58 protein-coding genes are annotated in these 57187 nt (G+C 49.5%); 18 read left to right on the top strand and 40 right to left on the bottom strand.

Annotated features, from left to right (window positions below; translation table 11 throughout):
* The first annotated feature begins 69 nt into the window (after positions 1-69).
* Complete coding sequence (locus tag B3N34_RS09375) at positions 70-1332, top strand: hypothetical protein (protein WP_286977480.1); 1263 nt, start codon at positions 70-72, stop codon at positions 1330-1332.
* Positions 1333-1409: 77 nt separating this feature from the next.
* On the opposite strand, the gene B3N34_RS09380 is transcribed toward B3N34_RS09375, so the two are convergent.
* The 20 genes from B3N34_RS09380 to B3N34_RS09475 all read right to left on the bottom strand — a co-directional run bounded on the left by B3N34_RS09380 (position 1410) and on the right by B3N34_RS09475 (position 22118).
* Positions 1410-2561 carry a hypothetical protein gene (locus B3N34_RS09380; protein WP_286977482.1) on the bottom strand — a complete coding sequence of 384 codons (1152 nt, stop codon included), beginning with the start codon at positions 2559-2561 and terminating at the stop codon, positions 1410-1412.
* 61 nt (positions 2562-2622) lie between these two features.
* A complete protein-coding gene (locus B3N34_RS09385; RefSeq protein WP_286977484.1) occupies positions 2623-4047 on the bottom strand; it encodes an FAD-binding oxidoreductase in 1425 nt (474 codons plus the stop codon).
* A gap of 158 nt (positions 4048-4205) precedes the next feature.
* Entirely contained in the window at positions 4206-5051 is an 846-nt protein-coding gene (locus tag B3N34_RS09390; RefSeq protein WP_286977489.1) for a MurR/RpiR family transcriptional regulator, read from the bottom strand.
* 97 nt (positions 5052-5148) lie between these two features.
* Positions 5149-6333, bottom strand: coding sequence for a thiolase family protein (locus B3N34_RS09395; protein WP_286977497.1), 1185 nt, complete (start codon positions 6331-6333; stop codon positions 5149-5151).
* Positions 6330-7016, bottom strand: coding sequence for a 3-oxoacid CoA-transferase subunit B (locus tag B3N34_RS09400; protein ID WP_286977499.1), 687 nt, complete (start codon positions 7014-7016; stop codon positions 6330-6332). The genes B3N34_RS09395 and B3N34_RS09400 overlap by 4 nt, the downstream gene beginning before the upstream one ends.
* Positions 7000-7689 (bottom strand): CoA transferase subunit A, encoded by a 690-nt coding sequence (locus B3N34_RS09405; protein ID WP_273002392.1) that lies wholly within the window; start codon positions 7687-7689, stop codon positions 7000-7002. The genes B3N34_RS09400 and B3N34_RS09405 overlap by 17 nt, the downstream gene beginning before the upstream one ends.
* A 46-nt stretch (positions 7690-7735) precedes the next feature.
* Positions 7736-9685: a TRAP transporter permease gene (locus B3N34_RS09410; protein ID WP_286977513.1), complete on the bottom strand. Its 1950-nt coding sequence runs from the start codon at positions 9683-9685 to the stop codon at positions 7736-7738.
* 73 nt (positions 9686-9758) lie between these two features.
* Complete coding sequence (locus B3N34_RS09415; RefSeq protein WP_286977517.1) at positions 9759-10718, bottom strand: TAXI family TRAP transporter solute-binding subunit; 960 nt, start codon at positions 10716-10718, stop codon at positions 9759-9761.
* Between the two features lie 95 nt (positions 10719-10813).
* The gene (locus B3N34_RS09420; RefSeq protein ID WP_286977520.1) at positions 10814-12151 is read right to left on the bottom strand and encodes an aspartate aminotransferase family protein; all 1338 of its coding nucleotides are present in this window, start codon (positions 12149-12151) and stop codon (positions 10814-10816) included.
* A 189-nt stretch (positions 12152-12340) separates the two neighbouring features.
* Positions 12341-13519: a glycerol-3-phosphate acyltransferase gene (locus tag B3N34_RS09425; protein ID WP_286977527.1), complete on the bottom strand. Its 1179-nt coding sequence runs from the start codon at positions 13517-13519 to the stop codon at positions 12341-12343.
* A 12-nt stretch (positions 13520-13531) separates the two neighbouring features.
* Entirely contained in the window at positions 13532-14389 is an 858-nt protein-coding gene (locus B3N34_RS09430; RefSeq protein WP_286977536.1) for a patatin-like phospholipase family protein, read from the bottom strand.
* Positions 14386-14967 carry a Fe-S-containing hydro-lyase gene (locus B3N34_RS09435; RefSeq protein ID WP_273002397.1) on the bottom strand — a complete coding sequence of 194 codons (582 nt, stop codon included), beginning with the start codon at positions 14965-14967 and terminating at the stop codon, positions 14386-14388. The genes B3N34_RS09430 and B3N34_RS09435 overlap by 4 nt, the downstream gene beginning before the upstream one ends.
* A 1-nt stretch (position 14968) precedes the next feature.
* On the bottom strand, positions 14969-15829 hold the full coding sequence (locus tag B3N34_RS09440) for a fumarate hydratase (protein ID WP_286977542.1): 861 nt from the start codon (positions 15827-15829) through the stop codon (positions 14969-14971).
* Between the two features lie 92 nt (positions 15830-15921).
* A complete protein-coding gene (locus B3N34_RS09445) occupies positions 15922-17043 on the bottom strand; it encodes a sodium ion-translocating decarboxylase subunit beta (RefSeq protein ID WP_286977546.1) in 1122 nt (373 codons plus the stop codon).
* A gap of 22 nt (positions 17044-17065) precedes the next feature.
* Positions 17066-17521, bottom strand: a complete 456-nt coding sequence (locus B3N34_RS09450) for a biotin/lipoyl-containing protein (RefSeq protein ID WP_286977549.1) — start codon at positions 17519-17521, stop codon at positions 17066-17068.
* A 29-nt stretch (positions 17522-17550) separates the two neighbouring features.
* A complete protein-coding gene (locus B3N34_RS09455; RefSeq protein ID WP_091461252.1) occupies positions 17551-17955 on the bottom strand; it encodes an OadG family protein in 405 nt (134 codons plus the stop codon).
* Positions 17956-17968: 13 nt separating this feature from the next.
* Positions 17969-19528 (bottom strand): acyl-CoA carboxylase subunit beta, encoded by a 1560-nt coding sequence (locus B3N34_RS09460; RefSeq protein WP_286977560.1) that lies wholly within the window; start codon positions 19526-19528, stop codon positions 17969-17971.
* A 21-nt stretch (positions 19529-19549) separates the two neighbouring features.
* Positions 19550-19951, bottom strand: coding sequence for a methylmalonyl-CoA epimerase (gene mce, locus B3N34_RS09465; RefSeq protein ID WP_009202115.1), 402 nt, complete (start codon positions 19949-19951; stop codon positions 19550-19552).
* Positions 19952-19996: 45 nt separating this feature from the next.
* Positions 19997-20416, bottom strand: coding sequence for a cobalamin B12-binding domain-containing protein (locus tag B3N34_RS09470; protein WP_286977571.1), 420 nt, complete (start codon positions 20414-20416; stop codon positions 19997-19999).
* A gap of 19 nt (positions 20417-20435) precedes the next feature.
* Complete coding sequence (locus tag B3N34_RS09475) at positions 20436-22118, bottom strand: acyl-CoA mutase large subunit family protein (RefSeq protein ID WP_286977576.1); 1683 nt, start codon at positions 22116-22118, stop codon at positions 20436-20438.
* 259 nt (positions 22119-22377) lie between these two features.
* Here B3N34_RS09475 and B3N34_RS09480 point away from each other — a divergent pair, with 259 nt between their 5' ends.
* The gene (locus tag B3N34_RS09480; protein WP_286977580.1) at positions 22378-22776 is read left to right on the top strand and encodes a hypothetical protein; all 399 of its coding nucleotides are present in this window, start codon (positions 22378-22380) and stop codon (positions 22774-22776) included.
* 65 nt (positions 22777-22841) lie between these two features.
* Here the strand turns inward: B3N34_RS09480 and B3N34_RS09485 are convergent, their stop codons facing one another.
* Together B3N34_RS09485 and B3N34_RS09490 are read right to left on the bottom strand one after the other, a co-directional pair.
* Positions 22842-24047, bottom strand: a complete 1206-nt coding sequence (locus tag B3N34_RS09485; RefSeq protein ID WP_286977586.1) for an FprA family A-type flavoprotein — start codon at positions 24045-24047, stop codon at positions 22842-22844.
* A 72-nt stretch (positions 24048-24119) separates the two neighbouring features.
* On the bottom strand, positions 24120-24755 hold the full coding sequence (locus B3N34_RS09490) for an HAD family hydrolase (RefSeq protein ID WP_286977591.1): 636 nt from the start codon (positions 24753-24755) through the stop codon (positions 24120-24122).
* A 208-nt stretch (positions 24756-24963) separates the two neighbouring features.
* Here B3N34_RS09490 and B3N34_RS09495 point away from each other — a divergent pair, with 208 nt between their 5' ends.
* Both B3N34_RS09495 and B3N34_RS09500 read left to right on the top strand, forming a co-directional pair.
* A complete protein-coding gene (locus tag B3N34_RS09495) occupies positions 24964-26241 on the top strand; it encodes a Glu/Leu/Phe/Val family dehydrogenase (RefSeq protein ID WP_286977597.1) in 1278 nt (425 codons plus the stop codon).
* 127 nt (positions 26242-26368) lie between these two features.
* Positions 26369-27031 (top strand): TenA family protein, encoded by a 663-nt coding sequence (locus B3N34_RS09500; protein WP_286977604.1) that lies wholly within the window; start codon positions 26369-26371, stop codon positions 27029-27031.
* Here the strand turns inward: B3N34_RS09500 and B3N34_RS09505 are convergent.
* The 7 genes from B3N34_RS09505 to B3N34_RS09535 all read right to left on the bottom strand — a co-directional run bounded on the left by B3N34_RS09505 (position 27028) and on the right by B3N34_RS09535 (position 34782).
* Positions 27028-27732 carry a queuosine precursor transporter gene (locus B3N34_RS09505; protein WP_213698452.1) on the bottom strand — a complete coding sequence of 235 codons (705 nt, stop codon included), beginning with the start codon at positions 27730-27732 and terminating at the stop codon, positions 27028-27030. The genes B3N34_RS09500 and B3N34_RS09505 overlap by 4 nt on opposite strands.
* Positions 27725-28315 carry a uracil-DNA glycosylase gene (locus B3N34_RS09510; RefSeq protein WP_286977613.1) on the bottom strand — a complete coding sequence of 197 codons (591 nt, stop codon included), beginning with the start codon at positions 28313-28315 and terminating at the stop codon, positions 27725-27727. The genes B3N34_RS09505 and B3N34_RS09510 overlap by 8 nt, the downstream gene beginning before the upstream one ends.
* Before the next feature lie 39 nt (positions 28316-28354).
* Positions 28355-29575, bottom strand: a complete 1221-nt coding sequence (gene sfsA / locus B3N34_RS09515; RefSeq protein ID WP_286977621.1) for a DNA/RNA nuclease SfsA — start codon at positions 29573-29575, stop codon at positions 28355-28357.
* A 518-nt stretch (positions 29576-30093) separates the two neighbouring features.
* A complete protein-coding gene (locus tag B3N34_RS09520) occupies positions 30094-31023 on the bottom strand; it encodes an ABC transporter permease (RefSeq protein WP_286977629.1) in 930 nt (309 codons plus the stop codon).
* Positions 31024-31029: 6 nt separating this feature from the next.
* A complete protein-coding gene (locus B3N34_RS09525) occupies positions 31030-32091 on the bottom strand; it encodes an ABC transporter permease (protein WP_286977632.1) in 1062 nt (353 codons plus the stop codon).
* Entirely contained in the window at positions 32084-33634 is a 1551-nt protein-coding gene (locus B3N34_RS09530) for an ABC transporter ATP-binding protein (protein WP_286977640.1), read from the bottom strand. Before B3N34_RS09530 ends, B3N34_RS09525 begins: the two co-directional genes overlap by 8 nt.
* Before the next feature lie 65 nt (positions 33635-33699).
* A complete protein-coding gene (locus B3N34_RS09535) occupies positions 33700-34782 on the bottom strand; it encodes a BMP family ABC transporter substrate-binding protein (RefSeq protein ID WP_286977645.1) in 1083 nt (360 codons plus the stop codon).
* Between the two features lie 314 nt (positions 34783-35096).
* Between B3N34_RS09535 and gpt the strand changes: the two genes are divergently transcribed.
* Positions 35097-35585: a xanthine phosphoribosyltransferase gene (gpt, locus tag B3N34_RS09540; RefSeq protein ID WP_213697551.1), complete on the top strand. Its 489-nt coding sequence runs from the start codon at positions 35097-35099 to the stop codon at positions 35583-35585.
* Between the two features lies 1 nt (position 35586).
* Here the strand turns inward: gpt and B3N34_RS09545 are convergent, their stop codons facing one another.
* The 3 genes from B3N34_RS09545 to B3N34_RS09555 are packed head-to-tail and all read right to left on the bottom strand — an operon-like array spanning position 35587 to position 37302.
* Positions 35587-36159, bottom strand: coding sequence for a biotin transporter BioY (locus tag B3N34_RS09545; protein ID WP_286977652.1), 573 nt, complete (start codon positions 36157-36159; stop codon positions 35587-35589).
* A gap of 21 nt (positions 36160-36180) precedes the next feature.
* Positions 36181-36816: an IMPACT family protein gene (locus tag B3N34_RS09550; protein WP_286977654.1), complete on the bottom strand. Its 636-nt coding sequence runs from the start codon at positions 36814-36816 to the stop codon at positions 36181-36183.
* On the bottom strand, positions 36817-37302 hold the full coding sequence (locus B3N34_RS09555; protein WP_286977656.1) for an HIT family protein: 486 nt from the start codon (positions 37300-37302) through the stop codon (positions 36817-36819).
* Positions 37303-37534: 232 nt separating this feature from the next.
* Here B3N34_RS09555 and B3N34_RS09560 point away from each other — a divergent pair, with 232 nt between their 5' ends.
* Together B3N34_RS09560 and B3N34_RS09565 are read left to right on the top strand one after the other, a co-directional pair.
* Positions 37535-38317: an electron transfer flavoprotein subunit beta/FixA family protein gene (locus B3N34_RS09560; protein ID WP_286977658.1), complete on the top strand. Its 783-nt coding sequence runs from the start codon at positions 37535-37537 to the stop codon at positions 38315-38317.
* Positions 38314-39294, top strand: a complete 981-nt coding sequence (locus B3N34_RS09565) for an electron transfer flavoprotein subunit alpha/FixB family protein (protein ID WP_286977662.1) — start codon at positions 38314-38316, stop codon at positions 39292-39294. The genes B3N34_RS09560 and B3N34_RS09565 overlap by 4 nt, the downstream gene beginning before the upstream one ends.
* A 30-nt stretch (positions 39295-39324) precedes the next feature.
* On the opposite strand, the gene B3N34_RS09570 is transcribed toward B3N34_RS09565, so the two are convergent.
* On the bottom strand, positions 39325-40407 hold the full coding sequence (locus B3N34_RS09570; RefSeq protein ID WP_286977671.1) for an AI-2E family transporter: 1083 nt from the start codon (positions 40405-40407) through the stop codon (positions 39325-39327).
* 111 nt (positions 40408-40518) lie between these two features.
* Here B3N34_RS09570 and B3N34_RS09575 point away from each other — a divergent pair, with 111 nt between their 5' ends.
* From B3N34_RS09575 to B3N34_RS09600, 6 genes are all read left to right on the top strand, one after another.
* On the top strand, positions 40519-40998 hold the full coding sequence (locus tag B3N34_RS09575; protein ID WP_286977674.1) for a Fur family transcriptional regulator: 480 nt from the start codon (positions 40519-40521) through the stop codon (positions 40996-40998).
* Positions 40964-41848, top strand: coding sequence for a metal ABC transporter solute-binding protein, Zn/Mn family (locus B3N34_RS09580; RefSeq protein WP_286977683.1), 885 nt, complete (start codon positions 40964-40966; stop codon positions 41846-41848). Before B3N34_RS09575 ends, B3N34_RS09580 begins: the two co-directional genes overlap by 35 nt.
* Before the next feature lie 12 nt (positions 41849-41860).
* Positions 41861-42634, top strand: coding sequence for a metal ABC transporter ATP-binding protein (locus B3N34_RS09585; RefSeq protein ID WP_286977696.1), 774 nt, complete (start codon positions 41861-41863; stop codon positions 42632-42634).
* The gene (locus B3N34_RS09590; RefSeq protein ID WP_286977699.1) at positions 42627-43445 is read left to right on the top strand and encodes a metal ABC transporter permease; all 819 of its coding nucleotides are present in this window, start codon (positions 42627-42629) and stop codon (positions 43443-43445) included. Before B3N34_RS09585 ends, B3N34_RS09590 begins: the two co-directional genes overlap by 8 nt.
* A gap of 270 nt (positions 43446-43715) precedes the next feature.
* Complete coding sequence (gene serA, locus B3N34_RS09595) at positions 43716-45350, top strand: phosphoglycerate dehydrogenase (protein ID WP_286977701.1); 1635 nt, start codon at positions 43716-43718, stop codon at positions 45348-45350.
* A 2-nt stretch (positions 45351-45352) separates the two neighbouring features.
* A complete protein-coding gene (locus tag B3N34_RS09600) occupies positions 45353-45991 on the top strand; it encodes a histidine phosphatase family protein (RefSeq protein ID WP_286977703.1) in 639 nt (212 codons plus the stop codon).
* Between the two features lie 17 nt (positions 45992-46008).
* On the opposite strand, the gene B3N34_RS09605 is transcribed toward B3N34_RS09600, so the two are convergent.
* From B3N34_RS09605 to rsmG, 5 genes are read right to left on the bottom strand one after another with little or no spacing between them, the layout of a single operon-like run.
* Positions 46009-46800 (bottom strand): SDR family oxidoreductase, encoded by a 792-nt coding sequence (locus B3N34_RS09605; protein WP_286977708.1) that lies wholly within the window; start codon positions 46798-46800, stop codon positions 46009-46011.
* 20 nt (positions 46801-46820) lie between these two features.
* Positions 46821-47063, bottom strand: a complete 243-nt coding sequence (locus tag B3N34_RS09610; protein ID WP_286977710.1) for a sodium-dependent proline transporter — start codon at positions 47061-47063, stop codon at positions 46821-46823.
* 6 nt (positions 47064-47069) lie between these two features.
* Positions 47070-47942 carry a ParB/RepB/Spo0J family partition protein gene (locus tag B3N34_RS09615; RefSeq protein ID WP_286977711.1) on the bottom strand — a complete coding sequence of 291 codons (873 nt, stop codon included), beginning with the start codon at positions 47940-47942 and terminating at the stop codon, positions 47070-47072.
* Positions 47918-48709 (bottom strand): ParA family protein, encoded by a 792-nt coding sequence (locus B3N34_RS09620; RefSeq protein ID WP_286977712.1) that lies wholly within the window; start codon positions 48707-48709, stop codon positions 47918-47920. Before B3N34_RS09620 ends, B3N34_RS09615 begins: the two co-directional genes overlap by 25 nt.
* Positions 48697-49404, bottom strand: a complete 708-nt coding sequence (gene rsmG, locus B3N34_RS09625) for a 16S rRNA (guanine(527)-N(7))-methyltransferase RsmG (RefSeq protein ID WP_213697564.1) — start codon at positions 49402-49404, stop codon at positions 48697-48699. Before rsmG ends, B3N34_RS09620 begins: the two co-directional genes overlap by 13 nt.
* A gap of 143 nt (positions 49405-49547) precedes the next feature.
* On the opposite strand from rsmG, the gene B3N34_RS09630 reads away from it, so the two are divergent.
* The 5 genes from B3N34_RS09630 to B3N34_RS09650 all read left to right on the top strand — a co-directional run bounded on the left by B3N34_RS09630 (position 49548) and on the right by B3N34_RS09650 (position 54748).
* Positions 49548-49991: a PPC domain-containing DNA-binding protein gene (locus tag B3N34_RS09630; RefSeq protein ID WP_286977715.1), complete on the top strand. Its 444-nt coding sequence runs from the start codon at positions 49548-49550 to the stop codon at positions 49989-49991.
* Between the two features lie 7 nt (positions 49992-49998).
* A complete protein-coding gene (locus B3N34_RS09635) occupies positions 49999-50847 on the top strand; it encodes a thermonuclease family protein (protein WP_286977716.1) in 849 nt (282 codons plus the stop codon).
* A 69-nt stretch (positions 50848-50916) separates the two neighbouring features.
* On the top strand, positions 50917-51123 hold the full coding sequence (locus tag B3N34_RS09640; RefSeq protein WP_286977717.1) for a hypothetical protein: 207 nt from the start codon (positions 50917-50919) through the stop codon (positions 51121-51123).
* A gap of 83 nt (positions 51124-51206) precedes the next feature.
* Positions 51207-51404, top strand: a complete 198-nt coding sequence (locus B3N34_RS09645; RefSeq protein WP_286977718.1) for a hypothetical protein — start codon at positions 51207-51209, stop codon at positions 51402-51404.
* Positions 51405-51439: 35 nt separating this feature from the next.
* Positions 51440-54748, top strand: a complete 3309-nt coding sequence (locus tag B3N34_RS09650) for an AsmA family protein (RefSeq protein ID WP_286977719.1) — start codon at positions 51440-51442, stop codon at positions 54746-54748.
* 92 nt (positions 54749-54840) lie between these two features.
* On the opposite strand, the gene B3N34_RS09655 is transcribed toward B3N34_RS09650, so the two are convergent.
* Complete coding sequence (locus tag B3N34_RS09655) at positions 54841-56424, bottom strand: MBL fold metallo-hydrolase RNA specificity domain-containing protein (protein ID WP_286977720.1); 1584 nt, start codon at positions 56422-56424, stop codon at positions 54841-54843.
* A 17-nt stretch (positions 56425-56441) separates the two neighbouring features.
* A complete protein-coding gene (locus B3N34_RS09660) occupies positions 56442-57125 on the bottom strand; it encodes a nitroreductase family protein (protein WP_286977723.1) in 684 nt (227 codons plus the stop codon).
* Positions 57126-57187 lie beyond the last annotated feature (62 nt).

Below are 57187 nucleotides of genomic sequence, written 5' to 3' on the forward strand. Positions count from 1 at the left end.
AGATGCTTGAGGAGTTAAGAAGATAGAAGTCATAAAAGAAGCGAAATTAGAGATAGGGAGGTTGCTGTCATGAGTTGCGGAGAAATGTTGTGTCAGGAGGCGTTAAAGGGTTTGAACTGCTACTTGGCAAACCCCGAGAGCAAGCTAGTGAGAGATATAGCCAACGTCATAAAAAAATACGGTTCGCCCTGCGAGATAAACGAAAGGGCCTGCGAGGCGAGGAAGGTCTCCAACCTTCTCCAGCGCTTGAGCAGGATAAATTCGCCTTACCTCAAGGACCTGGAATGGCTCATGGAACAAAAGGAAAAGAGGGCCTTCGTGTCCATAAGCGAGTTTCGGGAAAAGGTCTTGGGAGAGAAAGCCAAAACAATGCAGTTCGACGAATCCACTGCCCCGACCTTGGAGATAAGCGCACTGCAGTACTTCCCCTGGTTCATAAGCGAGGCAAAAAGGGCTATCGAAAAGCGCGAGCTAATGCCAGGACGTTTCATTAGGGTAAGAAACATGAAGGAGCAGGAGCAGGATAAGGGCGACATTATGGCCGTCGCAGCCGCTGCCCAGATAGCCGGGGCGAGCTGGGTCGAGACCCTGGACACAAAGGGAACGGACGGATCCAACATACACTTGGGAGGACCTGAGACCATAACGGGCTATTTCACGGGCGTGGGTCAACCCAACGACCACCCTGTTCAGTGGGTAGACGAATACTTATATTACGCTACCAACTACGGGGTCCGTGAGGTATTGAACATCAACCCCGGTTCGGTGCTGGCTGGGCTGATACTCTACAGGTTGGGAGTAGACATAAAATTCAAGATCTCCGTCTTCATGGGAACGGACAACCCCTACTACCTCTTTATCATATTCGCCCTTGCGAAGCTGCTGGCCCGAGAGGACGGATCCACTGCCCTGTCGGGGATAAATCTTGCAAACTCCGTAAACGTAAAGACCTTCCTAGACATGGCCAGGATGCGAAGGGAAATGGGCCTCGAGGATAAGGTAAGGATAGAACACCACATAACGGAGGCTTATAAAAGCATCATCATACAGCCCTACTGCCGCAGGGAGGACCTGCTCATCGCCGTCGAGCAGGGGATACCAAATATATCTGCCAAGCACGAAGGCGGCGATCCGGAAGACGAGGAAAAGCTCGATCATCCTTCCGACATACTCGACTACTTCAGGGCCAAGGCCGAGGTTGAGGAGGCCGGAGACCTCAAAAAATTGGAGCAAAACTATATCTACAAGCACATCGCATTAAACCGCACGGCCGAGGAGCTCACCAAGAGAGGATTTTCCTTCGTAGCCGCCACGGGATTGCACTCGAGGTAATTTAAAAAGCGCCGCCAGCTAACATAAAAGCCCTACCCTTTAAAGGGTAGGGCTTTTATGTTAGGCATTTTCAGGTTTTATTTGGTCACCACTTCGGTGGCAGGGATCGCCTTCGGTTCTGTCTCTGAAAAGCCCTTCACCAATACAGGAATGATGATAAGAGGAATAGCAAGCACCCCAAGGGTGCCGTAACCTTTGGAGATCAACGGAAGAAGGCCAAAAAGCGCAATAGCCCACGTTACCGCCACATATACCAGTGAGGACATGATGTGCGTGGCCCTGGCTCCCTTAGCCGTAGCCTTGTCGCCTAAACGCTCCTGCAGCGCCACAACGATCCTTTTAGCTCCACCGTAAACGCAACTGACCCCCGTAGATATGACAGCCAAAAGTATGAGCCCCGATACTATTCCACCGGCTGCCCCCTCTCCGACGGAATGACGGGCTATGTAAATGATGGGAACCACTTCGTTGTTTATGGCAGGATAATGTGTCAATGCCCCCGCAGTTGCCAGCCATAAAATGACAGCATTTACGATAAAACCGTAAAGAGAAGCTCTAAAGACATCTTGTTTTGTTTTAAGCACATCGGCAACAGATACAAAAGCCCCTATGAGGCAAACCTGAAAGCCCGCATAGGTAATCGCTTTCCATACGGCTCCTCCTGCTCCCTTGGGAGAAGGGGCTTGAAGAATTACCTGTTTTAATAGCGGGAAATTTACCACAAGGTTAGTGGCATAAACTGCCACCATACCGCCTATTATCAAAACGGCCATAACCGTCGCGGCGCGTCTTACCACCTCTGCGCCAAATATGGTAAGCAAAAGTATTAAAACCGCAATTATAATGGTATTTAAGACATAGGGAGAGCCGAAAAGCTCCTTCAGAACCGACCCTCCCGTTGCAAAGGCTACGGATGTGGCAGTAAGCAGGATCAGGTTGTACATTATGGAGTTTGCCGTCCCGAAAACAACACTGTAACGTCCGTAAAACTTCTTCCCCCAGGAATGATAGTCGAAAGCCCGATGAACGACCGAGCCCTTCCAGGCGAAATAATAGACAAATGCCATTATCGTCAGGGCAATAAAGGGTGTGAATATGGCATACCAGCCATATGATACGTAGAAATCAACCAATTGCCTGCCCGAAGAAAAACCACCGCCAAAATGTGTCGTAAACCATACAAAGGCCAACGAAAGCGCAGCAGCCCTCGTCCCTGTCCCCTTCGTCATATTTCATCACCTCTTACTCTTATCTCTCAGAATATTATTGCAGATGCTAAAACTATTTAAATCATTCAAAGAGCTTGCCTGGGTTTAAGATCCCGTTGGGGTCGAAGGCCCTTTTTATCCCTCGCATCACCTCCAGCTTGCTTTTTGCCTCGTATTTCATGAAGGTATGCTTCTTTAAGAAACCTACGCCGTGCTCGCCGCTTCCGACTCCTCCCAAGCTTATGGCCACCCCAATGAGCTCCTCGACTATGTTCTCTACAAAATCAGGCCATTCCTCAAGAGGGATGCGGTCGGGCTTAAAAAACAAGGGGTGGATATTGCCGTCGGCGATATGGCCTCCCAGGGCGATCGTAATGTCGTATTTCTTGGCTGCCTCTTCTACGGCCTTAACCATCTCCGATATCTTGGACATAGGTACGACCATGTCTCCGCTAAGTGAAGCGTTGGGATCCACAGCGCGTACGGCCTCTGCGAAGCTTTCCCTTACCTTCCAGATGTTCCGCGACTCCGTGCTGCTTTCGGCTGTGAAGACTTCCATGGCACCGTGTTCCAGGCAGGTCTCGCCCACCTTTTCGATGTACATATCCAGCTGTTCGGGCGTCTGTCCCTCCACCTGGATTATGAGGAAGGCCTTCGCCTCATCCTGCATGGGAAACGTAGTGTTGTGGTACTGGGTGGCACATTTCGCGGAGAGCTGGTCCATGAACTCGCAGGCCATTAGCACCACTCCAGCTCTTAAAATTGCAGCGACTGCCTCGACGGCCTCCTCGATTGATGGGAAGGGCGCGAGAAAGGTGACGGTGTCTCCCGGTGCCGGCTCCAGGTTTAATATGGCCTTGGTGACCACCCCAAGCGTCCCCTCGGAGCCTATGATGATTTGAAGCAGGTCGTAGCCCCAGGTCTGCTTTCTTATCCTGCCGCCAAGCTCCAGTACGTCTCCCGTGGGAAGCACGACCTCGATTCCAAGGACGTGTCGCCTCGTGCTCCCGTATCTGATGACCTTGGCCCCTCCGGCATTGGTGGCGATGTTGCCCCCTATGAAGCTCGTCTCCGTGCTCATGGGGTATCCTGCATACATGAGGCCCTCCTTCAGGACCATCTGACATAAGTCGTTGGTGACCACGCCCGGCTCGACTACGGCGACTCGGTTTATCTTGTCTATCTCAAGCACCCTGTTCATCCTCTCAAGGGAGAGAACTATCCCGCCCTCTATGGGAATGGCACCTCCGGCGATCCCGCTTCCCGCACCCCTTGCCGTAACGGGTATTCTTTCCCTGTTGGCCAGCTTCATCACGCTAGATACCTGCTGAGCATTCTCAGGTTTTACCACCACATCCGGCATCCTGGCATAGACCTTGCCCGATTCATCGTAGGAATAGGCCTCTATGGCTGACTCATCTGTTGCTACGTTATCCGGTCCTATAATGTTCTTAAGCTCTGCAATAATTTCTGGTGTAACCTTGTTATAATTTTCTCCCAATGACACCACTCCCTTTCATCTTTATCATAAATTAGTTGCCGATTATAATACTTAATCGTCAATTTTTCCAGTGTTTCAAGAAATTGTAATTGTTTCATTAATGCGCCTTCTTTCTTAAAACAAAACCCCTCCCTGTCGGGAGGGGCAATAAAATCCATTTTCTCTTACTCTCGGTCTTCGTAAACTCCATATTGGTCCCAAGCTCTTTCGAGCTCCTGCAACCGCTTTGTAGTGAGCTCTCCTAAGTTATCGGCCACCTTTAAAAGAACTGCATTGACGAGTCCAACGGGTATTACAAAGGAATCGATGAAGGAAATATGAGAACAGGGCGCATAGACCAAAATATCGGCATGGGGCGCAAGAGGACTTAAGGGGGAATCCGTTATGGCAGCCGTCTTCTTTCCCAATTCACGTGCTAATGCCAAACACTGAACAGTCCTTTTCGTGTAGCGGGGAAAGCTTATTCCTATAAAGAGGCTATCGCCCCTTGCATTAATGACATTTTCCAGGAACATATCGGCATTCAGCACATGAGTTTCTGGGATAAACCAAGAAAGGTAAGCACTAAAGTAGTAGGCCAGCCCCTTAGCGCTTCTAAGCCCTACGATATTTATGCAAGATGACCCGCAAATTGCCCGGGCAAGGTCCTCTATTGGTCTGTCGTCCAGAGTAGCCAGGATATTTATTCCCTTTTGAAGATCCTGACGAAGGACGCTTTGAATAAAGTTGTTTCCCTCGCCTACCGTCTGGTAAAGCTGATGCCTTTCCAAAGCCTTAAGCTGGTCCAACAACGATTCCTGCAAAGCCTCCCTGAACTCCGGGTAACCGGGGAAACCCAGAGAACAGGCAAACCTTATGACCGTGGCTTCGCTAACGCCAACGACTTTGCCCAATTCAGAGGCGGTAAGGCTAACGGCCTCACGGGCATGCTCCAGGACATAAAGTGCCACCGCTTTCTGGCCTCTGGGCAATTGCTCCATCTTGCTTTGAATTATTTCCCTTAGAGGCAACCAATCATCTCTCCTTGCGACTAATATTAAAGCGGGGCATGACGCTTATTATAATCGCATAATGCCCCGCTTTTTCATTTTACAATTCTCCTATATTTTACTTCAAGCGTCGAACGACAATGGCAACTCCCTGACCGCCGCCAATGCAGGCACTTGCAACTCCCAACTCCTTATCATGATTTCGCAAAGCATAAAGCAAGGTAGTGAGTATCTTAGCCCCCGTAGCTCCGATGGGGTGTCCCAGAGCTATGGCACCGCCGTGGACGTTTAATTTTTCCATATCGAAGGGCATGACGCGGTGGCAGGCTATGACCTGAGCCGCAAAAGCCTCGTTAATTTCTATTAAATCCATATCATCCAGGGATAACCCCGCTCTTTCAAGCGCTTTCGGGATCGCCAAAGTGGGAGACAGGCCAAATCGCTCGGCTTCGAGCGCTACCGCCGCATATCCAAGGATTTCGGCCATGGGCTCCAAACCGTTGACCTTCGCAAAATCTTCATCTGCTATAACGAGGGCGCTTCCCGCATCGCACAAAGCGGAACTCGAACCGGCAGTGATGGTCCCTCCTTCTTTAAATACGGGCGGAAGCTTGGCCAATGCTTCCATGCTCGTGTCAGGCCGGGGGATCTCGTCCTTATCGATAACTATTTCGCCTTTCTTCCTGTCCTTATAAGACAGAGGAACGATCTCGTCCTTAAAAAGTCCTTCCTCCGTCGCTTTGCAGGCCTTTCTGTGGCTGTTTAAAGAAAATTCGTCCTGTTCTTCTCTCGTGATGTGAAACTCCTCAGCCAAACTTTCGGTGGCTTCTCCCATCAACATCCCTGCAAGGGGACATAAAAAACCGTCCTTTTGAAGCACGTCCAGGGCATTTTTATCTCCCATCCTCATGCCCCACCTGGCCTCCGGCAAAATATAGGGGACGTTGGAAGCGCTCTCCATCCCTCCTCCAACTATAACTTTAGCATCGCCCAAACGTATACGGTCGGCGCCGAGCATTATCGTCCTTATGCCCGATCCGCAACGAATGTTGACAGTGAAAGCAGGAATTTTTTGAGGTAACCCGGCTTTGAACATTGCAATCCTGGCAGGATTTGCCCCCACGCCTGCTTGCCAACCGTTACCCATTATAACTTCCTCTATATCCTCTATTGCCACTCCGCTGCGCTTTACAGCCTCTTTGATAGCTATGGCTCCCAGATCCGAAGCCTCAAACCTTGATAATCCGCCGCCGAACTTGCCTCCCGCGGTCCTGCATGCGCTCAGTATAACTACCCTTTTCATGCCTTTTCCTCCTCTGTTCCCTGCATGGTGATGAGAGGATCAACCACAGTAAAGTCCGCGTCAGTCATTGCTTTTATATCCTCCAGGGTGACTTCGGGGGCTATCTCGAGTAATTTCATTTGTCCTTTCTCGATGGAAAATACTGCAAATTCAGTCACTATTAGTTTTACCACGCCCTTGGCAGTCAAAGGCAGGGTGCACTTTCTCAATATCTTGGCCTCACCCTTCTTGGTGGTATGCGTCGTGGCGATGATGACCCTGCGCGCTCCAACCACCAAGTCCATGGCACCGCCCATGCCCGGCACGATTTTGCCGGGCACCATCCAGTTCGCAAGATCTCCTTCTTGGCTCACCTGGAGGGCACCTAAAACCGTAGCGTCCACATGCCCTCCTCGAATGAGGCCAAAACTTAAATCGCTGGCCACGAAACAACCTCCGGGCAGTATGGTAAGCGGTCTGCCTCCTGCACCTATGAACCTGAGATCGGGTTTGTCCGGTGCCCGTCCTGCGCCAACAGCTCCATTTTCCGTTTGAAAGATAACCCGCACATCTTCGGGGATATAGTCGGAAACTAGGGTAGGTATTCCGATGCCCAGGTTCACAACATCGCCATCGTGAAATTCCCTAGCTATGCGGCGGGCTATCCTTTGTCTAACCATCTCTTCATTAAGTTCTATTGGCATAATAGTTATCCCCCTTTACGACTAATGCATCTATTAAAATTCCCGGGGTCACGATCTCATTGGGATCCAGCTCTCCCACTTCCAGCACGCTGTCCACTTCCGCTACCACATAATCGGCAGCGGTAGCCATTATAGGGTTGAAATTTCTGTTGGTACCAAAATATGTAAGGTTTCCCATTCTGTCTGCTTGATATGCTCTTATTAAGGCTACATTGGCCCTGAGAGGGAGCTCCAGAAGGTACTTCTTTCCATCTATCTCCAGGACCTGCTTTCCTTCCTCCACTACAGTGCCTACTCCCGTTGGAGTAAGTATGCCGCCCAAACCGAAGCCACCTGCTCTTATCCTCTCTACAAAAGTCCCCTGGGGACAGAGTTCCAGTTCCAGCTTCCCCTCCATGTAAAACTGCCCAGTCTTTTTGTTAAGTCCAACGTGGGAAGCAACGACCTTTTTTACCTGTCCATTCGCGACTAATTTCCCATGCCCCACATCTTCGTAAGCAGTGTCGTTCGCTATCAGGGTTAATTCCCCAACGCCGGACTCCACCAATGCGTCGACCAAAGTATAGGGAATGCCTCCGTAATTAAATCCACCTATTATTACGCTCATTCCTGGCTTGATGCATTTCACGGCCTCCGCCGCCGATAAGACAGGCTTTATTACCTTTTTAGCCAAAATATTGCACCTCCCTGCCCCAATGGGCAAATATTTATCCGTATATTTATACGACATATTGCTTTAAGCGAACCTTTTGAAGCAAGAAAACTACCGCGATAACCGTTACGGCCAACAAATTGGCCAATAAAGAAGGATATATTATTCCGAAGGGTAGTATCATAAAAGCGAGTCTTTCGATAATGTTGAGCTTCGAAAGGAAATAGCCCTGTATTCCTGCAGATAAGGCAATGACTGCCAGTATCGCCGTTACACAGCCCAATATGATGTGCAATATGTCTCCCTTTAAAAGCAAGTAAGGATTGTATACGAACATATAGGGGACCAAAAAACCGGCCGCAGCGGTAGCTAACGCAGTAAAACCGGTCTTCATGGGATTAGATTTAGCTATGCCCGAAGCGGCATAGGTAGCCAAAGCAACGGGTGGTGTGACATCTGCCAAAACTCCAAAATAAAGACAAAAAAGGTGAGCCGAAAACATTGGAACGCCCATCTGCGCCAATGCAGGAGCAGCAAGGGTAGAAGTAATAATGTACTGAGCCGTCGTCGGCACTCCCATGCCGAGTATGATCGAGCCAATCATGGTGAGTATCAGGGCAAAGGGAAGGATCCCGTGAGAGAGGCTCAACACGAATGAAGAAAAGGCAAGCCCCACACCGGTAATGCCGATAACTCCGATGATTAATCCCGAACAAGCACAAGCTGCAGCAACTTCCACTGCTCCAATGGCACCGTTTATCAAGGCATCTACTATTCTTTTTGGTGTCATGCGATATTCTTTCTTGCCTCCCCAGGACACCACAACCAAAAGCACCAAAGACCAGAAGACAGCTTTTACGGGCGAATAACCCAGGGCTAAAAAGATGACAAGCGTTACTATCGGCAAGAGCAAATGCCATCCTTCTTTTAAGACAATTTTAAGCTTTGGCATGTTTTCAGCGCTGAATTTTTGTAATCCAATTCTTCCCGAACGGAAATGCACCATAAACCATATCGAGGCGAAATATAAAGTGGCCGGCACAGCTGCCGCTACAACTATTTCCCAATAAGAAACGCCTAAAAATTGGGCCATGATAAATGCTGCCGCCCCCATAACGGGAGGCATGACCTGCCCTCCCGTAGATGCAGCTGCGACGACGGCTCCGGCAAATTCGTTTTTATAACCCGACTGCTTCATAAGGGGAATTGTAAAAGCCCCCGTTGTAACTGCATTGGCAACGGAACTTCCTGAGACGGTCCCCATTAAACCGCTTGCGATGACCGCCGCCTTGCCGGGACCTCCCTGGCTTCGACCGGTGAGAGCAACGGCTAAATCGATAAAAAACTTGCCTGCCCCTGAGGAGCTTAAAAAAGCGCCAAACAAAACGAAGAGAAATATGAATGAGGCAGAAACGCCTAAGGGAACGCCGAAAATGCCGTCGGTGCGAAGATATTCGAAGGGAGCGAGCTCCTTGAGAGGAAATCCTCCATGACCTAAAAGCCCAGGGAAATAGGGACCGAAAAGGGCGTATATCAGAGTAACTATGGCGACAATTGGCAAAGGCCAACCCATTGAACGCCTCGCTCCCTCGATGACCAAAATTATCATCATTACGCCAAGATATATATCGGATGAGGTTGGCATCCCTTCGCGTTGAGATATGGCGTCCCAATTTATAAGTATGTTTAAACAACCTATGGCCAAAAGGATGGCGAAACACCAGTCCCATATATCTATCTTATTCTTCGGCCTTCCCTTTGAAATGGGGTACAGCAAAAAGAGGAGGACACCCATAAACATCCAGTGCACGCCCCTTTGATACATGGCAGGCAAAAGACCATATAAAGCAGTGTATAGATGAAATAATGATGCAGATATGGCAATTCCGGCCACTAGCCACCATTGCCACCCTTTCAATTGACGTGCCTTTGATTCTACTTCCAGAATCTCGGTCTTGTTGGGCTCATCAAGGGATGAAGATATTTTAGGGTCATTATTGCGATCCTCGGTTACCATAAAAATGCCCCCTTTACTGTGAAGGAAAAATTGGCCCAACCGATATACCGCCGGCTGGGCCTCTGAATTGTTCTTATTCTACAGGTACCTCTATGCCGTGCTCTTTAAAGTATTTTGCGGCCCCCGGATGGACAGGTATAATAGCAATGCTTGCTTCTTCGGGGACAAAATGCTCGGCCTGTGGAATGGATTGCATGATCTCTTCCCTATTTTCTATGATGGTCTTGACGAGCTTGTAGGCCAGTTCTTCATCCATGTCCTTGTTAACAGCCAGGAAGTTACCGTCGGCCACGGTGAGGACGTCTTCTTCTTGACCTGGATAGGTTCCTTTGGGGATCTTATAGGGAAACATGAAGGGAAATTTCTCTACTACCTTATCGACGACATCCTGTGGAATGGGTATCATGACTATATCGCGAACAGCGGCCACTTCCAGCACCGCAGACCCGGGTGTGGCGAAGTTCCAAAAGACTACATCCACATTTCCGTCTTTAAGGGCCATTACGCCCTCAGGTTGAGTCAGCTGTTGTTTTTTAATGTCCTTATTCGGATCTATTCCTGCCGCTTCCAAGATCATGTTCGTAAGAACCTGGTCACCTCCGCCGGGCGCGCCGACGGAAACTTTTTTACCAATAATGTCCTCGAACTTGGTTATTCCCGTGCCTTTTGTCGTCACGATGTGATGAGGCGCCGGATACATATGCATTAGTATTCGCAGGGGCAAAGCACCGTCTTCTTCAAAGGCCTCCGTTCCAGTGTAGGCTTGGTAGAGCGTGGAGCCCATGGACATCCCTATATGCGCTCTACCTGAGGCCACAAGGCGACAATTTTCCCTCGACGCGGAAGTAGCCCTGGATGTGGCTTTTACGTCGATGCCGGCCTTTGTCAAAATTTCCGCCATAACCCCTCCTAAGGGATAGTATGTACCTCCAATCCCTCCTGATGCTATGGTGATATAAGTGACGGCGTAAGCTGTACCCACAAAGGCTACCAAAGATAACAAAGCAACTGCCAATAACGTCCTTCTTTTCATAATCTTCTCTCCTCCCTCTTGTTTATTTTTTTTTGACACATCAAAATTAACTAATCACTCTATACCTATGGGCAACTTAAACCCAAAGGGGCTCTTTAAAGCAACTTTTCAGCCGTTGCCGCTAATCCTTCTTCTAACTTGTTCAACAATTCATCTACCTGCTCGGCGGTTATGACGAGAGGAGGACCTATGAGGAAGTTGTCGCCATCTATACCGTCCACCATCCCTCCGCCCGGATAGATGACAAGCCCCCTATCGAGGCATTCCTTCATCGCCAACGCGGCAGCGCCTTTGCTTTTAGGGAATGGCTTTTTGCTTTCTTTGTCCATGACCAGCTCTACGCCCCACATAAGCCCCCTTCCTCTTACATCTCCCACTATTGGATTGGAAGCCTCTATCTCTTTAAGGCCCCTGCCAAGTTTTTCGCCCTGAAGGCGAGTGTTAGTTACTAAATCGTGCTTTTTCATATATCGTATGACGGCAGCCGTAGCAGCACCGCTTACTGGGTTTCCGTTGTAGGTGTGGCCATGGACAAAGGCACCGCTTCCGTTGCGTATTGTCTCGGCGATCTCATTTCTAATGATGATTCCACCCGTGGGGACATAACCGGCGGCCATGCCCTTCGCCGTTGCGATTATGTCAGGGGTTACGTTCCAGTGGTTCACGCAGAAGTTGGCACCGGTTCTGCCGAAGCCCGTCATTACTTCGTCGGCGATGAGCAAAATGTCATAACGGTCGCATATTTCACGAACTATAGGCCAGTATTCGTCGGGTGGTACCAACGCCCCAATGGCAGAACCGACCATGGGCTCGGCTATGAAGGCAGAGATATATTGGGAGCCGATATTTTTTATGATGTCCTCTAGCTGATGGGCGCAGGCAATGCCACACCCGGGGTATTTTTTGCCAAAGGGACAGCGATAACAGTAATGAGCCACGATCTTTGGGTACTCTTTGAAGAGCGGAGAGTAGATGCGACGTCGGGGTATGCTACCTCCGACTGCCATGGTACCAATTGTACTTCCATGATAGGAATTCCATCTGGCTACGACAAGTGCTTTAGAAGTGCTGACGCCGTCTCTTTCGACGAAATACTGACGCGCCAGCTTGATCGCGGATTCTACGGCTTCGCTTCCGCCGCTCACAAACCATACATAATCCAGCCCTTCGGGAGCTATGTTTGCGACTTCTTCGGCCGCCTCTTCCAATGCAGCGCTACGCCATCGCGAAGTGTGGGCAAATTCTATAGTTTTCAGCTGCTCGGTTATTGCGTCGATAATTTCAGGAACACCATGGCCTAAGTTGGAGATCAAGGCCCCACTGCAACCATCGAGATAACGTTTTCCTTCTTCATCGTAAAGGTATATCCCCTCACCCTTCACTACCCTTGGCATAATCGCCTTGAAATTGCGCTGAAAAACCTTGCCACCCATTTCTCTCGCCTCCGGGGTTCGATTTGTAAAAAACACATTATAGTAACGTATACATTGATGTACAAGCTACCTCTTCGTAAAATATATGAAGGATATCCTTCATATTGAGATGCTACATTTCAAATGGACAATTGTCAAGGCTAAACGCTTCATCTTTATAACCTTTAGCGGGGAATATGACAGAAAGGATTAAAAACCTCCGGAGAAAAGAAACAGGACCAAAGCAGCAGCTGGAGCCATAGTAAAATTGTCGAGTCCCTTGGGTGTTACGCTCTCTATCACGGTGGTGACAAGAGAGGCAATTGCTACCGCTAAGATTGGCAGAGGAAGAAATAACAATTTGCTCACTAAAAGACAGGAGAGAAAACATGCAATAAAACAGCCGACGCTTCCCTCCAAGGTTTTGCCTTCGATCAATGGCCTTTTCCCAAAGCGGGAACCGCAAAGGGCCGCCCAGGCGTCTCCCAGGATCAACATGATCATGGCGATAACGCCCAGCGGGTCCGGGAAAAGAGTGGCCAAAGCCGATCCTGCTAAAAACATCGTCGTAGAGGAAAGGTGTTCTGCTTCCTGCGCTCTTCCGACGGGGGCAAAGAGGGACTTCACATATTCGTTTACTTGCGGTTTGCGAAACCTCAGAAACTCCACAAAAACGGCAAGGGCTGCAAAGGCAAAGAGTGCGCTGCGATATGTAGCGTAACCGAACACAGGATAGAAGAATGCAGGAAATACCAAAGCGGAATATCTGTATAATTTTCGCCTTACCAAATGCCGTTCCATTGCCTTGGCAAAATCGTTAAGGTCATTAGAAAGGCGCTTCCATCCGAATACCAGTACCCACAGGACCAAAAAGGTGGCCGTGCAAGCCGTCTTGAGATCGACGGTATCTCTTGCAAGAGACACCAAAATACAAAAAGGCCAAAGCGTAGCCAGTGACAAAAGCAGGCATCCGCCAAAGGTCAAAAGGGCGGTTGCCACCATCAGGCCGGAGATCATCGCCTCCAAGGGCATCAAAGCCACAAAGGCTCCCACAGTAGCTGACGCTCCCCTGCCTCCCTTGAAACGCAGAAAAATTGACCACGTATGGCCCAAGACGGCCATCCATGCACACATTGGCCACAAAAAGGCGGAAAGCCCGGCCCACCTGGCCATCAAGACGGCAAAACCGCCCTTTGCCGCGTCGCCCAGGACTGCGAGACAGCCCGCGGCAGGACCGGATAAAATCCACACATTGGTGGCTCCCACATTCTTTGTCCCCTCTTTTGTAAGGTCCACCGAAGGCCCGCTAAAAAACCTGGCAACAATCGCGCTCCAGGGGATGCTGCCTATGAAGTAACATAAAATCAACAGGCTCAACGCTTTGGCCATATAGGCCACCCCCTATTCGAACAACTCCCCAATGGCCGACAGGTTCCTTTCTACCGCCTTCTTGCCTTCGGCGATGGCGACGGAAGATTTATCGAATTCTAACATGCGGACGTTTTTTACCTTGGGGGAGATGAGAAGGTCGGGAGGGTCAGCCGCCAGGCGATGTCTGGTCAACCTGGTTTGAATGATTTGGCTGGATACGGCGAGAACTTCCAGGAAATGAGGCATCCTCTGGCCCTCGTCATCGTTTGTAAAGTTGCCGGACCTTTCGGGCAAACCCCAATGAGGGCCGAAATACCTCCCAACCCTCTCTCCGTTCAGGTCTACGGCTACAACTATATCGGCGCCCAAAGCCCTGCATAAAGACACGGGGACGGGGTTAGCCAATGCACCGTCCCCCAAAAGCAGTCCCCTTTTTTGATAGGGAATCAACATGCCCGGGGCAGAAATGCTTGCCATAATCGCATCTACGAGGTCTCCTTCGGTAAACCAAAGCTCCATCCCGGTGGAAAGATCTACTGCGACGGCGCCGAACTTCACAGGCAGATCCTCGATCATAACATCTCCCAAGGCATCTCGAAGCCATTTCATTATGCCGTCGTTGTCGAAAAAACCACCACGAAAGATCAGCCGTCCCAACATCCTGAACATACCCATCTTGCTCCAGGAGCCGGAAGCTTCCTCGAGAGCATCGAGCTTAGAAGCCGCGTAAAAACCCCCGATCAAAGCTCCCATGGAGCAGCCGCAAACGATATCAGGGTATATCCCCCTCTCTTCCAAGGCCTTCAAGACGCCTATATGGGCCCACCCCCTTGCCGCGCCGCTTCCCAAAGTGATCCCTATCTTTGCTCTGTAGTTTTCGCCCTTCATCTGTCTTCGCCTATCCTTTCTCCGCGGGAAGACGACCACTGCCCTGGCCCAATCTCATACAGGTCGTTGCCCTCACTGTCTGCGACCACCAGCAGCGGGAAGTCCTCGACCAGCAATTCGTAAATTGCCTCCGGTCCGAGGTCTTCGTAAGCTATAACCCTGGAGGCCTTCACCCTTTTGGCAAGAAGCGCTGCCGCACCGCCCGTCGCCCCAAAATATACTGCCCCATTTGCTCTGATGGCGGCAATGACCTCCGGGTTCCTTCGCCCCTTTCCGATCATGCCCTTCAACCCCATCTCTAGAAGCATGGGCGTGTATCTGTCCATTCTCCCGCTTGTGGTCGGGCCTATGGAACCGATCGGGACGCCCGGTGGGGCCGGAGCAGGTCCTGCATAGTAAATAACCTGCCCCCGAAGGTCGAAGGGAGGATTTTCGCCCCTCTTCAAGGTCTCTGCCATCCTCTTGTGGGCAGCATCGCGTGCGGTGTATATAACGCCTGACAGCAGCACCCTTTCGCCAACGTGCAAATCCTTAACGATATCTTCCTCGAGTGGCGTTCGAACTTTCCTGCCCTTCATCTTAAAGCTCTCTTCCTTTCAGACGACCGCCGGCATGCCTGGTAGCGTTACAGGAAATATTAACCGCCACGGGAAGACCCGCTATGTGGGTGGGCATGAACTCTGCCAGAACGTCAAGGACGGTCACCTTTCCTCCATATCCGCCTGGGCCCAAGCCCAACTCGTTCACATGGCGAAGCATCTTTTCTTCCAACCCGGCATATCGTTCGTCGGCGTTTCTGCAGCCAATCGGCCGAAGCAGCGCTCTCTTGGCTAATATGGGTGCACTTTCAAAGTTTCCCCCGATTCCCACTCCCACCACGAGAGGGGGACAGGCATTCTGGCCCTTTCTTGCAACGACGTCTTTAACGAAATCGATCACGCCCTCTTCTCCTTCGCCCGGAGACAGCATGGCCAGGGCCGAGGCGTTTTCGCTTCCCATGCCCTTGGGAACCACTGTAATTTTCACTTCGCTTCCTTCGACGAACCTCAAATGCACGACGGCCGGCGTGTTGTCGCCTGTGTTTTTCCTGTCGTACAGGGGATCGCTTACTACCGACCTTCTAAGGTAAGATCCGAGATACGCCCTTCGCACGCCCTCATCGACCGATTCCTGCAGGCTTTTGCCGACCAGAAGAACCTCCTGCCCCCAATCCACAAAGACTACGGTCATCCCGCAGTCTTGACAGAGGGGCATTTTTTCTTTCCGAGCGATCTCAACGTTTTGAAGCAGATCGTCCAGGACGGCCTGTCCATAGAGGGACTGTTCGTGTTCTTTTGCCTTAACTAAGCCGTATTCCACATCCTCCGGAAGACGAATGTTGGCCTCTATACATAACTCTTCGACTAATTTTACGACCTCAAATGAATCCAGATATTTCAATTAAACTTCCCTTCTTCTTGTCAAATACCCGGAAAGAGCTCCTCTTTCCGGGTATTTTAAATTCTTAATTCGCAATAAAGACGTCACGTCACTTACGAAAGCAAGGTGAGCATGACTCCGGCTGCAACAGCTGTGCCTATAACGCCAGCGACGTTAGGGCCCATGGCGTGCATCAGCAGGAAGTTGCCGGGGTCCTCTTTCTGGGAAATCCTTTGAACCACGCGGGCAGCCATGGGAACGGCCGAAACTCCTGCAGCACCAATCATGGGGTTGATCTTTCCGCCGGAAAGCACTTTCATGATTTGTCCCAAAAGCAGGCCTCCTGCCGTGCTGGCAGCAAAGGCAACCAATCCCAGAAGGATTATCTTGATCGTTGCAGGAGTCAAAAAGACTGTTGCGTCCATGGTAGCTCCAACGCTTATACCTAAAAAGATAGTAGTCGCATTAAGCACTTCGTTTTGAGCGGCAAGGGACAATCTGTCGGTAACTCCGCACTCCCTAAGCAAGTTGCCGAACATTAACATCCCGATAAGAGGAACGGAAGCAGGCAAGATCAATCCCGCCACAACCGTAGAGACGATGGGAAACAATATTCTCTCTTTTTTAGAGACAGGTCTCAACTGCTCCATTCGAATTTTTCTGTCCTGTTTAGTGGTTAGCAGTCGGATCACGGGTGGCTGAATTATAGGAACCAGGGACATGTAGCTGTAAGCTGCAACGGCCGTCGCTCCAAGCAGATGAGGAGCCAATTTGGCGGCAAGGTATATCGTCGTAGGGCCGTCTGCACCACCGATGATGGCTATGGGAGCTGCTTCCTTGACGGTGAAGCCCAAAGCCACGGCACCCAAAAGCGCTATAAAGACGCCCAATTGAGCGGCAGCACCGAGCAAGAAAGTAATGGGGTTTGCTATCAGCGGTCCAAAGTCGGTGAGAGCACCTATTCCCATGAATATTATTATGGGAAATATCTCGTGCTCTATGCCGAAGGAAATGTATTTTAAAAAACCTCCTTCTTCCATTATTCCCGATAGAGGAAGGTTGACGAGCAGACATCCTACAGATATGGGAACCAAAAGCAACGGCTCGAAACCCTTTCCTATTGCCAGATAAAGGAGGATCGATGCCACACCGATCATCACCAGGTTGCCCCACGACAACCCTGCAAAACCAGATTGGTTGTAGATGCCAAACAAAGCATTGAGATATATTTCCATAGCCTGAAGCCTCCTTAAAGGGCTATCCGATGACGGCCAGCGTATCGCCGGTGTTTACGTTGTCACCTTCTTTGACTTTCACTTCCCTGACCACGCCGTCCGAGGGGGCCAAAATTTCATTTTCCATCTTCATGGCTTCCAAGACCATTATGTTCTGGCCATTTTTGACCTGAGCGCCCGGTTGAACGAGAACTTTCAGTATTTTACCCGGCATCGGCGCCGATACGACCGTTCCGCCTGCGGAAGGCGCAGGAGCCGCAGGGGAGGGCTTGGGAGCAGGAGTCGGCTTGCTCGGGGCCGGCGCCTGGGGAACAGGCATGGGTGCGGGAGCAGCCTGCTGCATGGGAACCTGAGCAGGTGAAACCTGCGGAAGGGGTGCAAAATTTTGAGAATAATTTGCGCCGACCGATCCTTCAAGCTCTTCAACTACCACCTCGTATTCTCTGCCGTTTATAGTTATCTTGTATTTTTTCTGCATTTCGCGCTTCCTCCTAGAATTTATTGATTTTATTCCATACCTTCAAGACTTTCGTAGAAAGAGGCTTTCCGCCAAAGGCTGATCTTGGGAGGCGTTATTCTTTTTATCGACTTGACCGTGAAGGGCGCAGCGCCGAAGGCAGCGACAGCTGCCGTTATGGCTGCTACTTCCTCTTCGTTAATGCCGGAGCCTTCTCCTCGCGTCGCTTCACCATAAAGGACTTCTTCGGCAGGCGGTGGGGAAACCGTCTCCACCGGAGTTGTCTCACCACCGGACGGGGGGATCGCGTCCTTCTTTTTCCCTTCCGCCCCTCCAACTAACTTGATGGCAACTATAATAAGGGTCAAACCCCCTAACACCAAGAAGACCACGCTAAAGGCTATAATCGAAAGGATGAGCCCTCCGCGAAAGCCTTGCTCAAAAACGGAGATCATCTGTCACACCACCTTAGTTCGGCATTATGCCATGTTTGCGTTTGGGTCGAAGCTCCCTCTTCGTCTCAGAAAGCAGCAACGCCTGATAAATTTCCCTGCGAGTCTCCTCGGGCAATATAACGCGATCCACGAACCCTCGCGATGCAGCTACATAGGGATTCGCAAAGGCTTCCCGGTATTCTTCGATCTTCTGACGCCTTACGGCCTCCTTATCTTCTGCCTGATCTATTTCCCTCTTAAAGACTATGTTGGCAGCACCCTCGGCACCCATTACGGCAATTTCAGCCTGGGGCCATGCCAATACCACATCGGCGCCCAGGTCCTTGCTGCACATGCCAAGGTAAGAACCTCCATAGGCCTTTCTCAGGATAACGGTTATCTTCGGCACGGTGGCTTCGGAATAGGCGTAGAGCATCTTGGCTCCGTGGCGTATGATCCCGCCCAACTCCTGAGTTTTGCCCGGGAGATAACCTGGAACATCTACGAAGTTGACGACGGGAATGTTGTAGGCATCGCATACCCTGATGAAACGACTGGCCTTATCCGAGGCGTCTATATCGAGACATCCTGCTAGGTGGCGTGCCTGATTGGCTATGATGCCGATAACCCTGCCTCCCACTCTCGCAAAACCTGTCACTATGTTTTGTGCCCAATAGGGCTGCACTTCGAAGAAATCCCCATTATCGACGACGCAACCTATGACGTCTTTAACATCGTATCCTTTATTGGGATTGGTGGGAACCAGCTCTCTCAGGCGCATGTCGATCCTCTCGGGATCGTCGCCGGTATCTACGAAGGGCGGCTCTTCCATGTTGTTGCTCGGCAAGAAGCTCAACAACTTCCTCACCTGGAGAAAGCAGTCATCCTCGTTGGCTGAAAAGAAGTGGGCCACACCGGATTTTTGGTTGTGGGTCATCGCTCCACCGATCTCTTCGCTGGTGACGTCCTCACCCGTAACTGCCTTGATGACTGCAGGGCCGGTTATGTGCATGATCCCAATCTTGTCCACCATAAACACGAAATCCATCAGGGCAGGGCTGTAAACGGCACCTCCCGCACTGGGACCCGCTATTATGGATATCTGAGGGACTATGCCGCTAGCTTTCACATTTCTGAAAAATATGTTTCCGTAACCGGAGAGGGAGTCCACTCCCTCCTGAATGCGCGCACCGCCTGAGTCGTTAATTCCAACGACAGGAGCGCCATTGAGGAGCGCCATATCCAGGACCTTGCAAATTTTCTTCGCGTGCATCTCTCCCAAGGAACCGCCCATTACGGTAAAGTCTTGGCTAAAGACGTATACAAGGCGACCTTCGACAGTTCCATAGCCCGTTACGACCCCGTCGCCGGGGATTTTTCGATTCTCCAGCCCGAAGAGAGAACAACGATGCTCGACATACTCGTCAAGCTCGACGAAAGAACCGGGGTCGAGCAGTTTATCTATCCTTTCCCTGGCCGTCAATTTGCCTCTTTTATGCTGTTTATCTACAGCTTCCTTTCCCTCGGGCAAACGCGCCCTTTCCTTTCTCGCCAAAAGCTCTTCGCACAATTGATCTATCGTCTTATCGGCCATTATCATATCCTCCCCACGCATCTAACGCTCGGAAATCTCGAGCAAAACGCCACCGGCAGCCTTTGGGTGAACGAAAGCTATCTTTGCTCCCCCCGCCCCACAACGGGGCTTTTCGTCGATGAGCCGAATACCCTTATCCTTGAGCTCTTTCAAGGCTGCCTCTATGTCCTCTACTTTAAGGGCCAAATGATGGATCCCTTCTCCTCTGCTTTCGATGAACTTGGAGATGGGACTCTCGGGGGAAGTGGGTTCTAAAAGCTCAATCTCCGTACCGCCCAAGGGCAAGAAGGCAGTTACGACCTTCTGCTCTGCCACCTCTTCCCGACCTGTGCATTTGATGCCCAAGGCTTCCTCCCAGAACTTCAATGCTTCATCGATAGATTTGACTGCTATTCCAATATGATCTACACCTATGGTCTTCATTTCCGCCTGCTCACGCTCCCTTCTCTATATCTTTAAAGGTACCCGTCATACATGCTCTTTTGCTCTTCTTTCCTGGACCGCCTCTTGAAGCCACTCTATGACCTTGGGCGTCGGGGTTCCCGGTCCGAAAACGGCCTTAACTCCCATCTGCTTTAGAACCGGCACATCGTCGTCGGGGATCACGCCGCCGCCAAAGACTATGATGTCTTCCGCCCCCCTTTTCTTTAAAAGCTCTATTACTTCCCTGAAATAGTGTTCGTGAGCGCCCGATAATATGCTTAACCCAATTGCATCGGCGTCTTCCTGGATTGCGGTGGCAACTATCTGCTCGGGCGTCTGCCTTAAACCAGTATAAATGATTTCCATTCCCGCATCCCTGAGGGCCCTGGCCACGACCTTGGCCCCTCTGTCATGCCCGTCAAGACCGGGCTTTGCTACTATTACGCGTATCTTCCTCTCGTCCATCGTCCCTGCCTCCATACATTTAGAGGATTATGCTTTCCCTGTATTCGCCAAACTCTTCCCGCAATACGTCGCAGATCTCTCCCAAGGTTGCGTAAACTTTCACGGCCTCCAATATCTTGGGCATAATGTTCGCCGATTCGTCCTTAGCAGCCTTCCTGATTTCTTCCAATGCTTCTTTGACCTTTACGTTGTCCCTGCTTTCCTTCAAAGCTTTAAGCCTTGTGATTTGCTTTTCGGCCATGGAAGGATCTACCCTCAATATCTTGCGAGATGTCCCCTTTTCTTCTATTTGAAATTTATTTACTCCAACTACTATTTGCTCTCCCTTTTCGATGGCCCTCTGGTAGGCGTATGCCGAATCCTGAATCTGCTGCTGGACGTAACCCTTTTCAATGGCAACGAGCATGCCTCCCATTTCGTCTATCTTATCTATGTACTCCTGAGCCCTTCTTTCTATCTCGTTTGTAAGCCACTCTAGGTAGTAACTTCCGGCCAGGGGATCGACCGTGCTCGTCACCCCGGACTCGTAGGCAATGATCTGCTGAGTGCGAAGGGCTATTCGGACGCTTTCTTCCGTGGGCAACGCCAAGGCTTCGTCGAAGCTGTTGGTGTGAAGCGACTGTGTGCCTCCCAAAACTGCAGCCAAGGCCTGAATAGTCACCCGTATTATGTTGTTTTCCGGCTGTTGAGCGGTTAGTGTGCATCCTGCCGTCTGAGTGTGGAAACGAAGTTTTTGCGCGTCCGCATTGGTGACTCCAAACCTTTCTCTCATGATCTTTGCCCAGAGCCTCCTGGCAGCCCGGAACTTGGCTATCTCTTCGAGGAAGTCGTTATGAGAGTTGAAGAAAAAGGACAGCCGGCGCCCGAATACATTTGGATCCAACCCCTTCTTGACGGCGGCCTCTACGTAGGCTATCCCGTCTGCAAGAGTAAAGGCAACTTCCTGAACTGCTGTGGATCCCGCTTCTCTGATATGATATCCTGAAATAGATATGGTGTTCCATTTCGGGACGTGTTTGCTGCAAAACTCAAATATGTCCGTGATCAATCGCATGGAGGGCTTTGGAGGAAATATATAAGTTCCCCTTGCGATATATTCCTTTAATATGTCGTTTTGAATGGTTCCCGACAATTTGTCCGCCGGGACGTTCTGCTTTTCGCCGACAGCTATATACATGGCAAGCAGGATTGATGCCGGAGCATTTATAGTCATCGATGTGGAGACCTTGTCAAGAGGGATGCCGTCGAAGAGAATTTCCATGTCCTCCAGGCTGTCTATCGCAACACCGACCTTGCCCACTTCCCCCTGAGCCATGGGGTGATCCGAATCGTAGCCAATCTGGGTGGGCAGGTCAAAGGCCACCGAAAGCCCCGTCTGTCCCTGCTGCAATAGGTATTTGTATCTTTCATTCGACTCCTCGGCTGAGGCATATCCCGCGTACTGGCGCATCGTCCAGAAACGCCCTCTGTACATGGTCGGCTGAACGCCTCTGGTGTAGGGGTAATCGCCTGGAAAACCCAAATCTTCTGTGTAGTCGAGGTCCTTTATGTTTTCCGGGGTATATAACCTTTCTACGGGAACCCCGCCTCCCGTCGTAAAGGTGCTTTTACGCTCGGGGTACTTCTGAACTGTCTTTTTGACCTCTTCTTCATGCTTAAGGCGAGCTTCAGATATCTTTTCCAGTTCTTCCTCTTTGAACATTAAGTTCACCCTCCCAAGAAATTCCGCCTTTTAGTAATTTGCACATTTGTATTTATTATTTCGCACATTTTTATGCATTGCAACATTTAGGAAATATTAAGACAATTCAAACTACTGTTTGCGCCTCTTCTACGCAACCCTGCAAAAACGATGCTATCATAGCGGGATCTATAAGTCCACACTTCTTGGAGCTCTATAAAGACAAGTGACCATCGATATATCTTTTGCTATAATTTAACGAGAAGAGATTAATATATATATGATTGAATGCTTTCTTTGCGGGAAGGGGTTCGTCAGCGCAGGACCCAAGGTTTGCCCAAGTTGCATGAAACGCCTTGATAAGCTTTACATAGATGCGAGGAACTACATAAGAGACAACCCTGACCTCAGGCTTAACGTGAAAGCATTGGCAGAAGAGCTAGATGTCGATCCGAGGGACATTCAGGCGTTGGTCGATATGGAGCGCCTTGAGCTCGAGGGTGAATCGGAGAGCAGCGACAGGCTATCCGAAAGAGAGCGGTTGTTGCTGGAGTTCGAAAAACACCTAAAAGACGGCAAGGGGAAGGACAAAGAATCCCGACGGATCAGGTATGCAGCCGAAAAATACGGCAAACAGGAGAAAAAAAGGAAGATTGAAAGCTGCCACAGGATTGCTTAAGCGTCTTTTTTAGTCCNNGCTCAACTTCATGAAGTTGAGCGTATTTTAATGATCCGACAAGTTTTTTATCCGGCGCATTCCTTGAGGCGCTCTGCCATAGCTTTGCCAAGCTCCTCGGCCCTGACGTAATCTTCGTCCTTAGACGAGGATTGTATGACTATCTCGGGATCGAGCAGTTCCCATTTGCCCGAGTTTTTGGCAAAATCTTCAAGTTTCTTCAAAATGCCGGGGCTCCAGGTGTAGTTTCCCATTATGCCGAGCAACCTGTTTCTCATTTTTTTATTTTCCAGATGAGCCATGAGATCCGCTATAGGAGGAAAGGGCATGGTATTGTAGGTGCAAGAGGCAATGATAAGCCCCTTATATCTCCAGATGTCTCTAATAATGAAGGAAACGTGGTCCCTTGACGCGTCGTGAACTACGATGTGTTCGATGCCCTCTTTGGCCATGGCCCTGGCAGATGCCTGAGCCAGCTTTGCCGTATTCCCGTACATCGATCCATATACTACGACGGCACCGCATTCCGTTTCGTGGCGACTCCACCTGTCGTAAAGGCTAATTATATGCTCGGGTTTGTTCCTGTGTATGGGACCGTGAGAAGGAGCAACGACTCTTATATCCGTTCCGCTCAACTTCGATATAGCGGCCTGAACCTGGTCGGAATAACGACCCACTATATTGGAAAAATATCTGAGTATCTCTCCCTCGTAATAAGACATATCGACTTCATCGTCGAAGATCCCTCCCTCGAGGCAACCGAACCCGCCGAAGGCATCGCAGGAAAACAACGCCTTAGCAGTCTTGTCGTAGGTCATCATGGTCTCCGGCCAATGTACCATGGGAGTCAAAAAGAATTTGAGCACGTGGCCGCCCAGGTCCAACTCTTCCCCGTCCTTTATCTGAATAACCCCCTCGGTGACGGCGTAGAAGTTCTCCAGCATCTTAACGGTCTGGGCGTTACAAATGATCTTCAAGTCGGGATACAGCTTCTTGAGGATTTTTATGGAACCCGAGTGATCAGGCTCCATGTGGTTTACCACTAAATAGTCTATGGGCCTGTCTTCCCCGAGCAAGCGCCTTATCTTGCTCACTAAATCTGTGAGATAAAAGGCCTTGACGGTATCTATGAGGGCAATTTTTTCTCCTATCACCAGGTAGGAGTTATAGGCAACTCCCCTTGGAAGGGGCCAAAGCGCTTCAAAAAGATCTGTCTCTTTATCGTTTACTCCCACCCAGTAAATGCCCTTTGTGACTTCTATTGCGCCGTTCATAGAAAATCCCCCTTTCATTGAGATTTACTCGGGCCTTGAACTTTCAAGGCGACCCTGTCTTTATCGTCCTCTTTAATCGAAGGACGTCCGCGAAAGCTCCGGCAAAAGAAGACATAAATCCCTTAAAAGCTCGGCTTTGTTTTTATATAAAATGCCCACGATGCCCAATTTTTTTGCCAGAGTCACATTTTCTTCTTTATCATCTACAAAAATTATGCTTCCCGGGTCCTCGTGAAGCGTATTTAACACGTCTTGAAATATAGTACCATCATGTTTGCTTTTCCCCAAGCGATAACTGTTGAATACATAGTCGAAGATGTCATAAAAAGAGGCCTTCTCGTTAATTTCCTCAATCCAGTTGGTCTGGTCTGTCAGCAGGACCGTGGCGTAACCTAGGTCGTGCAACGTACGCATTAGCTTCAGCATCCAAGGCCTCAAAACGAACCTGCTTAAAACCTCATTTCTCAAGTCTTGAACCGATTCGTTCAAGTCGAACTTCCTTTTGAAGGACTCCCAAAAGGCTTCTTCAGTCGATTTGCCGCAGAGATATCCCGAATCATAAAGTACGGATGTGGCTGTCTTTTCCACAAAAGAAGGATCAAGGCCGTGCTTTTCCGCAATAGCCTTCATGCCCTGAACAAATCCCTCTTCAGCTATTACGCCTCCAAAATCGAACATAACGACAGAATATTTTTTATTATTACGCAAATTTGAACACCTCTTGGTTTTTGTATGATATAAGTTATAATAGATTCGATATTATCGCATGCATAGATGGCATTTTTGGGATCTTCGAAGATGTGATAGTGAAAACATTACCATCTATGAAATCCAATGTAATAACAATACGGGATACAATGGGCATCGCGCCCATTAGTGTTCATATAATTACACAATACAATAGGAGGGGTCAATAATGGCCGTAAAAAGGCGCACCTCGCAGGATGTTCTTCTCTCCACTGCCCTTGAGAACTTCTATAATGCAGCTGAAGAGATGGGACTGGAGGACGATTTGGTCGAAATACTGAGCCGTTCCGAGAGAAGGGTTTGCGTATCCATACCTGTGGAAATGGACGACGGATCCGTAAGGGTTTTCGACGGCTATCGGGTAGTCCATTCAAGCGCTCTGGGCCCGGCAAAGGGCGGCATTCGCTTCCATCCCCAGGTCTCTATTGACGAGACGGAAGCTCTGGCCTTCATGATGACTTGGAAATGTTCCCTCGCGGGCATTCCCTACGGCGGAGGCAAAGGCGGAGTTTGCTGCGAGCCCCTTGAGCTTTCACTGAAGGAGAAGGAGAGGATTACCAGAACCTTCGCAGCCAGGATAGAGCCCTTCGTAGGCGCGTGGACGGACGTTCCCGCCCCGGACGTAAACACGGGAGCTCAGGAAATGGTATGGTTCATGGACACCATCAGCAAGATCAGAGGCCAGCTTGAACCGGCCGTATTCACTGGAAAGCCCGTCCCCCTGTGGGGTTCCAAGGGCAGAAACGCTGCCACCGGACTTGGCGTGGCTACTTGCGCTCTCGAACTTCTCCGAGTCCTCGGAAAGGACCCCAAGGATACCACTGTAGCCGTACAGGGCTTCGGCAACGTAGGCAGCTTCACCGCCAAGTTCTTGCACGATGCCGGCGTCAAAGTCGTAGCCATCTGCGACATCACCGGAACCTATTACTGCAAAGACGGAATCGATGTAAACAAGGCCATGGAGCACACACAAAAGAATCCTAAGAGGTTGCTCGAGGGGTATACTCAACCGGGGCTCGAAAAAAGCGATCCAAACGACCTCCTCTATTTGGACGTAGACGTCTTGCTCCCCTGCGCCATGGAGGGAGCCATCAACAAATCCAACGCCGACAAGGTCAAAGCGAAACACATCGTCGAAGGAGCCAACGGTCCCCTTACTCCGGAGGCAGACGAAATATTGAGGCCGAAAGGCATTTACATTGTACCCGACTTCCTTGCCAACAGTGGCGGCGTCATAGGGTCCTACTTCGAATGGTGCCAGAACCTCGCGGGATTTTTCTGGAGCGAAGAGGAATACAATCAGAGGCTGACTTCAATAATGAAGTCGAACTTCCAGAGGGTATGGGAATACTCCAAGGAAAAGAAGGTCGAGATGCGTCGAGCCGCCTTCATGGTCGCCATAAAGCGCGTAGCCGATGCCGTTAAGATGAGAGGGGTATTTCTATAAAAAGGAAGAGGCTAAAATTTAGCTTACGGTAGCAATAAAACAGGCTTCGCTGTTTTCGGGCTTTCATTAAAGGCCTACGACGGCGGAGCCTGAAATTTTAACACATCTCAAAAAGAGGGGGACGACAATGGGTAAAAGCCTTTCGGAGATTCTTTGGGAAGAAAACCGTGACATAGCCGCCTTATGCCTCAACCACCCCTTTGTGCAGGGTATTGCCTCGGGGAAATTGACGAGGGAGAAGTTCAACTGGTACGTGGGGCAGGATTATTTCTATCTTCACGCCTTCGCAAAGGCTTTTTGCCTTGCCGCGGCTAAGGCGCCAGATACGCGGGGAATGGTCTCCTTTCATAAGTTGGCCGAGGGCGCTTTGAACGAAATGAAGCTTCATAAAGGATTTGAGAGTTCCCTTGGAGCCGAAGTGGAAAGCGTCGTTGCGAGCAAGCCAACGCGCATGTATACCGATTTTTTGCTTTCAACGGCATGGGGATGTGACGTCGGCCTCATAGCAGCAGCGACCACTCCCTGCAACCGCCTCTACGCATGGATCGGGCAAAACCTGAAAGAATATGCGAAAAACGAGGAAAATCCCTTTATCGACTGGATAAGAACCTACTCCAGCGATTCCTTTGAGAGCCTGGCAAGGGAGACGGAGCGCCTAATAGACCTTTACGCCACAAACGTCTCCGAAGCAAGAAAGGCTTACCGATATGCAATGATATGCGAATATGACTTCTTCGACGCAGCGTGGAAATATGAGGCGTCGAAGGGCGGCGGGGAAAGGCAGCTTTAATCCGCCGCGTATTTTGCTTCGCCGCCAACCTTTCCCTGGCAAAACCATCTCTTTGCCAGGTATATACACCATGTATCGCTAAGGGCCACTATCCACTTTATTACGTAAGTGCTTAATATGATCGACAGGAGGACCTTTGCAGGATATACCCCGTAAAAGGCCACGACGGCGAATATTGCCGTATCTATGGCCTGGGAGATCATCGTGCTAACGTTGTTTCTGAACCAAAGATATTTGTCGCCCGTCAATTTCTTCAACAAATGAAACAACCAGACGTCATGGTATTGCGCCAGGGCGTATGCGCAAAAGGAGGCACCTGCAACTTTTGGGGTCAAACCAAATATCCCCTTTAAGGCGTCATGGGCCAGATCGTTCGGGTTGGGAGCAAACAGAAGGGCCATTTGCATCACCACGACCATCATAAAGAGCGTGAAAAAGCCCAGATGAACGGCCAGAGTGGCCTCCCTCTTGCCGTAATTTTCGCTCAATATGTCGGTGGCCAAAAAAGAAGTCCCGTACAAAATATTCCCGAGCGTAGCCGTCATACCAAAAAGAGTGACGAGTTTCATGACCTGAATGTTGGCCAAAATGACCGACATCACCACCCAGGCATATAGCCCGTACTTCCCAAAGATCCTATAGGATATCAATATAAAGGATGTGCAAAAAATCAGCATTAAAAACCAGATTGCCTCATTCATCGGGCAAATCGCCTCCCCTTATCGTTTGATAAAATAACCCGAAGAGATCGAACATCTGCACCGTCTGACCCCACAGCGCCGATCTGTACACTAAAGATGCCGGATGAGGCAAGGGAAAAAGGACGTACTCCCCCACGTCTAAAGGTTTCCCAAACATCGAAGGGATCGAGGAATTTTTCTCCGGCCTCGGCAGGCCAAACAGGGCAAACAGGCCTTTTAAAGCCCACTTGCCCAGGGGGACTATAACTTTTGGCCTTACGCATTCTATCTCTTCCTTCAAGTAGGGAAGGCAGGCATCGATCTGCCTCCACTTTGGCCTTCCGTACCTTGGCAAAGGGCATTTCAGCAAATTCGTCCTCCAGCATTCATAAAAATTCACTCCTGCCCTCCCGAGAAAATAACGCAGGAAAGCCCCTGTCACCCCCCAAAAGGGCCTCCCGTTCATCTCTTCCGCGTCAAAGGGAGCCTGCCCCAGCAAAAACACCCTTGCTCCCAAAGGACCCTCTCCAGGGATCGCCCTTTTTCGCTTTAAAGCCAAATCGCACCTCTCGCAATTCATTATTTGAGACTCAAAAAGCTTCATATCCATATCTCACGAATTGGGCTCAATACTTGCAAGCTTCTACTTGCACTCTTCCCATTGTCGAGTATTTATTTTATCCCAAAGCCTGTCAAAGCGAAAATACAACAATCTATCCATGAAATCCGACCTTTTCAACGGGTCGGAGGAAAAATAAAAGAGGTGGGAATCGCACCGACAGTCACTGCAACCGAAATTCGAAACGATGTCGTTGGCAATTTCTTTCATGGAGGCTGCCAAATCGCATTCGATATCATCGGCGGTCCTTATGGGTAGGTTTAAAACGCTCTCGGAAACTTCCCGTAAATAATCTACATGCCAATGAAGCGCCTTCCGTCTTCGTAAATGACGGTTTATACGAACAGTCAGGTTTTTCTTTCCCGAACCTGCATAGACGTAAAAACCTGGGCGCAGTTGTACCCTTCCCAAAGCGCCTATTTCTATTTCCCTGAAGCCGTCGACTTCAAAGATAGATAAGTAGGCGCCTCTATCAGCCATTTCTTCCTCTATTAAACCCCAGGGAACGGGCAACTTCGCCGGCAAATCGCCCATCTTCATTTCCTCACTCCAACGCACCCCCAGGGGCATAACGTCGACCGCATGGCGGTTTCCCGCCAGAGCCTCCGAAAAGGCCAAGTCGGTATGGTAATCGGGAAGGAAAAACTTCGGCCGTAAGGAATTAACTAAAAATAAAAGCGCGACCTCATAGCCGTCCTTCGCAAGCAAGGCAAGCTCTTCTATGTGCCTTTTACCCCTTGCCGTAACGGCATCGGGGAAGGCGGCGACATAACTGCCAAAGAGTGTGCAGGACTTTACCTCGAGGAAGATCTTTCTCCCGCATCTTTCAAGAAGAAAGTCAATACGGCTTTTATTGACAGCCACTTCCCTCTCCAAAATTTTCGCACCTGACAAATCCGGGACGAGATCGTGGCGTATCATCCAATCTACAACGTCGTTTACTACATGAGTGTGCAGCAACACCCAATCACCCCGGCGTTTTGCAGCCATAACCACAAAGGGCAGCTCTCCCTTCGAAGGAGCAAGAAGGAGCGAAACGCCGGGCAAAAGGATCTCCCAAAGCCTTCCGGGATTTGGGAGGTAAGCAAAGGTCGCAGCGCCTTCGATTTCCACCTGAACTACGAAACGATTCTTTCTCCTTAGAAAATGGCCCAAGATCAGAGGGCCATCAGAAATCTTATAGTTTAAAGCTTCGTGTTTCGTGCCCCTCACCTTCGTCCTTCGGTCAAATTGAAGTAAGTCCATTTTACCATCGTCCCAATAGATCAATATTGATCAGTTATTTCTTACGCTTTATGTTATAAAACTGACGCCCAAAATTAGCAAAAACTTTTTCCATATGCTACTGCGCAATCTCACCCAATCGCCCGAGGCATGACAAAATAAATTGCCCCATCTATAGTTTATGAAGGGGGCAAACTGTGGGTTGTATAAAACACCCTAAGGAGCATTCAGCCAAATGCCTGAGGATGATCAATTAAAGTCGCAGCTGATGCACTATAATGAATACTTCCGACCTTACTCTTGCTATATGAGGATGTAGCAGAGGATATTGAAGAATCACTGAAGAGTTTCCCGAAGGGAGACATTTCTTAAGGGTAATAAATGATTGACTTATATTGACCTTTATAAGGGAAATATTGCTATTTTTTCTATAGGGCGGCATGTCCACAAGCGAAGACCTTTGCTGGAAAACTGTAACTAGCTTTTTGCACCCCTCACAGAAAGACCTGTCGACCCTTCTGTGAGGGGATATTTATTTTTTATTCTCTTTCTTCCCTGTAGAAGGGAAGCCCTAAGGCGCTTGGTGAACCCAGGAACCTTCCTCTGCCCTTTAAGACAGATATCATAACCAATACCATTATGGTCAATATGTAGGGAAGCATCATCAGAAGGGGGGCCGGAATGGACGTACCTCCTGCTTGAATTCTCATTTGAAGCGCCTCTACTCCACCGAAAAGGTATGACCCAAGGGCAGCCCTGAAGGGGTGCCATATAGCAAAAATTACGAGCGCGACTGCTATCCAACCCCTTCCCGCCGTCATGAGCTCCACCCACATGTGGCTATAGACAACGGAAAGGTAGGCGCCTCCGAGGGAAACAAATCCTCCGCCAAGAAGCGTCGAAATATATCTAACTGTGGACACTGATATTCCTGCCGCCTCTGCGGAAAGAGGGCTGTCGCCCACGGCCCTCATCTTCAGTCCAAATTTTGTCTTAAAGATCAAAAACCAAACGAGGAAGACGAGAAAATAGGACATATAAACCATGGGGTCCTGATTGAAAAAAACAGGCCCCACAACGGGCAAAGAAGACAGCCCCGGTAGGGGCATGACCCCGAGTCCCGAAATGGTCTGACCCACGTAGCTTCTACCCAAAAGCGAGCTCATCCCCGTTCCGAACATGGTCATGGCAAGCCCGCATATGACCTGATTTGCCCTTAAGCTGATGCACAAAAATGCGTGTATCACGTTTACGGCCACTCCGGCTAAAAAGGCCGCCGCCAAACCCCAAAGGGGCGATCCCGTATTAAAGGTCACTATGAAGCCGGTGTATGCGCCGATCAGCATGATGCCCTCGAGCCCCAGGTTCAAAACGCCGGACTTCTCGGTTATTATCTCTCCTAAAGTGGCATACAGAATTGGCGTACCGCTTCTTACGGCAGCAGCAAGGATTGGAACGATCAATTCCACCGCAGATCACCTCTTTTTGAAGGTCAGGCTAATTCGGTAGCTTCTGAAAAACTCCCCGCCGAGAAGAAAAAAGAGTATCAAACCCTGGAGTATCTGAACCGTCGAAAGCGGGAGACGCATGGCTATTTGGAGATTCTCTCCGCCAACGAAGAGCGCTCCGAAAAAGAAGGAGACGAAAATAATCGTGAAGGGATGAAGCCTAGCAAGCCATGCGATAATTATCGCCGTGTAGCCATACCCTACGGCAAAACCGGGCTGTAATCTGCGGTGCAAGCCGGCCATCTCTGCCATACCGGCCAGTCCGGCTATGGCTCCGGACAGGAACATGACTAAAATCACATTTCTGGCTGACTTGATGCCCGCGTAATCCGCTGCCCTGGGGTTCTGGCCACTAACCCTTATCTCATACCCCCATACGCCCTTTCTAACGACAATCCAGAGGATCAGGGCGACAATAAGGGCAAAAAACAGGCCGGCGTGGACCCTGGAGGCAAAAAACTGAGGAAGGCGTGCGCTCTCGGGAAAAACCGGGGTCATGGGAAAGCCCAAACTCGTCGGATCACGCCAGGAGCCGTAGACGAAGTACTGCAACAAAAGGATGGCAATATAGTTCATCATCAAAGTCGTGATAATTTCGTTTACGTTCCAGCGCGCCTTTAAGAATCCAGCGAAAGCCCCCCAGAACCCTCCGGCCAGGGACGAGGCAAGGACCATGGAGACTAACATTACTATGGCGCTGTCGGTGTAAAAGTACCTCACGAAGGCCGTGCAAGCCAATGCACCCATGACGAATTGCCCTTCGGCACCTATATTCCATACCACCATGGTAAAGGCGAGACCAACAGCCAGGGAACACATGGCAAGAGGTATCGTCTTCGCAAGTGTTTCGCTGATTCCGTAAAAGTCGCTTAACGAGCCTTTGAGCATCATTCCGTAGGCTTCCCACGGATTTACGCCCATAAGTCCAAGCATCAAGGCTCCGCTTAGAAGGGCTAAAATAATGGAGGCAAGTATTATATAAAGCTCCTGTCCTTTGGATATGTAAAATCTCTTTTCAATTTTAATCATGCTCTTCCTTTGCCCCCTGTCCATCCGAGGCTATTCCTGCCATCATAAGCCCTATTTTTTCTATGTGGCTTCTATCGGGGGCCTCAATAGTTCCCATCAACTTGCCCCTATACATAACAGCCAACAGGTCACTCAGCATGAGAAGTTCGTCCAGATCTTCGGATATAAGCAAAACTGCTCCACCCTCCTCCTTAGCTGCAAGCAACTTTTCTCTAACGAATGCAGTGGCCTTTACGTCGAGCCCCCAAGTGGGGTGCATCGCAATCACGACCTTCATGTTGTCCGATAACTCCCTGGCCAATATGAGCTTTTGCTGATTACCTCCCGAGAGCATCCTGACTGCAACGTCAATGCCGGGAGTGAGGATGTCGTAACTTTCGATGAGGCATCCTGAGTCCCTGTATACCTCATCCCAATCGATGAAAAAACCTCTCTTGTAGGGAGGGCGCCAATACTTTCTCAGTGCCACGTTTTCTGCGACGTTCATATTGGGGACCAGCCCAACGCCCTTCCTGTCGGCAGGTATATATTTAACTCCGAGATCTACCATGCGCCTAGCCGATGCAGAAGTTACATCGTCCACTGTAAAATACAGCCTTCCTCTTTCTATGTGTCTCATACCTGCCAGGGCCTCGGCCAATTCGCCCTGTCCGTTTCCGCTGACGCCTGCGATGCCAAGTATCTGGTTTTCTCTTAAGGTCAGCGAAACGCCGTCAACCGCGACAAGACCTTTGTCGTTTCTGACCCTAATCTCTTCTGCGATGAAAATAGGCTTGCCAGGGGGCTTACGGCTTACGCCGACTTTTATCTCCCCTACCCCACCGCTTCCTACCATCATCTCCGCCAGCTTTTCGGCCGTAACTTCGCGGGCGGGCAAAGTACCAACAACTCTGCCGCGCCTCAAGACAGTTATTCTGTCGGAGATCTCAAACACTTCCTTCAGCTTATGTGATATGAAAACTATGCCAAAACCCTCTTCTTTCATATGCTTAACAGTCTCGAACAATTTTTCGGTCTCTTGCGGAGTCAGCACCGAGGTGGGCTCATCCAATATCAGTATTTTGGCTTTATGAAAAAGCATCCGCAGGATAGCAACCCGCTGTTGTTCACCTATGGAAAGCTGCCATACCGGAGACAAAGGATCCACGTCAAGGCCGTATCTGGCCGACAGCTCCCTTATCCTGGCACATGTAGCGCTTTCTTTTACTGTAAAATTCCTCTCGGCACTGCCCAGAGCCATGTTTTCCCAGACGGTGAGGCTTGGCACCAGCATGAAGTGTTGATGAACTATGCCTATGCCCTGGGCTATAGCATCTTTGGGCGAATGAAACACCACCTCACGACCCTCCAGCTCGATCGTGCCCTCGTCAGGTTGGTACAAACCGCACAATATGCTCATGAGCGTGCTTTTTCCGGCACCGTTTTCCCCAAGCAGGGCGTGGACCTCGCCTACCTTCAGGTCAAAATTCACATTATCGTTTGCCTTTATGTCGTAAAAGGTCTTTGTTATTCCACGCATATTTACAAGAAGTTTTTCAGCCATATTTAATCTCCGCCCAATCGGTAAAAAAAGAGCACGTAAGCAAATGCTTGCGTGCTCTTTGCAGTTTATTTAGGTAATTCTCCTTCTACGCCCTCGACCAGCCAATTCATCGACAAGAGGTCCTGATCGGTAAGTTTTTGGCCTTCTTTAACGATCAAATTCCCCTTGTTGTCTTTAATGGGCCCTTCGAACACATCCCACTCGCCGGACGCAATGCGTTGTCTTTCTCCTTCCACCAGGTCTTTAACGGCATCGGGAACATCTTTGGCGTAGGGAGCTAACGCCACCATGCCTTTATCCAAACCCCACCATATGTCTTCCGGCTCCCAGGTGCCGTTGATCACCTTTTCGACGGTGTATTTATAAACCACTCCCCAATTCCAGACGGGCGCCGTAAGATGCTTTGTGGGAGCATATTGGGACATGTCGTTGTTGTAACCTACGACGTAAACCCCGGCCTCTTCCGCAGCCTGAGGTACGGATCCGGTGTTGGCGTGCATTGCAAGCACGTCAGCTCCAGCATCGACCAGAGCCTTGGCTGCTTCCTTCTCCTTTCCGGGGTCGATCCAGGAAAATAGCCATACTACCTTTACCTTAACGTCTGGGTTGGCTCTGCGGGCGCCCAAGGTAAAGGCATTTAACCCCCTGATCACCTCCGGGATGGGATGAGCTGCAACGAAACCGATCACGTTTTTCTTAGTCATGCTGCCTGCAACCAAACCGGACAAATATCTTGCCTGGTACATTCTGCCGAAATATATGCCCACGTTATCAGCCATCTTAAAGCCCGAACAGTGCATGAAAATGACGTCAGGGTGGCGTTTCGCCGCTTCCTGCACATAATCCATGTATCCAAAGGAGGTGGCGAAGATCACCTTTGCTCCGTTTCTTATGAAGTTCTCCATTGCCCTGACCGAATCGGGCCCCTCCGGAACGGATTCAACATACATGGTAGTCACGGCGGGAAAAGCCTTTTCCACTTCGAGCCTTCCAAGATCGTGCATGTAGGTCCATCCACCATCGCCTATGGGACCGTTGTAAAGCCAGGCAGCCTTGAGCTTGTCTGCGGGTACGGCTTCGAAGGACATGGCAGCGGTACTGAAAAGACAGAGTGTTAAGAGAGCGACAATAAGAGCCATCTTCCTCATTCCACATCAACCTCCCAATTAAAATTTAAAAACCTTCACATAAAATTTTACCTTCTTTTCCAACGCTCTACAATTAAGGAAAAACTTTAATAAAACTATAACATAACTTCATCAATGACGCTCTTTATCAAACTAGCCTCGCAATCGGCATATAATATCTCCTAATACGCTGATATTATAATATATACAAACATAGCATCGCGAAGGATATCGCTTTTTCAAATGGAAAATTAATGCTAAAATATAACCTCACTAAAAGGATCAGGGCATTTCAAATCGCAATAATATCAATAACAAAGAAGAGGAGATGCAAAATGACCGACAAAGATCGTTACAGAAGGACCTACCCAGTATCGTGGGACCAACTGCACAAGGATAGCAAGGCCTTGGCTTGGCGCTTGATAGATACAGGACAGAGGTGGGATAAGATAATCGCCGTCGTGCGGGGCGGCTTGGTTCCGGCTGCGATAATTGCCAGGGAGTTGGATATACACTATGTGGATACCGTATGCGTCTCAAGCTACACATTAAAGGAACAAGGAGAATTGAAGATCATAAAAAGTATAGAGGGGCTGAATGGCGAGAACGCGCTCATAATCGATGATTTGGTGGACACGGGAAAAACAGCGAGGATCGTGAGGCAAATGCTTCCTCATGCCCACTTTGCCACCGTCTATGCCAAGCCGGACGGAAGGCCATACGTTGATACTTACGTGACGGAAGTCAGCCAGGACACCTGGATTCTGTTTCCCTGGGATTCGGAGATTCAGTTCATCGAACCTCTGATCCAACAAAAGCCATAGATCAACGCTTTGTCTCCAACCCAACCCGAGGCTCAATTGTCTTGAGCTGCGGCACGATCCTGTAGGCAAGTATGGTAGCCGCAGCTGCCTTTAGCGTGTCGGCCGCCAAAAAAGGCAGCACTCCGATTTTAAGGGCACCCAACAATGATATGTCTTTCCCCAACACGTAGTTTAAATTCAGGTAAAGACCCGTAACTCCACAAAAATATATCGCGCCCACGCCAAGAAATGACCCTAAAAGAAAACGAAGGAGTTTCCCACTCCCCCTCGAAACGCTTCCGGCCAAGTAGGAAGCGACTATGAAGCCTATCAAGTAGCCGAAGGTAGGAGAAAATATGATATGAGGCCCGCTCGTGCCAGCAAAGACGGGCAACCCCATCAAGCCCATGCCTATATATACGACCTGAGACATGGCACCCCACTTCGGTCCCAAACACATACCGGAAAGCAGAACGAAAAATACCTGTAGAGTTAAAGGAACGAGAGGAAAGGGAATTCTAATCCATGCTCCCGCTGCCGTCAGACAGACGAACAATCCCGCCAGGATTATAGATTTAATTTCAGAATTAGACATAGGGGCTTTCACCTCCAGAAATTATCGGTCGATAACCCATTCCCATCTAACTACCCAACCCTGCCCCGCATAACTGATTAGCATTTCCTCGGCCTCCTTCACGAGAGAAAGGGGAATGTGACCGAGAAGAAGCACCTTCTCCCCATAGTGGGCTTCCCACATCGACTCCTCCACCCCCATGGATCTAAACCTGGAGTAAATTAGGCTTTGTTTGTCGTAGGGCACCTCTATTTTTATTTTTCTGCTTTTAATTCTTTTGACCGTTCCCGCTGCTTTAATCGCTTCTTTTGCGGATAGGCTGTAAGCTTCTATGAGTCCCCTCACTCCCAGCTTGACTCCGCCGAAGTACCTAGTCACTACTATCGCCGTATTGGTGAGGCCGGCCCGGGCGATCTCCCCCAATATAGGCTTGCCGGCCGTACCCGAAGGTTCCCCTGCATCGGAATAGTGCTCACCACGAAGAAGATCTACCCCTACCCTGTAGGCCCAGCAATTGTGAGTGGCATTTGCGTGCTCCTTCGATATGGTCCTTATGAATTTCCTTGCATCTTCGGTCGAGCGCGCTATTTCAAGATGGCCGATGAAGCGAGACCTCTTTATAACAATCTCTACCGCGGCTCCTTTTTTGGGTTCCAGGTAAACTTGATCTTCCGTCAACTATTCCTCCCACGCCTCCTTTAGCTTCCTGTAGGTGACATCCAGGGCTTCCGGTATCACCTTTGTCTCTCCGACGACGGGCATGAAGTTAGTGTCACCCTCCCATCTGGGGACTATGTGCACGTGAACGTGGCCCTCGAAACCGGCTCCTGCAACTTTTCCCATGTTTATTCCGATGTTGAATCCATGGGGATCCATAGTTTTTTTAAGAGCTTTTAAGCACTTTTGGACGAGGAGGTTTATCTCCAGTATCTCCTCCTGATTTAATTCGTCGTAATTGCCCGTATGGCGATAGGGCGCCACCATTAGGTGCCCCGGGTTATAAGGGAAGGCGTTAAACATTACGAAGGCTTTTTTGCCTCTGTATAATATTAGCCTTTTTTCGTCTTCCCTTTCTTTTATGAACTCGCAAAATATGCAATCTATCTTTTCCTTGTTCGATTTGTCTATATATTTCATTCGCCACGGTGCATGGAGAACGTCCATCGCAATTCCCTCCATCCCTTCCGTTTCCACCTCAAAAATGTTTCACGTGAAACATTTTTGAGGTCCACATTATATATGGTTCCGCCTGGATTATAACATGATCGTGGAATATCGGGTCCAGCGATCCAAAGGAGTATTTCAAAGACTTAACTAATGAGTTATGAGAACATGACATTGTGCTATAATATGTGGCAATTTACAGGTTATCGCGAAAAATTGGAGGTAGCAAACCATGAATATAATTGTGCTGACAAAGGTCGTGCCCGACATAGAAAGGGTGAAGTTCGACGCAGTCAGGGGAGTGGTGGACAGAAGTTCGGCACCACAGGAGATCAACCCCTTCGACCTCAACGCCATAGAGGAGGCCGTAAGGCTTAAAGAGCGTCACGGCGGGAGGATAACAGCCATATCCATGGGCCCGAGCGATGTAGAGCAAACCCTCAAGGACACCATAGCCAGGGGCGTCGACGAAGCCATTTTGCTCACGGACAAGAAGTTTGCGGGTTCTGACACCTTGGCGACCTCTTATGCCCTGTCTCAGGCGATTAAGTCCACAGGCGACTTCGACATAGTGATCTGCGGCGAAAAGACCGTGGACGGCGACACGGGACAAGTGGGAGGCGAGGTATCGGAGTGGCTTGGCATACCATACCTCCCCTATACGTCTAAGTTGAATTACGAAGATGGGAAATTCAAGGCAAGAGTGGAGCTTGAGAACATCATATACGAGGTGGAGGCCAGCCCTCCATTGCTTGTCTCCGTCACCAAGGACATAAACACCCCACGCCTTCCGGGGTTCAGGGAAAAGCTCAATGCCAGAAAGACCCAGGTAAAGAAGATGGATGCCAAGGGGATCGAAGCCGACGAAGGTCGGCTGGGTTTTAACGGATCACCAACATGGGTATACAAGATAGAGGTGCCAGAGGAAGGGCAGAGGGATTGCAAAATATATAAAGACCCCGAAAGCGGATTGAAGGAGATCATGATCATGTTGGAATCGAGGGATTTGATATGACCGCTAATGATAAAAGAGAAATACTGGTCTTTGCCGAGCAACGCAGAGGCAGAGTTCACCCCGTCACAATTGAGCTTCTGGGCAAGGCCATTGAATTGAGCAATCGCCTTCCTCTCATGGTCTCATCGGTGCTCCTGGGGAGAGACGCGGAAGGCGAAGCGCAGGAGTTAATTTATTATGGTTCAAAAAAGGTCTATCTCTTCGAAGACTCATCTTTGTATAATTACGATCCGATTTTATATAAGACGAATATCGTAGCTTTGGCAAAGGAGATAAATCCCTACGCCATCCTCTTTGGATCGACCCATATAGGGAGGTCCCTTGCTCCTCGGGTTGCCGCTTCCTTGCGAACCGGCCTGACGGCAGATTGTACGAATCTTTCAATAGACGAAGATGGGGCCTTTATCCAGATAAGGCCAGCCTTCACGGGAAATATATTGGCCCACATAAAGACCAAAACCTCTCCAAGTATGTCAACGGTGCGATACAAGGTCATGCAGCGCGCCAAAAGGGACGAAAAAAGAGAGGGCACTATCGTGAAGATGACGCCGCTGCCCAATGCCCCCTCCTGGGAGGTAATTGACGAAAGAGTTATCGAGGGCATCAACCTTCCCGACGCTGAAGTCATAGTATCGGGCGGAAGGGGACTCAAAAGGGCGGAGGACTTCAAAATGTTAGAGGAGCTCGCGAAGCTTTTGGGAGGAGTCGTAGGATCGAGCAGGCCTCTCGTGGACGAAGGATGGATAGGGAAGGAACATCAAGTAGGTTTTAGTGGCAATACGGTCAAGCCAAAACTTTACATCGCCTGCGGCATTTCGGGAAGTCCGCAGCATCTGGCCGGAATGAGGGACTCCGAAATGATAGTGGCCATAAACAGCGACCCGTCGGCCCCCATTTTCAGATACGCCGATATGGGGATCATCGGCGATATTTACGAGATAATACCCAAAATGATAGAAAAACTTAAAAGACGGTAAATTACGGCNNAGGCAGCCCTCGAGGCTGCCTTATTTTTTTGTGCGCCTTGATTCCATTAGAATTGCAACTGGGCGTAATATGGGCACGTTTTCGCAGGTGATTTTAATAACTACTGCTATAGGAACGGCTAAAACCGCACCGACTCCCCCCCAGAGCCAGCCCCAAAAAAGGAGCGACAGGAGTACGACGATGGGATTGATGTTGAGGGCGTCTCCCACTACTTTGGGTGCAAGAAAATTCCCTATGCTCATCTGTATGACCAAAAGGGCAATTGATGTAGTTATCGCAGGTTTTATGTCGGGGTAAAACTGCACTAAAGCCACCAATATGGGGGGAATGGAAGCAATCAAAGAGCCGACGTAGGGTATAAAGTTAAGCACAAAGGCCAACACTCCCCAGTTGACGGAAAAATCGACACCTATGACTGAGAGAGCAAGCCATACGGCTACACCCGTCGATGCGCTTATGACGACTGTCGTGAGCAAGTATCGACTGATCTGATATGAAATTGAATTTATTATTTGTTGAACCCGCTCCGCCATGGTTAAAGAAAAGGCGCGCCTGAGCCTCTCCGTGGACGCCGGAGTGCCGAGCAATATGAACACCAAAAAAACTACTATAAGGAAAAAATTGCTAATCAACGAGATAACTGTACCGGGAAGGGCAAAAAGCAACGGGGTAAGTCGCTTTCCGAGGTCGAATTCCATCAAAAGATCCGTAGGCAGGTTGGTTTTTTGGCCTATCTCCTGAACTATATTCATTAAGCGGCCATAATAATTCGGAAAGGCATTGACAAAGGGCAGTATCCTCCTGTAAAGCAATGCGAAGACCAATAGACAAATGACAAAAAATAGCGTTAGGATCAGAGAGACGGCCAGACCTCGAGGTATTTTCTTCTTTTCAAGTTTCAACAGCGCCGGTTTAAATATAAAAGAAATTAGCCATGCAATGACCAGAGGCATGACAACACTTCTGGCCGAGCGCAAGACGGCACCTCCGGCCACAATACAGAGAAAACTCAGTAGCATCAGTAAAGTTTGGAAGCTGTACCAATTTATAACGAATGTTCTATCCCCGGATTTTCTTGGCCTATGGCGATCGTGTTCGGACATCGGCGAAACCTCCTTCGCATTTATTCCTTTATTATAATCAACTTCCGTAGGCACTATCGGAAATTTATTGGTTCTTTGCAAATTATTTGCAAATGACATAAAATATTTCTCATGAACGAAAATACAGCAAGTGAAATTTTAAGGAGCAAGGGCCTGGCAGCAACGAAACAGAGAGTTGCAATTTTTCTAAAAATAGAGGAGTGCAATTGTCACTTCACGGCAGGGGAATTGCATCGAACGCTTGCTGAAGATAAATTCAGGGAAAGGGTGGACCTTGCCACCGTTTATCGGACGATTAAGACCTTTGAAAGAGCAGGCTTGCTCAGATGCGTGGCCGAGATCGGCAGTTGTCGATACTACGGGATGATCGACAACTGCGGCTTTGAACACCCCCACTTTTATTGCAGGAAATGCAGGCGATTATTTTGCCTTAAAACGATGGAGCTGGACTCGAAGGATATAGGAAATCTCGAAAAAATGGGCTTCGAGCCTCAGTTTTTGCTCCTTACGGTAGAGGGCTTATGTGCACAATGTAGCAAAGGAGGACATTCTAAGGATGGGCAGGACGATAGGACGCAGAGGTCTGATTAAGATACTTTTGCTTTTTTTAAGCATATCGTTGTTTTTGGGCAAAAACACATCTGCATTTGCAGATAATGAAGAGATAGTCTTCGTTTCGGTGCCGCCTATTGCCTATTTTGTCGAAAAAATAGTGGGGGAAACGATGAGGGTGGAATCGCTCATAAATCCTGGCGACGATCCTCACGTATATGAGCCAAAACCGAAACAAATGGCGGACCTTTCAAAGGCAAGGTTATATTTTTCCACAAACTTTCCCTTTGAGAGGAACCTTTTGACGAAAATAAAGGCCACGAACCCTAATCTGACAATAACCAACACCGGTTATGGAATTTCATATATGGAAGATGCAGCACATAAAGGCCATGAAGGGGAGGATGGCTTCGACCCTCACATTTGGACCTCACCTTTAAACGCTTTTAAGATAGCGGAAAATATCTACAGGGGGCTAGTTTCCGCAAACCCAGAAGAAGTAGAAATCTACAGGAAAAATTATCTGGAACTGCTGAGAAGCATAGCAAAACTGGACGAGGAGTTATGGGAAAGGTCAAAGTCAGCAAGGGGGATGAAATTTCTGGTCTTTCACCCTGCATGGAGTTATTTTGCGAGAGATTACGGTTTAATTCAAGTTTCCGTGGAACAGGAAGGCAAGGAACCCAAGGGTGCTCAACTTTCCCGTTTAATCGAAGATGCCAAAAAAGAAGGAATTAAAGTGCTCTTCGTCTCTCCTCAGCATTCGAAAAGAAGCGCTACGACCATTGCTGACGCCATAGGAGCGGAGATCGTGGAGATTGACCCCCTCTCCAAGAAATGGGACGAAAACTTAAGATACATGGTTGAAATTGTCTGCGAGGCTCTCTAGGCAGGTTTCAAGATGACAGGCCCACAGGATATCTATTTCGAAGACGTCTGGTTTTCATACAACGGTACCTTCGTGCTCCGGCAGGCTTCCTTTTCAGTGCCGACAAAGGAATTTCTGGTCATTATCGGTCCAAACGGAGGAGGAAAGACCACGCTTCTGAAACTGATGCTGGGGCTTTGCTCCCCTCAAAGGGGAAAGATCATCCTTTTTGGCGAATACACGCCAAGAGAGGCTTCGCACTTGTTGGGTTACGTCCCCCAAAACACAAATATAAATCTGGATTTTCCCGTCAGAGTCATCGACGTGGTGCTCATGGGAAGGTTGCGGGGTTTGAAATTCCTTTACACGAAAGAGGACAGAAGGGCCGCCGAGGAGGCACTTGAAATCATGGGCATGGACAAATATGCCAACGCCAAGATGAGAGAGCTTTCGCAGGGACAGAGACAGCGCGTGTTAATCGCCCGAGCACTGGTCTCTCAACCAAGGATATTGTTGTTGGACGAGCCGACGGCAAGCGTTGATGTCGAAGCGCAAAGGATACTATACGACAGATTGAGGGAGCTGAACGAAAAGATAACCATAGTACTCGTAAGTCATGATATGACCGTGATATCGAGCTATGCCACAGCCGTGGCTTGCATCAACGGCACGGTCTATTATCACGGTTCAAAGGAGATAACTTCTGAGATGCTCCAGATGGCCTACGGATCCTGCCCCGTGGAGCTGGTAGCCCACGGCATTCCCCACAGAGTACTGGCCAAACACGACGGTGATCGCGATGCTTGAGGCCCTCCAATACGAGTTCATGAGAAACGCACTGGCTGCTGCTGTCCTGGCAAGCGTCATATGCGGGATCATGGGAACGATTGTAGTCAGCAAAAAACTGGTATCCATGGCTGGAGGGGTAGCTCATGCGGCCTACGGGGGCATAGGAATGGCATTGTATTTAGGCTTTTCGCCCCAGCTTGGAGCAATCGGTTTTGCCCTTGCCTCCTCTCTTTTCATGGCTTGGACGACTTTGAGGATGGCCTCCAGGGCCGATACGGTGATCAGCATCATATGGGCCGTGGGGATGGCTACAGGGGTGATATTTTCGGACCTCACTCCAGGGTATGGGGCAGACCTGATGAGCTATCTCTTTGGCAGCATACTCATGGTCGCTAAAGAAGACATATTGTACATGGCAATACTGAGCCTGGCACTTTGTGCTTTTGTACCACTCTTTTACGGGCATTTACTGGCCTATTCCTACGATGAAGACTACGCCCGAACGAGGGGAGTGCCTGTGGACGTCCTTCATTTCACGGTTATAGTATTGGTGTCCTTCTCCGTGGTGCTTACGATAAGGATCGTCGGACTTATTCTCGTAATAGCCCTTCTTTCCATCCCTCCCTACATAGCAGAAAAGTTTTGCCGGTCCCTGGCGGGGATGATGGCCACGTCCTTTCTCTTGAGCATGTTCTTTTCCGTCTCGGGCCTGGCGGCAGCTTACACCTTCGATCTAACGTCGGGCGCAGCGATAATAATCATCGCCGCCATCGGTTATCTTGCAGCAGAGGTATATTTAAAGTTCAGAAAAAAGCCAAAGGGGGCTTGACAACTTTTCTCTTGAGTATTATAAAAAACGAAATTTAAGGTTCGACGAAGTGGTGAGGCAATATTATGATGCCTAAAAAAATAATATTTTCCATGTCATGCGGCAACGGTAGCAACTCTCGATCCTGGTCCCGAAACCAGGATAGGGAAGAGTGTTGCTTTTGGCCGCATGAAAGCTCGTAGAATCTCGTAATTTTTACTTTAAGCTACAAAATGGGCCGGAGGCGACATCTTCCGGCCCATTTTTATATTTCTAAAAGGGGGGGAATTTATGTTTAAAGTCTTAATAACAGAACATATTCACGAAGAGGGCTTGAAGGAACTCTATGAGGCACCTGACATCGAGGCAATACTTCGATTGAACATGTCGCAGGATGAGCTTTACGATGCCGTCAAAGACATCGACGCCCTTATTACCAGGAGCGGAACTGCCGTGGACAAAAAGTTGCTGGAAGCAGGCAAAAAGTTGAAAGTGGTGGCCAGAGTCGGAGTGGGGGTAGACAATATCGATTTAGGCGCTGCGAGCAAGATGGGGGTCATAGTGCTCAACTCGCCCACGGGTAATACTCTTGCCGCCACGGAGCTCACCATGGGGATGATATTTTCGATCGCAAGAAAAATCCCGCAGGCGAACAATTCACTGCTGTCGGGGGAGTGGAAGAGGGAGAAGTTTCTCGGGACACAACTTTACGGAAAGACCCTTTTGATAGTTGGCCTGGGGCGAATAGGCTCCTCAGTGGCAACACGGGCAAAAGCGTTGGGAATGGAGATATTTTGTTACGATCCATACATAAATCCGAAAAAGGCCGAAAACCTCGGAGTTAAACGTCTGGGCGACCTAAGGGGAGCTTTATCCCTCGCAGATTTTGTAACCCTTCACGTGCCCCTAACTCACGAGACCAGAAACATGATCAACGAAGAAACTCTGAAATCGATCAAAAGAGGGGCATATCTGATAAATTGTGCCAGAGGAGGGATCGTAGACGAAGGAGCCTGTGCGAAGGCACTCAAGGAAGACAGGTTGGCTGGGGCTGCTTTCGACGTCCACGTCGTCGAACCGGCAAAGGAAAGCCCCCTTTTCGACCCCTCCTTAATAGAGAAGGTCGTCGTAACACCCCATATAGGAGCAAACACCAGGGAGGCCCAAAGAGCCGTCGCCGAGATCGTGGTGAAAAACCTCATAAAAGCGCTATCGGGCGAACCCTACGAAAATGCCGTAAACCTCCCCTATATGGAAAACAAGATGACCCTTCAGGAAAGGGAGTTTCTGTCGCTTGCCAGAAGGATGGGCATGATAGCGGCTTGTGTCATCAAGGAACACGTTGATGAGATCACCGTGGCCATGGCCGGACCCTTACTTGAAGAGGTAGAGATAAGCTTGCCCTTTGAAGTGCCCTACAGATATATGCCCTTCACGGCAGCGGCTCTTAAGGGGCTTCTCGAGGTGAGGCTGGGCCCTGAAGTGAACGCCATGTCGGCGCCTCTTCTCGCAAAAGAACATGGTATAAGCGTCTTCGAGAGCAGGCGAGAGGCAAGGACGTATAAAAATGTACTTGCCATCGAAGTGAAATCTCAAAATAGGACCTTTTTCATGGCGGGAACGGTGACGGAGGAGGGCAAAAAGCGAATAGTAGGCGTAGATGATTACGAGATAGATTTCGTTCCCGAGGGGTGGGTGCTTCTTTTTTCCAACCATGACAGGCCTGGGGTCATAGGAAAGATAGGCACATTGCTGGGAGATTACGGAGTAAACATCGCAAACTTTGCCTTGGGGAGGAAAAACGGGAGCGGGCTTGCAATCGCTGCCCTTCAACTTGACAGCAGCATTCCAAAAGAGGTAATGGAAAAGATCCAAAAAGATGCAGATTTAATCTGGGCCCACCTGATAAACCTCAAAGGAGAGTGAAGATGTTGCGATACTACCTCATGAGACACGGAGAAACTACCTGGAACGCCAAGGACGTATTTCAGGGAAAGCAGGACACGCCTTTAAGCGAAAAGGGCCTGCTTCAAGCCAAGCTTACTGCGAGCCTCGCTTCCCGGATCGGAAAGGCAAGGATATGGTGCAGCCCCCTTAAGAGGGCATTGCAAACGGCAGAACTCCTGGCCGAAAGCGGCGGATATGAGATACTCACAGAAAAGGGCCTGATGGAGATAGATCACGGCAAATGGGAACGCCTTCATGTGGAAGAGGTGAAACGTCTTTATCCGGAATCCTTTGAGATGTGGCACAAAGAGCCCGATAAGGTCGTAATGCCCGATGGCGAAAGCCTGAGGGACGTTCAGGAACGGGCCTTAAGGGTTTTGACCAAAACAAGGGAAAGCGGAGAAGAGCAGGCTATTATAATGACCCATGACGCCGTGATCAAATGTCTTCTCTGCCATTGGCTCGAGCTTCCCCTCTCGAAGTACTGGAGTTTCAAGTTCTCAAACTGCAGCGTATCCATAGTGGAGGAAGACGATAAGGGTAAGGCAGTCATCTTGCTTCTCGACGATGTATGCCACTTAGAGCAAGGCTGGACCTGGCCGGAACAAAAATCGGTGTAAGTGGTTTTACAGATTCCTTAGGGCACAGCCTTGAGCATCCCTCCGTCAGCGATAATCGTCTGTCCCGTGATGTAGCTGTTGGCATCGGAACAGAGAAACGCGGCCAGACGGCCGTATTCCCGGGGATCGCCATACCTGCCCATAGGAATTTGTCTCAACATGGCAGAGCGAACTTCCTCAAGCGAGAGGTTCTGGCGCTCTGCCGCAGCTTTATCCAACTGCTCTATGCGATCCGTTTTGAACCTTCCTGGGCCGATAACGTTGACCAATATGTTATAGGGTGCCACTTCGCGGGCCAAGGTCTTCGTCATGCCCACAACGCCGAGGCGGAATGTGTTTGAAAGTATTAAATTATCAATTGCCTCCCTGATGGAAGATGAGGTGGAATTGAGTATCCTGCCCCAGCGCATCTTTTTCATGTAGGGCAATACAAGTCTGGTCGTCCTAACAAAGCTCAGGAGAGTCAGCTCGAAAGCCCTTTGCCAGACATCGTCAGGAAAATCTTCGAACCTTCCCGGGGGAGGTCCGCCGGCGTTGTTCACCAGGATATGAATGGTGCCATACTTTTGAACGACAAAGCTGACAAGCTTTTCTATATCGCCAGATTTGGTTACGTCGCAGACGAAATGTAGAGGCTCTTTTCCGGTGCTTTCTTTTATATCCTTCTTTGCAATCTTCAGCTTCTCTTCGTTCGTGGAGGAAATTACTACATTCGCTCCTTCACTCGCAAGCTCCGTCGCAATGGCCTTTCCCAAGCCAGAACTGGAGGCCAGGACCAATGCTACCTTTCCTTCAAGCCCCATGTTCATGCGATTAGCCCCCCTTCTAATTATTCCCTTCTATCTTTTTTAAGCTTATCCGCTATGGACTTTATCATGTTCCAACACTGTAATAACCCGAGGACTGCGCCCAAAAGGGCACCCCAAAGGGGTATCGACCTGCCCAGTCCATATCTGTCCTCAAAATAAAGGCCCAAATAGTATCCCAACAAGACGAACCCTACGATCAAAAGGGCAGCAGAGACAACCTTTGCGAAAATCGCTATATCTTCGAAATTTAATTTAAAATTCATTTTAAATTATACGCCCCGATCGAACAGCGAATCAATGTTTTCCTCGAGAAACTTTACAAGCCTTTCGACTCTCTTGTCGTCCAAACCTCCTATGATCAACCTGCTTTCGTCTTGACTTTTCTTTACGACTACTTTAAGGCCGTGGCTTTTGCCGAGGGGCAGTTCAACGGTAGAGGTCTTCTTTCTTCTTGCATCGCCCGAGGCCTTAAGCCTGCTTATCTCATCCTCAAGCCTTCTCACCGACCAGGAATGGACCACGCACTTTCGGGCAAGGACTGTTTGGTCATCTCCGGAGGACAATCCCGAAAGAGCTCTTGCATGGCCTTCCGATATCTTTCCCTCCTCGAGCAGCTTCTGCACCTCTACAGGCAAGTCAAGTAAACGTAGCTTGTTCGACACAAGGGGGCGACTCCATCCCAGGCGGGAGGCCACCTCCTCATGTGTCATCTCAAACCTTTTTATCATCTCCGAAAGGGACTTGGCCACTTCTATAGGCGACAGATCCTCCCTTTGGAGATTTTCTACGAGCGCCACCTGGAGGGACTGAGCATCATCCAAATCGACTATTACAACGGGAACTTCCTTAAGTCCCGCGATTTTCGCAGCTTTCCAACGCCTTTCGCCAGCCACAACTTCGTAACCTTCCCCGGCACGCCTAACTATTAGGGGCTGTAAAATGCCGTGTTCTTTGATGGACTCGGCCAGAGACGTCAAGCCCTCGTCGTTTATGCTTTGTCTCGGCTGAAAGGAAGAGGGTTTAATTTCGTCGATGGGCAAAAACCCCCGATCCTTTGAAGGGGTCATCGCCGTTTTATCCTCGAAGGATGATCCTATTAGCGCTTCTAATCCCTTTCCTAAAGCTTTCTTGGATTTAGCCACCTTTCTTCCACCTCCTCGGCCAATGCCATATAGGCCTTGGCACTGATGCACTGGGGATCATAGTAAATTACAGGTTGACCGTAACTTGGCGCTTCAGAAAGCCTAACGTTTCGCGGAATTGTCGTCTCGAACACGGCATCCGAAAAACGCTTTCGCACTTCCTCCGCCACCTCTTTAGAGAGGTTTGTACGGCTGTCGTACATGGTCAGGATGACACCCCCGATATGTAACCTTTCGTTGAGGTGGCGTCGCACCAGTTCGACGGTTCCAACGAGCTGAGACAGCCCCTCCAGTGCGTAATACTCGCATTGTATGGGGACTACCACCGTTTCGGCAGCAACCAGCGCGTTCACGGTCAAAAGTCCTAAGGAAGGAGGGCAATCTATCAGGATCAGGTCGAAATCCTTCAGCTTCGATAAGGCCTTAGCCAATCTGGTCTCTCTGCTCAACAGTCCCACCAGCTCGACCTCCGCCCCCGCCAATTCCAGCCTGGCCGGCAAGAGGTAAACCCCCTTCCACGGCGTCGAAGAGATCGCCTCATCGGGAGACGAGTCGTTGATCAACACGTCATACACGCTTCGAGACAACTTTCCCTTATCGATCCCCAATCCGCTGGTACTGTGCCCTTGAGGGTCGAGATCCGCTACGAGCACCCTTCTCCCTTTATCTCCCAGGGCTGCCGCCAGGTTCACGCAGGAGGTGGTCTTGCCCACACCTCCCTTTTGATTTGCTACGGCTATAATACGCAAAAGGCTCACCTCCACCATGGCCTTCTTTCGGGGATGCCAACCCTTCTGGGAACGCTTATTTGTGCGTCCTTTACCTTCTTCCATGTAAATAAGTAAAGCTTCTTGCCCGCCACCTCATAGCTCCATATCTCAAGCCCCGACCACCCCAATTTCTCCTCTTTTCCCTCGAATTCTTCCAGCTCCTCAAATCCCTTTGGCCCCTTGAAGGCCATGCAGCTGCCGCCCCTTCTGACGAGGGGGGAAAAATATTCTAGAAGGACGCCCAGGTGGGAGACGGCGCGGGCAGCAGCCAAATCGTAGAGACCTTTATTTGAAGATGCGAATTCCTCCGCCCTGGAGCAATGAACCCTGACATTTTCCAGGTTTAAGCTGCGGACCATCTCCTCCAGGACGAGACATTTTTTCCCGACGCTGTCCAGGAGATCGATAAATACGTCGCTTCTGCAGACAGCCCATACGAGCCCCGGCAACCCCCCTCCCGTCCCGATATCCACTATTCGGACATTGGAAGGAATAAGCTGTAGGGCCGCGAGACAGTCCACGATATGTTCGTCGAATATGCACTTTGGGTCGGCAGGCCCCGTCAAACGGGCACGGCTATTTGCCAATCCCAGAAGCTTTGCATAGTCCATCAATTTATCTCTGTTAGCATCTATTATGCCTTCTAAGACGTCCGATGCTACTTCTTTCGTCATAACTTTCAAATCTTCCATCACCTCCTATCGATGATATACTATTTTTCAAAACCCTAACAACAGGCGATCTTTTTGCGATGCCTCCGTGATTTTATGTTATCATTATTATAGCGTGACAAAATTATCGAGGAATAGAAGACGAAGGGAAAGGGGAGATCGACATGTCCGATAAAATTATCTACGCTAGAGACGATAATTATCTTATAGTCCGTCTGAGAGACGGCGATGATTTTTTTGAAACGCTTCTGTCCTTGCTCAAAAAAGAGGACATTAAATCAGCCGTTTTAGTCTCTTCCGTAGGAATGATGAGAGACGTAGAGTTGGGCTGGTTTAGCGGGGAAGAGTACATAAAAAAATCCTTCGAAGAGCCGATGGAGCTTCTTTCGCTCACGGGTTCCGTAAACGAGACGGAGGAAGGGAAAATATTCTTACACCTCCACGCGGTATTAGGGTCTTCGGATTTGACGACTGCAGGGGGTCATTTGTTCAAGGCTACAGTGCACCAGACGAACGAACTGGTATTCCTGCTGCCGACAAATATAAATTTGAAGCGGTTGAGAGAGGGAGAGGGATTGCTCAGGCTCTTCCCCGAGCGCAAGAAATAACAAGACCATGAAGAGCTTGGTTTCGCCAAAGGGCAAGAGGCGCTTGATTCGAAAGGCGCTTCTTGCCGCTTTTTTAATATGTCTTTACCTCTTTTCGGGCAATTTAGGAGAAAAGGAAGCTCTGGTAATAGACGTCATCGATGGCGATACTGTTGTAGCGGTGACGGAGGGTGGCGAAAAAGAAACTGTAAGATACCTGCTCATAGATACCCCGGAGCTTCATCATCCCAGCCGCGGAGAGGAAGAGCTAGGAAGAGAAGCCAAAGCTTTCAACGCTTCACTAGTAGCCGGCAGAAAAATAAAGTTTGAGCCGGACGCAGAAAAAAGAGACAGGTACGGAAGGTTGCTAGCCTACGCATGGATTGAAGAAAAGGGAGAAGAAAAGATGGTAAACGAGATGCTGGTCGAGGAAGGTTTGGCTCTGCCCTATTTCATACCACCAAACGGGAAATATCTCGACAGGATTTCGGAGGCCGCGAAAAGGGCAAAAGACAGAGATGTCGGGCTTTGGAAGATCGCCCGGAAGAGGGTTTACACTCCTGACCAGGTCTACGCGGCACTGCCATATATTGCAGGCCGTTATATAACGCTTGTCATGAGAGTCGAGGAGGCCAAAAAATCGGGCTCCCGATGGCTGCTGTATGAAAGGAAAAGCAGATGTCAACTGGTCATATACGATAACAATGAACACCTTCTTGGAGCAAAAGATTTCATTGTAGGCAGGAAGATAAGGGCGATCGGCAAAATAACGGCCTCCTACAACGGCGCCGAGATGATCATCTCCGATACATCTCAAATAGAAATCGAGGTAAAGGCTAAGAGTCGAGTAAGTAAAAGAGCGGTTAGGGTTTTATGATTTATAATGATAATATACAAGTTGAGAATGTAAAATTATGGTAAAATATTACTATGGAGGCGGTGAGTTATGTTTAAACTAATACTATTTAAAAGGAAGGGCCTTCTTTTCATTCTATCGTCTTTTATGCTCATCTCTTTTTTTCTGACATCCGTTACAAATCTCTACGCCGATCAGTTTTTCAGCAAACTCGACATCGATGAGATCTCCCTTAAGGGACACAAATTGCACATTCGCGGGGATACGGACCTGCCCCAGGGTCCACCCTGCAAATAAAGCTATCGATCCCTAAGCTGGACGACGACAAGGGAAAGGACCACGATGTAAAAGTCCAGATAACCCCGGGTAAATTCTTCGTAATGATCGACCTTCCGAAGGAATGGAAAAACGGTGGATGGATAAAATTTCTGTCCCTTAAGGCGATATTCGATCCCGACGATCAACCCAAGAAGGTCAGGGAGATAGTGGGCAATAAGGGAGAAAAGCTCAACGGCCCCAAAGTGAAAATCCAAAAGAACAAAAAGATAATGGTCTCCGTTAAAAACGTTGCTTTCTAAATGAGCCTGTTACAATTGTAAGGTGGTGATTGAAGGTGAAAGTGCAAAAGAAATATATTTTGATAGGCGTTGCAGCGATAATAGTGATCCTTCTGCTGATCATCGCAAATATCGACGTCGGCACGGGCATGATCCGAGAAATGGCTCCCCAGGCCGCGAAGGATGCCCTTGGAGCCGACCTGGCCCTTGGGAACGTTTCGGGCAACCCCATAAGGGGTTACAAATTGGGGGATGTCGCGCTCTCAAAGGAAGGAGAGGAAGTCCTTTCCATAAAACAGCTGGATGTCAAGCCAAGCTTGTTCGCGCTGATAGGCGGGAAGGTCTATCTCGATTCCCTGGTTGTGAACGAAGCCTTAATCGATTTCGAGAGAACGCTCGAGCTGGTGAAGAGCTTTAAACCATCAGGTGCGGGGGAGGGTTTGCCTTTAGGGACAGTAGAAGTTAAGTCCAGCACGGTAAAGGGCCCCTTCGGAGTTATAGACTTAAGCAGCATCGAGGTAAAGCCCGAGGCGACCACCATCAAGGCAAAAATTGATGCTTCATACAACGGGCTGCCAGCAAAGGGAGATGCAGTAATATCGCTAAAGGAAGGCGTCGCAATAGATGAGATGAACCTTAAGATCGCCCAGGGCGAGATCTCCTTTAGCGGCGAGATAATGCCCGAGCTCAATATCGAAGGAAGGGCTGAAAATATACAGGTAGAGGAGTTGAAACTTCTCTGGCCTCCCCTCGAGAAACAAAAGCTGGCCGGGGCCTTCGGCGGCACCATCAAGTTATCAGGTAAGCTGCCCGACATTCGCGGCGAGGGCGATTTGAGCTTCGAAAAGGGTATGATCGTCGGCATATCCGTCGAACGGGCGGGATCCGACTGGCGTTACGAGGAAAATACCCTCGACTTCAAAAACATAGATGCTGACGTCTTAAGCGGCAACGTCCACGGAAGCCTGACCATGATTCTCAGGACATTGCCGCCGCACATAAACCTCTCTTTGGAGGGTAAAAACCTCGACGTTGGCCTCCTGTCGAAGGAATTTCCCCAACTGGCGGGAAAAGTATCCGGCACTGTGGACAGCGTCAAGGCTGATATCTCCGGAATGGCCATGGAGTTATCGGGAAAGGTCGCTCTTTCCGCGTCAAAACTTTCCGTCATGAATCAACCCCTTCAGGCTATCAATATTAAGGCGAACATCGATAAAGGGAAAAGGATAGATATCGACGCAACTTCCCGATGGAACGAAATGCCTCTCAAGGCGACGGGTTATGTCGATCTTCCGAGGGGTCCTTTTGTTAACATGGTCGTGTCCTGTCAAAAAGCCTCCATCGATAAGATAAAGGCCCTTGTGCCATCCCTAAAGGATCTGCCAGCAAAGGGAGATGCCTCGGGAGAAGTGCAGATCAAGGGCTCTCTCAAGGACGTTGCTTCCCTTTCGACATCGGGCAAAGTATGGTCTGATGCCATCACGCTTTTAGACCAGGAGATAAAGTCTCCCACCGTGAATTTCGAATTTAAAGAAAACGCCCTGGACATCAAGAGCTTTTCCGCATTATGGCAAAAAGCTAAGTTCCACGGCGCAGGGAAGGTCGTAAACGTTACAAAGGCCCCAACTTTGGATATAAAAGGAAAAGTTGAGGGATTGAATTTGACTAACATGAGACAACTCCTCCCCCAGCTCGAGCAGTATGAGTTGGCAGGCACCGTTTCATCGGAATGGCATATAGTTGGACCTTTGAGCTCTCCAGATCTCTCTTTAGATTTTAATTCAAGCAGTATAACCTTTTCCGGCATAGCAGCAAAAGGCATCTCCGGTTCAACTTCTTTGAAACCTTTGGCTAAAGACCCCTTGTCCGGAATTTCGGCTCAAATAAAGGCCTCTTCGGTAGGGACGACGGCCTTTTCGTTGATAAATGACCTGTCAGCTTCCATAAAAGGTGAGGCTAACAAGATCAACTTGACCGAGATCAAGGGCCTGCTTCTGGGCGGAAACTTCAATGCCACGGGCCAAATTGCCATTAAGGATAAACAACCTGCCATATCTTTGACGGCCTCAGCGAAGGGCGCCAGACTGTCAAACCTGCAAAACCTTGGGTTGGCTTTGCCGATAGAGGGGTTGATCGATTTTGAGGCGAAGGCAGACGGCTTGCTGCCGGACGTCATAATTGCAGCCAAGGCTTCGTCGCCCGAGATAACCGTGGCCGGCTTCACGCTAACCGATGCAGCTTTAGACGCGGAAGGCCCATGGAACTCCCTGAAGATCAAATCCTTCAACGCCAGGGCCGGCGGAGGGGCGCTAACGGGCAGCGGAAACATCGCTTATGATAAAGCGTTAAGTCTAAACTTTGACCTGCAGGGAAACAACCTCGACCTGAAGGAGATATCCAAGAAATTGGACGAGGCAAATAAACTGAATATGCAGGGTCTAGTAAACCTTAGGGCGACGATTTCCTACGACGACAAAGGCCTTATGGGCGACGGAGAAATTACATCTCCTGAAGCCGGTGTCTACGGGCTTAAAGCCAGTGACATAAAAGTCCCCTTCGTCATGAAGGATGGCACAATAACAAGCCAAGACATGAAAGCCCGCTTTTACGAAGGGAATGCATCGGGCAAAGGATCCATCACTTTGTCGAATTTGAAATGGACGACGTCCGTAAGCGTTTCCGAGGCAAACTTGGATCCGCTCATTCATGATCTCTTTCCCATGGAGGGACACATCACCGGAAAGGCAGGGCTACAGTTTGACGGCAGCGGCACGCTGGGCAAGAATCTGGAAGGCAATGGTTCCTTTAATGTCGGAAGCGGCAAAGTATCCGATTTCAAAATGGTTAAGGTCATTGCAGCAGCCTACGGTAAAAGCACCATAGATTACAAGTCTATCCAGGGAAGGTTCGTCTTAGATACCATGGCGTTAACTCTGCTTCCTGGGACTCAGGCTTATGCCCCCAAGGGAGATCCTATATATACCTACTTCGGTGCCGACGGCATGATTAAATACAACGGCAACCTCAATCTCTCATGTTACGGCAATTTGAACGTACAGGCCATAAACGCCCTGGTGGGCGGCATAAAGGGCGGCATTCTTTCCGGAGGGGAATCGCTCAAGTCAACTCTCGAGGGGTTCTTAAGCGGCTTGCTGCATGGCTCTCAAACGACGGACTTCAGGGACGTCAACCTTAACGTCACGGGCACTTTTAAGTCTCCGAAGATATCCAATCTGGAAGTCTCCAGACCCGTCTCGGAAGAGACGTCGCAAGGCCTAACTCAAGACCAGACGCATACAAAATCGAGTCCCGAAGATGTGATCAAAAAGACAATACTTGAAAGGATATTCAATAAGGATAAATAAGGATAACTGAAGGCAAACGACGACGAAAAAAGGACCGTCGCTAAAAATGCGATGGTCCTTTTTTCGATATTCTCAAACAGTCCATAAAGATGTTAACGAACGACCCTTTGACTTGCTATCTCCAGTAATAATTTGGCCGACATGAGGAGAGGTCCGATCTCTTCCGCAACTTCCGCCTCTTTAAGGGCATCGTTAATGTTAGCCAGCAAAAGATCCATGTCCTTTAAAATGGACTGCACCTCAACGGGAGGCCTTTCCGCCGGAACTTCGACCCTCTTTTCGACGGTGGAACGTCCACGATCGAGGGACATCTCATATCCCCTTTGGGGTACAAGGGCCTGACTGCCCAACTTTCTCAACTCATCTGCCAAAGAATTAGATGACCTCTCTTCTCCGTGGGTAACTATGAAAGTCGGATTCGTCTTGAAGTTGGACGCCCAGGCAAGGAGGTCGTCCTTGTCTGCATGGGCAGAAAAGCCGCCTATCGTGTGATACTTGGACTTCACGGCCACCTCCTCGCCAGCGACCTTGACGAACCTCGCTCCATCTATGATCTTGCGCCCCAGAGTACCGGCCGCCTGATATCCTGCGAATATCACGTGAGCCTTTGGGTTCCACAGATTATGTTTCAAATGATGGACAATCCGACCTCCGTTAGCCATGCCGCTTCCCGCCAAGACAATGGCGAAAGATACATCGTTGATTTTTTTCGACTCCTCGGGAGAGGTGACCTCCTTCAAACCCATGGGGGCGAAGGGGTCCTGATTTTTGAAGAGCTTGTCTTGTATTTCCGCCGAGAGGAGGGAAGAATATTTCCTGTATATCTCCGTAGTCTTGACGCCCATGGGGGAGTCGAAGTAAATGGGCACATTGTCCTTTAATATGCCCCTTTCTTGAAGGATGTTGAGTTCGTAGAGTATTCTTTGAACCCTGTCCACAACGAAAGTAGGAATCAAGACCTTGGAGCGGTCCCTCAAAGATTCCGCTATGACCGAGGCGAACTCCTCCCTCGTCTCATCCAGGCTTTTGTGATTTCGGTCTCCGTAAGTGGACTCTATTATCACGTAGTCGGCGTCGTCTATGACGGCCGGATTCCTGTCAAGGACGGTAACCTGCTGGCCAAGATCGCCTGAAAAGACCAATTTGATGCTGTCTTTACCGGCCCAAATTTCGATGATGGCACTTCCTAAAATGTGTCCGGCGTCGCGAAAGCGCACCTTAATATCAGGCACCGCCTCGATGACGTCATCGTAGGAGACGGGCACGAACATTTCCAACGCCCTTTCTATCTCCTTTTCCGAAAACAGAGGATATACGGGCGGAAGCCCCTTTCGTCTGTTTTTTCTGCTCTTCCACTCCGCCTCCTCCTTCATCAAACGGGCCGAATCCCTCCACAATATCTCGCACAGCTCGAGGGTCGGAGTAGTTGCATAAATTTTTCCTCGAAATCCTCTCTTCACGAGAAGGGGAACGCGTCCGGAATGATCCAGATGGGCATGGGTCAATAAAAGGGCATCCACCGTGGAGGCATCGAAGGGGAAGGGCTCACTGTTTTTCCTGTCCTCATCCCTCCCCTGAAAGATACCGCAATCGATCAACACCTTTTTCCCGTCGTGTTCGAGTAAATAATTGGACCCTGTTACTTCTCCTGCAGCACCATAAATACCCAGTCGCAATAAAGATCCCTCCCCTCTCAGAGGGATGCCGGGAAGGGGTTCCCGTATTTTCCCAGGGACACTACACCCTCAAAGGATTTCCGCGGCCTGGGTTTGGGGTTTTCGGCAGGATATCCTAATGTTACAAGGGTTAAAATCATGGCATCTTGCGGGATCTTTAGATCGCGGCGAACTTCCTCATAAAGTTCCTCGTTCACAGCCGTAACCTCGTTTGCGAAAGCTCCGACTATGCAGCTTCCCACGCCTTCGTGTTTGGCCTGGAGTATCATGAAAGCAATGGCCAGAGACAGCTGCTCGTATAGCCTTGCAACCAATATCTCCTCGCCTCTTAAAAGAGGGTTGTATGCAGGATCGTCGAGGGATTTCTTGATCCTTTCCTCGTCGAAGCTCTGTCCCAGGGCTTGAGATAGGGCCTTCATCTGCATTACCCTCTGCTCTTTTGACCAGGCGTTTCGCTCGCCTAAACAAAGGACGACGCTATCGGCTGTCTCTACGAAAGGCTGGCCCACCGCCAACCGGCGCAATTTTGATTTCATCGTCTTTTCCCGCACGACGATAAAATGCCAGGGCTGTACGTTTGCCCAGCTGGGTGCTCGTCTTGCCGCATCTAGAATTCTCATTAAAACATCATCCGGAATGGGACGGGGGTCATACCTTCTTATGCTCGCCCAACTTTCTATCTCAGGAAGCAACCCCTTCATCAATTCATCATCTCCTCTTTCGAGCTATTTCTCATAGAAAGTATAACATATCCAGCATCGAC

Origin of the sequence: Acetomicrobium sp. UBA5826 (genome assembly GCF_002433005.1) — a bacterium.
Lineage (GTDB): Bacteria > Synergistota > Synergistia > Synergistales > Acetomicrobiaceae > Acetomicrobium.

What these genes read in the sequence shown, in the direction of transcription:
- B3N34_RS09565 (WP_286977662.1), top strand. Translation starts at nt 38,314, where the DNA reads ATGACCGCTAATGATAAAAGAGAAATACTGGTCTTTGCCGAGCAACGC.
- B3N34_RS09640 (WP_286977717.1), top strand. Translation starts at nt 50,917, where the DNA reads ATGTTTAAACTAATACTATTTAAAAGGAAGGGCCTTCTTTTCATTCTA.
- B3N34_RS09525 (WP_286977632.1), bottom strand. Translation starts at nt 32,091, where the DNA reads ATGATTAAAATTGAAAAGAGATTTTACATATCCAAAGGACAGGAGCTT.
- B3N34_RS09555 (WP_286977656.1), bottom strand. Translation starts at nt 37,302, where the DNA reads ATGGACGTTCTCCATGCACCGTGGCGAATGAAATATATAGACAAATCG.
- B3N34_RS09460 (WP_286977560.1), bottom strand. Translation starts at nt 19,528, where the DNA reads ATGGCCGATAAGACGATAGATCAATTGTGCGAAGAGCTTTTGGCGAGA.
- B3N34_RS09505 (WP_213698452.1), bottom strand. Translation starts at nt 27,732, where the DNA reads ATGAATGAGGCAATCTGGTTTTTAATGCTGATTTTTTGCACATCCTTT.
- B3N34_RS09445 (WP_286977546.1), bottom strand. Translation starts at nt 17,043, where the DNA reads ATGGAAATATATCTCAATGCTTTGTTTGGCATCTACAACCAATCTGGT.
- B3N34_RS09535 (WP_286977645.1), bottom strand. Translation starts at nt 34,782, where the DNA reads ATGAGGAAGATGGCTCTTATTGTCGCTCTCTTAACACTCTGTCTTTTC.
- B3N34_RS09645 (WP_286977718.1), top strand. Translation starts at nt 51,207, where the DNA reads ATGATCGACCTTCCGAAGGAATGGAAAAACGGTGGATGGATAAAATTT.
- gpt (WP_213697551.1), top strand. Translation starts at nt 35,097, where the DNA reads ATGACCGACAAAGATCGTTACAGAAGGACCTACCCAGTATCGTGGGAC.
- B3N34_RS09395 (WP_286977497.1), bottom strand. Translation starts at nt 6,333, where the DNA reads ATGAAAAGGGTAGTTATACTGAGCGCATGCAGGACCGCGGGAGGCAAG.
- B3N34_RS09375 (WP_286977480.1), top strand. Translation starts at nt 70, where the DNA reads ATGAGTTGCGGAGAAATGTTGTGTCAGGAGGCGTTAAAGGGTTTGAAC.
- B3N34_RS09600 (WP_286977703.1), top strand. Translation starts at nt 45,353, where the DNA reads ATGTTGCGATACTACCTCATGAGACACGGAGAAACTACCTGGAACGCC.
- B3N34_RS09480 (WP_286977580.1), top strand. Translation starts at nt 22,378, where the DNA reads ATGATTGAATGCTTTCTTTGCGGGAAGGGGTTCGTCAGCGCAGGACCC.
- B3N34_RS09415 (WP_286977517.1), bottom strand. Translation starts at nt 10,718, where the DNA reads ATGAAAAGAAGGACGTTATTGGCAGTTGCTTTGTTATCTTTGGTAGCC.
- B3N34_RS09380 (WP_286977482.1), bottom strand. Translation starts at nt 2,561, where the DNA reads ATGACGAAGGGGACAGGGACGAGGGCTGCTGCGCTTTCGTTGGCCTTT.
- B3N34_RS09455 (WP_091461252.1), bottom strand. Translation starts at nt 17,955, where the DNA reads ATGATCTCCGTTTTTGAGCAAGGCTTTCGCGGAGGGCTCATCCTTTCG.
- B3N34_RS09430 (WP_286977536.1), bottom strand. Translation starts at nt 14,389, where the DNA reads ATGAAGGGCGAAAACTACAGAGCAAAGATAGGGATCACTTTGGGAAGC.
- B3N34_RS09510 (WP_286977613.1), bottom strand. Translation starts at nt 28,315, where the DNA reads ATGAAGCTTTTTGAGTCTCAAATAATGAATTGCGAGAGGTGCGATTTG.
- B3N34_RS09500 (WP_286977604.1), top strand. Translation starts at nt 26,369, where the DNA reads ATGGGTAAAAGCCTTTCGGAGATTCTTTGGGAAGAAAACCGTGACATA.
- B3N34_RS09495 (WP_286977597.1), top strand. Translation starts at nt 24,964, where the DNA reads ATGGCCGTAAAAAGGCGCACCTCGCAGGATGTTCTTCTCTCCACTGCC.
- B3N34_RS09450 (WP_286977549.1), bottom strand. Translation starts at nt 17,521, where the DNA reads ATGCAGAAAAAATACAAGATAACTATAAACGGCAGAGAATACGAGGTG.
- B3N34_RS09660 (WP_286977723.1), bottom strand. Translation starts at nt 57,125, where the DNA reads ATGAAGGGGTTGCTTCCTGAGATAGAAAGTTGGGCGAGCATAAGAAGG.
- B3N34_RS09425 (WP_286977527.1), bottom strand. Translation starts at nt 13,519, where the DNA reads ATGGCCAAAGCGTTGAGCCTGTTGATTTTATGTTACTTCATAGGCAGC.
- sfsA (WP_286977621.1), bottom strand. Translation starts at nt 29,575, where the DNA reads ATGGACTTACTTCAATTTGACCGAAGGACGAAGGTGAGGGGCACGAAA.
- B3N34_RS09545 (WP_286977652.1), bottom strand. Translation starts at nt 36,159, where the DNA reads ATGTCTAATTCTGAAATTAAATCTATAATCCTGGCGGGATTGTTCGTC.
- B3N34_RS09530 (WP_286977640.1), bottom strand. Translation starts at nt 33,634, where the DNA reads ATGGCTGAAAAACTTCTTGTAAATATGCGTGGAATAACAAAGACCTTT.
- rsmG (WP_213697564.1), bottom strand. Translation starts at nt 49,404, where the DNA reads ATGGAAGATTTGAAAGTTATGACGAAAGAAGTAGCATCGGACGTCTTA.
- B3N34_RS09630 (WP_286977715.1), top strand. Translation starts at nt 49,548, where the DNA reads ATGTCCGATAAAATTATCTACGCTAGAGACGATAATTATCTTATAGTC.
- B3N34_RS09475 (WP_286977576.1), bottom strand. Translation starts at nt 22,118, where the DNA reads ATGTTCAAAGAGGAAGAACTGGAAAAGATATCTGAAGCTCGCCTTAAG.
- B3N34_RS09590 (WP_286977699.1), top strand. Translation starts at nt 42,627, where the DNA reads ATGCTTGAGGCCCTCCAATACGAGTTCATGAGAAACGCACTGGCTGCT.
- B3N34_RS09435 (WP_273002397.1), bottom strand. Translation starts at nt 14,967, where the DNA reads ATGAAGGGCAGGAAAGTTCGAACGCCACTCGAGGAAGATATCGTTAAG.
- B3N34_RS09620 (WP_286977712.1), bottom strand. Translation starts at nt 48,709, where the DNA reads ATGGTGGAGGTGAGCCTTTTGCGTATTATAGCCGTAGCAAATCAAAAG.
- B3N34_RS09580 (WP_286977683.1), top strand. Translation starts at nt 40,964, where the DNA reads ATGGGCAGGACGATAGGACGCAGAGGTCTGATTAAGATACTTTTGCTT.
- B3N34_RS09605 (WP_286977708.1), bottom strand. Translation starts at nt 46,800, where the DNA reads ATGAACATGGGGCTTGAAGGAAAGGTAGCATTGGTCCTGGCCTCCAGT.
- serA (WP_286977701.1), top strand. Translation starts at nt 43,716, where the DNA reads ATGTTTAAAGTCTTAATAACAGAACATATTCACGAAGAGGGCTTGAAG.
- B3N34_RS09635 (WP_286977716.1), top strand. Translation starts at nt 49,999, where the DNA reads ATGAAGAGCTTGGTTTCGCCAAAGGGCAAGAGGCGCTTGATTCGAAAG.
- B3N34_RS09420 (WP_286977520.1), bottom strand. Translation starts at nt 12,151, where the DNA reads ATGGGTGGCAAGGTTTTTCAGCGCAATTTCAAGGCGATTATGCCAAGG.
- B3N34_RS09575 (WP_286977674.1), top strand. Translation starts at nt 40,519, where the DNA reads ATGAACGAAAATACAGCAAGTGAAATTTTAAGGAGCAAGGGCCTGGCA.
- B3N34_RS09610 (WP_286977710.1), bottom strand. Translation starts at nt 47,063, where the DNA reads ATGAATTTTAAATTAAATTTCGAAGATATAGCGATTTTCGCAAAGGTT.
- B3N34_RS09400 (WP_286977499.1), bottom strand. Translation starts at nt 7,016, where the DNA reads ATGCCAATAGAACTTAATGAAGAGATGGTTAGACAAAGGATAGCCCGC.
- B3N34_RS09585 (WP_286977696.1), top strand. Translation starts at nt 41,861, where the DNA reads ATGACAGGCCCACAGGATATCTATTTCGAAGACGTCTGGTTTTCATAC.
- B3N34_RS09485 (WP_286977586.1), bottom strand. Translation starts at nt 24,047, where the DNA reads ATGAACGGCGCAATAGAAGTCACAAAGGGCATTTACTGGGTGGGAGTA.
- B3N34_RS09410 (WP_286977513.1), bottom strand. Translation starts at nt 9,685, where the DNA reads ATGGTAACCGAGGATCGCAATAATGACCCTAAAATATCTTCATCCCTT.
- mce (WP_009202115.1), bottom strand. Translation starts at nt 19,951, where the DNA reads ATGAAGACCATAGGTGTAGATCATATTGGAATAGCAGTCAAATCTATC.
- B3N34_RS09570 (WP_286977671.1), bottom strand. Translation starts at nt 40,407, where the DNA reads ATGTCCGAACACGATCGCCATAGGCCAAGAAAATCCGGGGATAGAACA.
- B3N34_RS09560 (WP_286977658.1), top strand. Translation starts at nt 37,535, where the DNA reads ATGAATATAATTGTGCTGACAAAGGTCGTGCCCGACATAGAAAGGGTG.
- B3N34_RS09470 (WP_286977571.1), bottom strand. Translation starts at nt 20,416, where the DNA reads ATGGACGAGAGGAAGATACGCGTAATAGTAGCAAAGCCCGGTCTTGAC.